47 protein-coding genes and 1 tRNA gene (1 of these 48 running past the window's edge) are annotated in these 57,671 nt (G+C 71.9%); 15 read left to right on the forward strand and 33 right to left on the reverse strand.

From position 1 onward, the window contains the following. Positions 1-128: 128 nt before the first annotated feature. Positions 129-629 (forward strand): hypothetical protein, encoded by a 501-nt coding sequence (locus IE267_RS16170; protein WP_189763684.1) that lies wholly within the window; start codon positions 129-131, stop codon positions 627-629. 279 nt (positions 630-908) lie between these two features. Next, entirely contained in the window at positions 909-1,421 is a 513-nt protein-coding gene (locus tag IE267_RS16175; RefSeq protein ID WP_189763685.1) for a hypothetical protein, read from the forward strand. Between the two features lie 63 nt (positions 1,422-1,484). On the opposite strand, the gene IE267_RS16180 is transcribed toward IE267_RS16175, so the two are convergent. From IE267_RS16180 to IE267_RS16190, 3 genes are all read right to left on the reverse strand, one after another. Beyond that, the gene (locus IE267_RS16180) at positions 1,485-2,738 is read right to left on the reverse strand and encodes a hypothetical protein (protein WP_189763686.1); all 1,254 of its coding nucleotides are present in this window, start codon (positions 2,736-2,738) and stop codon (positions 1,485-1,487) included. Positions 2,739-2,822: 84 nt separating this feature from the next. Further along, the gene (locus IE267_RS16185) at positions 2,823-3,341 is read right to left on the reverse strand and encodes a SigE family RNA polymerase sigma factor (RefSeq protein WP_161253574.1); all 519 of its coding nucleotides are present in this window, start codon (positions 3,339-3,341) and stop codon (positions 2,823-2,825) included. A gap of 151 nt (positions 3,342-3,492) precedes the next feature. Further along, positions 3,493-4,173 carry a histidine phosphatase family protein gene (locus IE267_RS16190; RefSeq protein ID WP_229861217.1) on the reverse strand — a complete coding sequence of 227 codons (681 nt, stop codon included), beginning with the start codon at positions 4,171-4,173 and terminating at the stop codon, positions 3,493-3,495. Positions 4,174-4,512: 339 nt separating this feature from the next. Between IE267_RS16190 and IE267_RS16195 the strand changes: the two genes are divergently transcribed. Continuing rightward, positions 4,513-5,943 carry a GH1 family beta-glucosidase gene (locus IE267_RS16195; protein ID WP_189763687.1) on the forward strand — a complete coding sequence of 477 codons (1,431 nt, stop codon included), beginning with the start codon at positions 4,513-4,515 and terminating at the stop codon, positions 5,941-5,943. A gap of 124 nt (positions 5,944-6,067) precedes the next feature. After that, positions 6,068-7,279, forward strand: a complete 1,212-nt coding sequence (locus IE267_RS16200) for an MFS transporter (protein ID WP_229861219.1) — start codon at positions 6,068-6,070, stop codon at positions 7,277-7,279. Positions 7,280-7,324: 45 nt separating this feature from the next. Here the strand turns inward: IE267_RS16200 and IE267_RS16205 are convergent, their stop codons facing one another. The 14 genes from IE267_RS16205 to IE267_RS16265 all read right to left on the reverse strand — a co-directional run bounded on the left by IE267_RS16205 (position 7,325) and on the right by IE267_RS16265 (position 26,015). Beyond that, positions 7,325-7,720 (reverse strand): DUF5994 family protein, encoded by a 396-nt coding sequence (locus IE267_RS16205; RefSeq protein WP_189763689.1) that lies wholly within the window; start codon positions 7,718-7,720, stop codon positions 7,325-7,327. Positions 7,721-8,022: 302 nt separating this feature from the next. Continuing rightward, complete coding sequence (locus tag IE267_RS40145) at positions 8,023-8,157, reverse strand: hypothetical protein (RefSeq protein WP_268251552.1); 135 nt, start codon at positions 8,155-8,157, stop codon at positions 8,023-8,025. A gap of 5 nt (positions 8,158-8,162) precedes the next feature. Next, positions 8,163-8,849, reverse strand: coding sequence for a DUF5994 family protein (locus IE267_RS39645; protein ID WP_373304557.1), 687 nt, complete (start codon positions 8,847-8,849; stop codon positions 8,163-8,165). 272 nt (positions 8,850-9,121) lie between these two features. Continuing rightward, positions 9,122-9,195: transfer RNA gene (locus tag IE267_RS16215), tRNA-Thr, on the reverse strand. 95 nt (positions 9,196-9,290) lie between these two features. After that, positions 9,291-10,850 carry an alpha/beta hydrolase gene (locus IE267_RS16220; protein ID WP_189763690.1) on the reverse strand — a complete coding sequence of 520 codons (1,560 nt, stop codon included), beginning with the start codon at positions 10,848-10,850 and terminating at the stop codon, positions 9,291-9,293. A 263-nt stretch (positions 10,851-11,113) separates the two neighbouring features. Next, positions 11,114-12,319 carry a DNA polymerase III subunit delta' gene (locus IE267_RS16225; protein WP_189763691.1) on the reverse strand — a complete coding sequence of 402 codons (1,206 nt, stop codon included), beginning with the start codon at positions 12,317-12,319 and terminating at the stop codon, positions 11,114-11,116. Between the two features lie 478 nt (positions 12,320-12,797). Further along, entirely contained in the window at positions 12,798-16,133 is a 3,336-nt protein-coding gene (gene tmk / locus IE267_RS16230; protein ID WP_189763692.1) for a dTMP kinase, read from the reverse strand. 243 nt (positions 16,134-16,376) lie between these two features. Then, the gene (gene topA, locus IE267_RS16235) at positions 16,377-19,199 is read right to left on the reverse strand and encodes a type I DNA topoisomerase (protein ID WP_189763693.1); all 2,823 of its coding nucleotides are present in this window, start codon (positions 19,197-19,199) and stop codon (positions 16,377-16,379) included. 188 nt (positions 19,200-19,387) lie between these two features. Continuing rightward, complete coding sequence (locus IE267_RS16240; RefSeq protein WP_189763776.1) at positions 19,388-19,594, reverse strand: hypothetical protein; 207 nt, start codon at positions 19,592-19,594, stop codon at positions 19,388-19,390. A gap of 400 nt (positions 19,595-19,994) precedes the next feature. Then, entirely contained in the window at positions 19,995-21,494 is a 1,500-nt protein-coding gene (locus tag IE267_RS16245; protein WP_189763694.1) for a DUF7059 domain-containing protein, read from the reverse strand. A gap of 94 nt (positions 21,495-21,588) precedes the next feature. Then, the gene (locus IE267_RS16250; protein WP_167158973.1) at positions 21,589-22,266 is read right to left on the reverse strand and encodes a small secreted protein; all 678 of its coding nucleotides are present in this window, start codon (positions 22,264-22,266) and stop codon (positions 21,589-21,591) included. 168 nt (positions 22,267-22,434) lie between these two features. Beyond that, a complete protein-coding gene (locus IE267_RS16255) occupies positions 22,435-24,828 on the reverse strand; it encodes a sodium-translocating pyrophosphatase (RefSeq protein ID WP_189763695.1) in 2,394 nt (797 codons plus the stop codon). 282 nt (positions 24,829-25,110) lie between these two features. After that, complete coding sequence (locus IE267_RS16260; protein ID WP_167158971.1) at positions 25,111-25,557, reverse strand: ATP-binding protein; 447 nt, start codon at positions 25,555-25,557, stop codon at positions 25,111-25,113. Positions 25,558-25,661: 104 nt separating this feature from the next. After that, a complete protein-coding gene (locus tag IE267_RS16265; protein ID WP_053728100.1) occupies positions 25,662-26,015 on the reverse strand; it encodes an STAS domain-containing protein in 354 nt (117 codons plus the stop codon). A gap of 79 nt (positions 26,016-26,094) precedes the next feature. Here IE267_RS16265 and sftH point away from each other — a divergent pair, with 79 nt between their 5' ends. Further along, a complete protein-coding gene (sftH, locus tag IE267_RS16270; protein ID WP_189763696.1) occupies positions 26,095-28,572 on the forward strand; it encodes a DEAD/DEAH box helicase in 2,478 nt (825 codons plus the stop codon). On the opposite strand, the gene IE267_RS16275 is transcribed toward sftH, so the two are convergent. From IE267_RS16275 to ssd, 7 genes are all read right to left on the reverse strand, one after another. Then, a complete protein-coding gene (locus IE267_RS16275; protein ID WP_268251553.1) occupies positions 28,514-28,846 on the reverse strand; it encodes an Rv3654c family TadE-like protein in 333 nt (110 codons plus the stop codon). The genes sftH and IE267_RS16275 overlap by 59 nt on opposite strands. A gap of 248 nt (positions 28,847-29,094) precedes the next feature. Beyond that, the gene (locus IE267_RS16280) at positions 29,095-29,475 is read right to left on the reverse strand and encodes a TadE family type IV pilus minor pilin (RefSeq protein ID WP_189763698.1); all 381 of its coding nucleotides are present in this window, start codon (positions 29,473-29,475) and stop codon (positions 29,095-29,097) included. Then, entirely contained in the window at positions 29,462-29,695 is a 234-nt protein-coding gene (locus IE267_RS16285) for a DUF4244 domain-containing protein (RefSeq protein WP_161249324.1), read from the reverse strand. The genes IE267_RS16280 and IE267_RS16285 overlap by 14 nt, the downstream gene beginning before the upstream one ends. Positions 29,696-29,869: 174 nt before the next feature. Then, positions 29,870-30,700 carry a type II secretion system F family protein gene (locus IE267_RS16290; protein ID WP_229861225.1) on the reverse strand — a complete coding sequence of 277 codons (831 nt, stop codon included), beginning with the start codon at positions 30,698-30,700 and terminating at the stop codon, positions 29,870-29,872. Next, positions 30,697-31,581 (reverse strand): type II secretion system F family protein, encoded by an 885-nt coding sequence (locus IE267_RS16295; protein WP_167158963.1) that lies wholly within the window; start codon positions 31,579-31,581, stop codon positions 30,697-30,699. Before IE267_RS16295 ends, IE267_RS16290 begins: the two co-directional genes overlap by 4 nt. Before the next feature lie 11 nt (positions 31,582-31,592). Further along, entirely contained in the window at positions 31,593-32,822 is a 1,230-nt protein-coding gene (locus IE267_RS16300) for a TadA family conjugal transfer-associated ATPase (protein WP_167158961.1), read from the reverse strand. Beyond that, entirely contained in the window at positions 32,819-33,922 is a 1,104-nt protein-coding gene (gene ssd, locus IE267_RS16305; protein WP_229861226.1) for a septum site-determining protein Ssd, read from the reverse strand. Before ssd ends, IE267_RS16300 begins: the two co-directional genes overlap by 4 nt. 467 nt (positions 33,923-34,389) lie before the next feature. Here ssd and IE267_RS16310 point away from each other — a divergent pair, with 467 nt between their 5' ends. Beyond that, positions 34,390-35,223 (forward strand): HAD family hydrolase, encoded by an 834-nt coding sequence (locus tag IE267_RS16310; RefSeq protein ID WP_167158957.1) that lies wholly within the window; start codon positions 34,390-34,392, stop codon positions 35,221-35,223. A gap of 426 nt (positions 35,224-35,649) precedes the next feature. Here the strand turns inward: IE267_RS16310 and IE267_RS16315 are convergent, their stop codons facing one another. Next, entirely contained in the window at positions 35,650-36,468 is an 819-nt protein-coding gene (locus IE267_RS16315; protein WP_189763699.1) for a Fic family protein, read from the reverse strand. Positions 36,469-36,570: 102 nt separating this feature from the next. Between IE267_RS16315 and IE267_RS16320 the strand changes: the two genes are divergently transcribed. After that, positions 36,571-37,569 (forward strand): ATP-binding protein, encoded by a 999-nt coding sequence (locus IE267_RS16320; protein ID WP_189763700.1) that lies wholly within the window; start codon positions 36,571-36,573, stop codon positions 37,567-37,569. Here the strand turns inward: IE267_RS16320 and IE267_RS16325 are convergent. Continuing rightward, the gene (locus IE267_RS16325; RefSeq protein ID WP_161256333.1) at positions 37,547-38,842 is read right to left on the reverse strand and encodes a polysaccharide deacetylase family protein; all 1,296 of its coding nucleotides are present in this window, start codon (positions 38,840-38,842) and stop codon (positions 37,547-37,549) included. The two genes, IE267_RS16320 and IE267_RS16325, sit on opposite strands and share 23 nt — an antisense overlap. A 282-nt stretch (positions 38,843-39,124) precedes the next feature. On the opposite strand from IE267_RS16325, the gene IE267_RS16330 reads away from it, so the two are divergent. The 6 genes from IE267_RS16330 (at position 39,125) to IE267_RS39650 (ending at position 47,099) form a co-directional block, all read left to right on the forward strand. Beyond that, a complete protein-coding gene (locus IE267_RS16330; RefSeq protein ID WP_167158951.1) occupies positions 39,125-41,452 on the forward strand; it encodes a SulP family inorganic anion transporter in 2,328 nt (775 codons plus the stop codon). A gap of 137 nt (positions 41,453-41,589) precedes the next feature. After that, entirely contained in the window at positions 41,590-43,605 is a 2,016-nt protein-coding gene (gene acs / locus IE267_RS16335) for an acetate--CoA ligase (protein ID WP_189763701.1), read from the forward strand. Between the two features lie 289 nt (positions 43,606-43,894). Further along, on the forward strand, positions 43,895-45,289 hold the full coding sequence (gene nhaA / locus IE267_RS16340) for a Na+/H+ antiporter NhaA (protein WP_189763702.1): 1,395 nt from the start codon (positions 43,895-43,897) through the stop codon (positions 45,287-45,289). A 75-nt stretch (positions 45,290-45,364) separates the two neighbouring features. After that, the gene (locus tag IE267_RS16345; protein WP_167158944.1) at positions 45,365-45,841 is read left to right on the forward strand and encodes a phage holin family protein; all 477 of its coding nucleotides are present in this window, start codon (positions 45,365-45,367) and stop codon (positions 45,839-45,841) included. Beyond that, positions 45,838-46,785: an alpha/beta fold hydrolase gene (locus tag IE267_RS16350; RefSeq protein WP_161256347.1), complete on the forward strand. Its 948-nt coding sequence runs from the start codon at positions 45,838-45,840 to the stop codon at positions 46,783-46,785. The genes IE267_RS16345 and IE267_RS16350 overlap by 4 nt, the downstream gene beginning before the upstream one ends. A 116-nt stretch (positions 46,786-46,901) precedes the next feature. Then, positions 46,902-47,099 (forward strand): hypothetical protein, encoded by a 198-nt coding sequence (locus tag IE267_RS39650; RefSeq protein WP_161256350.1) that lies wholly within the window; start codon positions 46,902-46,904, stop codon positions 47,097-47,099. 12 nt (positions 47,100-47,111) lie between these two features. Here IE267_RS39650 and IE267_RS16355 read toward each other — a convergent pair whose 3' ends face one another. The 4 genes from IE267_RS16355 to nth all read right to left on the reverse strand — a co-directional run bounded on the left by IE267_RS16355 (position 47,112) and on the right by nth (position 51,913). Next, positions 47,112-48,464 carry a 6-phospho-beta-glucosidase gene (locus IE267_RS16355; protein ID WP_167158941.1) on the reverse strand — a complete coding sequence of 451 codons (1,353 nt, stop codon included), beginning with the start codon at positions 48,462-48,464 and terminating at the stop codon, positions 47,112-47,114. Positions 48,465-48,731: 267 nt separating this feature from the next. Continuing rightward, complete coding sequence (locus tag IE267_RS16360) at positions 48,732-49,931, reverse strand: MarP family serine protease (RefSeq protein WP_167158939.1); 1,200 nt, start codon at positions 49,929-49,931, stop codon at positions 48,732-48,734. A 13-nt stretch (positions 49,932-49,944) separates the two neighbouring features. Further along, a complete protein-coding gene (locus IE267_RS16365) occupies positions 49,945-50,604 on the reverse strand; it encodes an NUDIX hydrolase (protein ID WP_167159788.1) in 660 nt (219 codons plus the stop codon). Between the two features lie 478 nt (positions 50,605-51,082). Next, the gene (gene nth, locus IE267_RS16370; RefSeq protein WP_167159786.1) at positions 51,083-51,913 is read right to left on the reverse strand and encodes an endonuclease III; all 831 of its coding nucleotides are present in this window, start codon (positions 51,911-51,913) and stop codon (positions 51,083-51,085) included. Between the two features lie 939 nt (positions 51,914-52,852). Here nth and IE267_RS16375 point away from each other — a divergent pair. Continuing rightward, entirely contained in the window at positions 52,853-53,527 is a 675-nt protein-coding gene (locus IE267_RS16375) for a Crp/Fnr family transcriptional regulator (RefSeq protein WP_017947815.1), read from the forward strand. A gap of 299 nt (positions 53,528-53,826) precedes the next feature. Beyond that, complete coding sequence (locus IE267_RS16380) at positions 53,827-54,726, forward strand: nucleotidyltransferase domain-containing protein (protein ID WP_373304558.1); 900 nt, start codon at positions 53,827-53,829, stop codon at positions 54,724-54,726. 93 nt (positions 54,727-54,819) lie between these two features. Here the strand turns inward: IE267_RS16380 and IE267_RS16385 are convergent, their stop codons facing one another. The 3 genes from IE267_RS16385 to IE267_RS16395 form a co-directional block, all read right to left on the reverse strand. Next, positions 54,820-55,650: an MBL fold metallo-hydrolase gene (locus IE267_RS16385; protein ID WP_161250153.1), complete on the reverse strand. Its 831-nt coding sequence runs from the start codon at positions 55,648-55,650 to the stop codon at positions 54,820-54,822. A gap of 253 nt (positions 55,651-55,903) precedes the next feature. After that, complete coding sequence (locus IE267_RS16390) at positions 55,904-56,788, reverse strand: NUDIX hydrolase (protein ID WP_189763703.1); 885 nt, start codon at positions 56,786-56,788, stop codon at positions 55,904-55,906. A 437-nt stretch (positions 56,789-57,225) separates the two neighbouring features. Beyond that, positions 57,226-57,671: the 3' portion of a RidA family protein gene (locus tag IE267_RS16395; RefSeq protein WP_161250157.1), read on the reverse strand. The gene runs 22 nt beyond the window's last position; 446 of the gene's 468 nt are visible here — the last part of the coding sequence; the start codon falls outside the window, past its right edge; it ends in the stop codon at positions 57,226-57,228.

Consider the following 57,671-nt stretch of genomic DNA (forward strand, 5'->3'; position numbering starts at 1 on the left):
CCCCCGCACCGGCGCAACAGAGCCCCGGCGCACAGAACATGCCCGGAGCGCAGAGGATGCCCGCGGCACTCAGGATGCCCGTGGCACTCAGGATGCCCGTGGCGTCACCGAATGAAGGAAGCCCGAAGATGACGACGAGCCTGCCGGTCCCGATCGAGTTCGATGTGCCGCAAGGCTGGCGCCCCGCGTCGCCGGACGAGGCAGGCGCACCCGGCGCGGCATTCGTCGCGCTCCACTTCTCCCCGGACGCCGGCTTCACCGCCAACATCACCGTCGACGGCGAGTACCGCCCCGACCCGGCGACGTTGCCCGAGATCGCCGACGGGTCGGTGCATTCGATGGGGGCGGTCTCCCGCACGCCGGTCACCGTCACCGACCGCAGCGAGACCGGCTCGACGGATGCGCCCGGGCTCGCCCAGACCCTGGTCTTCTCGACCGTCGTCGGCGGGCAGCACCAGGACCTCGTCCAGTCGCAGGTGTACCTCTCCATGCTCGACGTCCACGATCCGCACAAGCGAGTCGTGATCCGCCTGGTCCTCACCTCCTCGGCGGCGCAACACCCCGACGTACTGGCCGACTTCCAGCTCCTGGTGCGCAGCGTCCGCCCGGGCGGAAGTGCGACGCAGTAGCGCGGACCCCGGACGCGGGACCCGGGCGTGGGGCCCGGATGTGGGGCCCGGATGTGGGGCCCGGATGTGGGGCTCACCTGAGGTGTTCGGGACGCAAGGGGTGCCAGGTGGACCTGGTGGCCTGGGGCCCTGGTGACCGGGGGCCCTGGTGACCTGGGGGCCCTGGTGACCTGGGGGCCCTGGTGACCTGGGGGCCCTGGCGGCCTGGGGGCCCTGGCGGCCTTTGGTGGGGAGTCGTCATGGCTTGTGTGCCACCGACAGCCTTCATAGGTTGGGGCCATGGGACTCTTCGACAAGCTGACCGGCACTCGACGTCCGCCCGAGGGAGTGCCACCGGTCCCTGCGCAGGAACTGCGGGCGGCCCTGCTCGGCCTCAACCGGCCCGACGTCGCGTACGTCGTCCGGTACGGCGGTGGCGAGGGGTGCGACCTCCTGGCGGAGTGGCGGCTGACGGAGCCCGCCTGGCGGCAGACGTTCGTCCAGTCCCGGATCAGTCACGCCGTGCGCATCCGCATGAGGCTGGACGCCGAGGCGCGCGAAGTGCGCGCCCTGGAAGACCAGTGGGAGCTCAGCCGGGTCGGAACTCCCACGACGCTCCAGGTGACATCGCAGCGCACACGCGGAGCGAGCCGGACCGTCAGCCGCGAGTGGACCATCGGCCGCGGTTCGAACGGCCGCCTGCAAGCGACGGAGACCTTCCACTTCGACAGCGCCCAACTGCGCGAACCCCTGCGCGAGACGGTCCTCACTTCCGGCTGGACATGGCGAGGAGTGGTCCTGGGGAAGCTGTGAGGCCTGCCCCAGGACCAACCACGAGCACCCAAACAACCTCATCCGGAAGGCAGTTGAAGGCCGTCACCGCATACTGAGCCAATGCGGATCGAGGGCGATCGTCCTCAGCTGGTCCAGGGTGAGGACGGGCGCGGTGCGTGTGGCCGGCTCGCTCTGATCCCCCGCGTTGAAGGCGGCGACGACGACCCGGAACCCGTCGGGGCGCACGGTGTCGGCGATCCACTGCACGACCCCGGCCCCGCCCTTCTCGCCCGGCTCCTTGTCCAGGCCGATCCGGGTGCCGTCCGGCAGGGTCGATGTCTCGCCCCGGGGCGAGACGTCCGACATCCGGGACTGCACATTGATCTGCACAAGGCTCTTGCCCTTGCCGTCGTCGACCACGGCGAAGGCGAAGCCGTCCTGGTTGCCCTTCTCGACGACCTTGAGACCCTTGCCAGCGGGCAGCAGGGCGAGGAGCTGCTTCTCGACCGCGCTGCCGGAGGCCATGCCGGACCCGGCCTCCTCGGCGGGCGCGGCCAGGCCGTCCGCCACCGTGAGCCACTGGGGCGCGGTGGCCACCGTCCTGAGCTGGGCAACGGTGAGCGGCGGGGTGTCCCGGGTGGTCGCGGCGCCCTTCTCCGACGGCGCGTTCCACTCGCTCACGTCGACGAGTGCGCCCTTCGGGGTCAGCAGAACGGCCCGCCAATGCTTGGTCGGCTCACGCCGGTCGGGGTACTCGTAGCCCTGGAACAGCATGAACCGGGAGCCGTCGGCCAGCTTCTCGGCCGTGCAGGCGTCGTAGTGCACGACGGCCTTGGCCGGGCAGGAGACCTGCTGGCCGCTGGACTCGGCGGCCGGATCGACCCTGTTCACCATGAGCCCGATCGCGCCCGCGCCCCTGCCGTCGTCGAACACGACGGACGCGGCGGGCGCGGGCGCCACGAGGCTCGCGTCATCGGCGTTCGCCGGCTTCGCCGGATCGGCTGGCCCGCTCCCCTGCTCCTTGGTGACGTCACCCGCAGGAAGCAGCGACTTGAGGAGCGCGACCATCTGCGCCCCGTCGGCCTTCCCGCCCACCGGCCGGGTGGGCTTCGCCGGCCCGGCCACCGAGCTGTCCCCGCCCCCGTGCCCCCCGCCGACCAGGCCCGCGGCGTAGGCGCCGCCGAGGCCCACGGTGGCGAGCGCGAGGACGCTGCCGGCGACGGCGGCCGTACGGCGCCGGGCGAGGCGGCGTCGACCCCGCAGCAGACCGGACTCCACCAGGTCGCGCCGGTCGTCGAGTTCGAAGCTGTGCCCGGTGTGGCGCAGTGCTTCGCCGAGTCGGTCCTCAAAGGGCATGGCGAACCACACCTTCCTGTTGCGATGACTGAAGGTTCACTGCCGACCGCCACCAACCGGGCCGGGCAGAAGGGTCGTTGTCGGTCAGAGTGCGGCGTACTCGGCCAGCGATCCGCCGAGCAGCTCCCGCAGTTTGGCGAGAGCACGCACCGAGCGGGTGCGCACGGCGGCCGAGCTCACGTTCATGGCGTCCGCCGTCTCCTCGATGCTGCGGTCCTCCCAGTAGCGGAGCACGACGACCGCCCGGTCCTTCGGCGACAACTGCCCGAGCGCGTCGAGCAGAGCGACGCGCAGGGCCGGGTCGTCGCCCGCGGCGGCGAGGCGTTCGGGAACCTCACCGAGCGGCCGCTCGGTGGCCGAGCGGCGCCGACGGTGGGTGAGGAAGGTCCGCACGAGCACGGTCTGCGCGTACGCCGCCGGATTGTCGATCCGGGCGACCCGCCCCCACAGCGCGTACATCCGCCCCAGCGTCTCCTGCACCAGGTCCTCGGCGAGGTGGGTGTCCCCACTGGTCAGCAGACAGGCGGAACGGAAGAGCTGCCCCGCGCGCCCGGCGGCGAACTCCCTGAACTCCTCGGCCCGTGACCATCTCGAACCCCCCACCGGTCGCCCCTGTCCCCCCGCTTGCACCACGGCTCTGCCCCCGCCCCCACCCGTCGCTCGTCCCCCTGCACTCCCTCGACGCGCTGAACCGTCCGTAATGTTTCACCCGACTTTCCGGGGCCCCGCGGCGGGCCCGCCGGCTGCCCCGGGCTCACACGGCGTACGTGCCGAACTCGTCGTCGTACTGCTTCGGGAACCCGGTCCACTTCAGTTCGCCCGGCAGATGCGCCATGTCGTTGAGGAGCAGCACGGAGGCGGGCCGGTCGGGGGCGTAACGGATGACGGTCAGGGCCGCGTTGCAGGGACTGAGCCCGATCCAGCGCCAGTCGGGCGCGTCGAGCGCGGCACGCACCAGCCAGCCGATGAGGAAACTGTGAGTGATCACGAGCTCGTGGCGCGGGGCGGCCCCGGCGGCGAAACCGGTGCAACGGGCCATGGCCTCGCGCAGGAGCCGGGCCCCGGCCTCCCGCTCCCCCGGCCCCGGGTCGCCGAGAAAGCCGAGGATGCGGTCGGCGTGGGCGCCGGGGAGTTCCGCACGCTCCGGCCAGTACGGCACGTAGTCCCCGGCCCACTCCGCCTCCTGCGGCACCACGCCGTCCAGTTCGGCGGCGACGAGGTGCGCGGTCTCGGCGGCCCGCCCCAGCGGCCCGTGGTGCACGGCGTCCCACGGCACCCCGGCGAGCCGCCGCCCGAGCAGCCCGGCCTGCCGCCGCCCGGCGTCGGTGAGCGCGGGCCCCTCATGACCCGCGTCACCATGCCGGGCGAGGTAGAGGTAGCGGGGAGCTGCGGGGGCAGTGGTTGCGGGGGTTATGGGGGTTATGGGGTGGGGCACGGTGCTGCTCCTAGGGGTTGGAACGTGGATATCTGACAGGTGAGATCTGACGGCTGAGATCTGACAGTCACCATCCGGCAGTCGTCAGGCGCCAGTCTTGATCCGGCAGATGGTCCCGGCAGATGGTCCGGGCAGTCGGTCCGGGCAGTTGGGTTCCGCCGTCGTCATCAGATGACGCCTTGCAACCGTCATCGGTTCGTCGCCCATCGCACGTCGCCCGCCGCACGCGGCCCGCCGTCCATCACCCCTCACACCCGAGCTCTGGCGTTTCCCCGCCCGAACATGAAATTTGTTCACTTTCCATTGACAGCACCCGGCCCGGGGCCCAAAAGTTCCCCCATGACGCCGCCGCCCCTGCCGCCGCTGCCCTCCTTCCCTCCCGACTTCCTGTGGGGGGTCTCCGCCTCCGCGTTCCAGATCGAGGGCGCGGTGGACGCCGAGGGGCGAGGGCCCTCCGCCTGGGACGCGTTCACCCGGGAGCCCGGCCGGATCAGGGACGGCTCGCACGCGGACGTGGCCACCGACCACTACCACCGCTATCGCGAGGACGTCGCGCTGATGGCCCAACTGGGCGTCGGCGCCTACCGGTTCTCCGTCTCCTGGTCCCGGGTCCAGCCTTCCGGCGAGGGCCCGGTGAACCAGCGGGGGCTCGACTTCTACGACCGCCTCGTCGACGAGCTGTGCGCCGCCGGGATCGCCCCCGTCCCCACCCTGTTCCACTGGGACACGCCGCTCGCCCTGGAGGAGCGCGGCGGGTGGCTCGACCGGGACACGGCGTACCGGTTCGCCGCGTACGCCTCGGTCGTCGCGGAGCGGCTCGGGGACCGGGTGCCGCGCTGGATCACCCTCAACGAGCCCGCCGAGATCACGCTGCTCGGCTACGGGATCGGCGAGCACGCCCCGGGCAGGCGTCTGGTCTTCGACGCGTTGCCGGTGGCGCACCACCAACTCCTGGCCCACGGGTTGGGAGTTGAGGCGCTGCGTGCCGCCGGTGCGCGCGAGATCGGCATCGCCGCCTCGCACAGCCCGGTGTGGACGGCGGGGGAGACCGACGAGGACCGTGCGGCGGCCGAGTTGTACGACACGTTGATGAACCGCCTGTTCGCCGATCCGATCCTCACCGGTGCCTACCCCGAGGGCTGGGCCGAACTGATGCCGGGCCCGGTGACCGAGGACCTGAAGACCATCTCGGCGCCGCTGGACTGGTACGGGATCAACTACTACAACCCGGCCCTGGTGGGCGCGCCGAAGCCGGAGGCCGTCACCAGCCTCGCCGGGATCGATCTGCCGCCGGACCTGCCGTTCGGACTGCACGAGATCGAGGGTCACGAGCGCACCGACTTCGGCTGGCCGGTGGTCCCCGAGGGCCTGTCCGAGCTCCTGCTCAACTTCCGTACCCGGTACGGCGATTCGCTCCCCCCGGTCCTCATCACCGAGAACGGCTGCTCGTACGGGGACGGCCCCGACCCGGCGAACGGCGGCCGGGTGGCCGATGTCCGGCGCATCGCCTACCACGACGGTCATCTGCGAGCCCTGCACCGGGCGATGGCGGAGGGCGTCGATGTGCGCGGCTATTTCATCTGGTCCATCCTGGACAACTTCGAGTGGGCGGAGGGTTATCGGCAGCGTTTCGGCCTCGTCCACGTCGACTACGAGACCCTGGCGCGCACGCCGAAGGACTCGTACGCCTGGTACCGGGACGTCATCAGGCACAGCCGCCCGGGGTCGCTCGGGGAGGTCCGCCCGGGGTCCCCCGGAGAGGTCCGGTGACGGCGGGCTGCGGGAATCCGCGCGGGGACACCGGGTGACGCCGGAGGCCGGGGCGGAGGCCGGGGGCGGGCCGGCGACGGCCGCGGGAGGGCCGACGGAGGCTGGGGTCGGGCCGGCGGAGGGCGTGGAGCGGGAGCCCGGCGGGCGTTGGGTGGGGGCGCTCTCGTTGGCCAACCTCGGAGTGTGGGTGGGGTGGTTCGGCCCACTGCAGCTGCTCCTGGCCCGCCAGGCCGAGCACTTCACGCCGGACCACAAGGCCTCAACCCTGGCCGTTGTGACGGGACTTGGGGCAGCGGTCTCGATGGTGGCGAACCCGGTGTTCGGCGCGCTGTCCGACCGTACGACGGCGCGGGTCGGGCGGCGCATCCCGTGGGTCGTGGCGGGCGGCACGGGCGGCGCCCTGGGGTTGCTGCTCCTGGCATGGGCGCCGGACGTGGCCGTGATGGCGGCGGGCTGGTGCCTGGTTCAGCTGGCCCTGAACGCCTCGTTCGCCGCGCTGACGGCCGCCGTGCCGGACCAGGTCCCGCACCGCAGGCGGGGCATGGTGGGCGGCTGGCTCGGGGTGTCCCAGGTGGCCGGCATCCTGGTGGGCACGGCGCTGGCGACGGTGGCGGGCGGCATCGCGGCGGGCTATGTGGCGTGTGCGGTCTTCTCGCTCCTGGCGATCGTCCCGTACGTGCTGATGCGCAGGGACACTTCGTCGCCCCCTGGCTCTCAACCACCTTTCACATGGCGGGAGTTCGCGCGGGGCTTCTGGATCGATCCGCGCCGCTTCCCCGACTTCGGGTGGGCGTGGATGACGCGCTTCCTGATGAACCTGTCGTACTCGATCAGCACGATGTACCTGCTGTACTACCTGACCGACGCGGTGCACTACGCGGGTGACGCGGACACCGGTGTGCTGATCCTGACCGCCCTCGACGCGGTGACGCTGCTCGGCACGGTGGTGATCAGCGGCGTCTGGTCGGACCGTACGGGGCGGCGCAAGGTGTTCGTCGTGTGGTCCGGTCTCGTCATCTCGGCGGCGACCCTGCTCCTGGCGGTGTGGCAGACGTGGACGGGCGCGGTGGTGGCCTCGCTGGTGCTCGGGGTCGGGTACGGGGTGTATACCTCCGTCGACTTCGCGCTGCTCACGGATGTGCTGCCGAGCGCCGCCGACCGGGGCCGCGACCTGGGCGTGATCAACATAGCCAACGCGCTGCCGCAGGTCCTGGCCCCGGTGGTGGCGGCCCCGGTCGTCACCCACCTCGGCGGATACGGGGTCCTGTACACGCTGGCGGGGGCGATCGGGGTGGGCGGGTCGGTGCTTGTGGGGCGGATCCGGTCGGTGCGGTGAAGGGCGGCGGGGGCTCGTTGGGGCGCCCGGGGCCCGGAGGGGTGGTCAGCCGGCCTGCCGGTCGGCTCCGACGGCACAGGCCGGGACGACCAGCAGGTCCCATCGCCCCCTGCCCGGCGCGACCAGGCAGAGGGTGTCGGGGGCGTGCCGGGCGGTGGCGCGGTGCAGTCGGATGACGTGGTTGGCGAGCAGAATCCGCCCGGGGAAGGCCGACCACATGGCGGCGTTCACGGTGGCGTGGGCGATCTGGGGCCAGCTGTGCGGCAACGCGCTTACCAGGACCGGGAGTTCAACGGTCAGGTCGTCCGAGCGTGGCCACCAGACGCCGTCGATGGCCTGTGGTCCGCCCGGGCCCGGCGTGAGCCGAAGGCGAGCCGAACCGGGCGGGGAACCGGGCGGCGGCCCGGGTGGGGGCAGGGGGCGCAGTGGTGTCGTGGTCATGATGGCGGTGCCTCCGGTACGAGCGGTGGTGCCGGGCCTTGCGGGGCTCGGGCACGGCGGGGGGAACTCCTGGGAAGGGGTGGTCGCCGGACGTGTTTCCTGGAGGGCCGGTGGCGGGGGGAGGCTCGCCCGAACTGGCGTAAGCGACGTGGCCGGCACAACCGGGGTAACCGGGGTGACTGGCGCAGTCGGCGCAACTGGCATACATCTGCGGCTCCTTGTCCTCGGTCGGTTCGATGCGGCCGGGGTCCGGGGCTGCGAGGTCGAGCGGGTTGGCGGGGGGCGGGAGGGGGCTGGTGGCGCTACGGGCGGGGACGCACCCGTGTGTGCCCGGCCCACGCGGCACGCCGGGCGCGCAGGACGTTCATCCGCTGGATCGTATGGGCCGTCGTGACGATCAGGATGAGCAGCAGGGCAACGGTCAGGGCCTCGATCATGCCGGTCACATCCCCATGACCAGACGGCTGGCCGGGATCGCGCCGCCGGTCGAGGGCGTCTCGTCCTCGGGCTCCTCGGAAGCCGGGCGCGGCGCCGTCCCGTCACTCGCGCCGCCTGCGCAGCGGGCCGCTTCCTCCGCCATGAGCGCACCGGCCGTCAGGGCCGGTCCGGCGGGATCGCACGCGGCGGCCATGAGGCGGGCGGCCGAATCGGCGGGGGTGCCGGGCGGGATCACCAACAGGTCCCAGCGTCCGACGGTGTTGGAGAGCAGGAGCAGCTTGTGCGCATCCTGCTCGGCCTTGAACCAGCCCACTTTCACCACGTGCCCGCGCACGGCCACCTTGTGCGGGACGACGGGCCAGTACCGCGGGTTCACGGCGATACGGGTGACCCGCCCCCAGAGGGGGTCGAGTACGCCGATGAGTGAGGGCAGTTCGACGGCCAGGTCACGGGAGTACGGCCACCAGGCCCCGTCGAGAAGCCCGCGGGCCCCGTCGCCCCCCTTCAACGCGACGCGGGCGGCGGAACACGGGCCGGATTCGCCCGGCGACTCCGGGCCGTCAGGGCCGACGCCGAACTCGGTGCTGGTGCTGGCGTCAGTTTCGGTGCCAATTTCGGTGCTGGCGTCGGTGCCGGTGCGGGTGCTGGCGTCGGTTTCGGTGCCGGCGTCGGCGTCGGTTTCGGTGCTGATGCCGGTGCCGGGGTCAGCTCCTGCCTCGGCTCCGGCGTCGGCGCTGATGCCGGTGTGAATGGTCGCGGACATGGCGCGGACCTGTCTCCGGGTGGATGGAACGCGGCCCGGGATATTCGCTCTCACCGAGAACGACGCCGACGTGGCAGCCAGTGTGCGAAGTGCCCTCGATGCGCACAGGCTACTCCCCCACCCGCCGGCCGGACCGCGAAAAGCCCGCACCAATAGCAAAAGCCCCAGGTCACGGCGAGTGAGTCCTGGGGCTTCTACAGAGCCGCCTTCGGGATTCGAACCCGAGACCTACGCATTACGAGTGCGTTGCTCTGGCCAACTGAGCTAAGGCGGCACCGCCCTGCGCACCATGGTGCGAGCAGCAGCGTCGCCAAGTCTACACAGTTTCTGGAGTGCTCCCGACCACGGTCGGGCTGGGCCGCCGAGGGCCTATGAGCAGCGCTTTCCCTTCGGCGGCGGGGTGCCGTCGAGGAGGTAGTTGTTGATCGCGGTGTCGATGCAGTCGCTGCCGCGGCCGTACGCGGTGTGGCCGTCGCCCTCGTAGGTGAGGAGGGTGCCGGAGGAGAGCTGGGCCGCGAGGGACTCGGCCCACTTGTAGGGGGTGGCGGGGTCGCGGGTGGTGCCGACGACCAGGATCGGGGCGGCGCCCTTCGCCTCGATGCGGTGGGGCGCGCCGGTGGCCTTGACCGGCCAGTACGTGCAGTTCAGGCCGGACCAGGCGAAGCCGTCGCCGAACACCGGGGAGGCCTTCTCGAAGGAGGGCAGAGTCGCGGCCACCTCGGCGGGGCCGGTGAAGGACGGCGGCAGGTCGAGGCAGTTCACAGCGGCGTTGGCGAACATCAGGTTCGCGTACTTGCCGCTCGCGTCGCGCTCGTAGTACGAGTCCGCCAACGACAGCAGGCCCGCGCCGTCGCCGCCCATGGCGCGGTTCAGCGCGGTGCGCAGCTCGGGCCAGGCAGCCTGGTCGTACATCGCGGCGATCACGCCGGTGGTGGCGAGGGACTCGCCGAGTGTGCGGCTCTGGCCGGTGGGGACCGGCTTGGCGTCGGTGTCCTTGAAGAACTTCCGCAGCCGGTCGGAGGCGTCCGAGACGGACTCGGTGCCCAGCGGGCAGTCCTTCTGCTTGATGCAGTTCGCGGCGAAGGACTGGAAGGCGGTCTCGAAGCCCGCGGTCTGGTCGCGGTTCATGTCCAGGGAGGAGAGCGAGGGGTCCATCGCGCCGTCGAGGACGAGCCGGCCGGTACGGGACGGGAACAGCTCGGCGTACGTCGCGCCGAGGAACGTGCCGTACGAGGCGCCGACGTAGTACAGCTTCTGGTCGCCCAGCACTCCCCGCAGAACGTCCATGTCACGGGCCGCCTCAACCGTGGAGACGTGCGGCAGGATCTTGCCGGACTTGGTCTCGCAGCCGGTCGCGAAGTCCTTGAACGCCTTGGCCAGTGCGCCCTGTTCGGCGGCGTCGTCGGGGGTCTGGTCGACTTCCGTGTACGCGTCCATCTGCTTGCCCGTCAAGCATTCGACGGGCTCGCTGCGGGCCACTCCGCGCGGGTCGACGGCCACCATGTCGTAGCGGGCCCGCACCGGCGCGGGGTAGCCGATACCGGCGTAGGACTGGAGGTAGCCGACCGCCGAGCCGCCCGGGCCGCCCGGGTTGACCAGGAGCGAGCCGATCCGCTTGCCGGGGCCGGTCGCCTTCACCCGGGCCACCGCCAGGTTGATGGAGGGGCCGGCGGGCTTCGCGTAGTCGAGCGGCACCTTCATCGTGGCGCACTCGAACTTGCCGACACCGCACGCCCGCCAGCTCAGCTTCTGCGTGTAGTACGGGGCGAAGGCCCGCGCCGTGGCGGCGTCGGCCGGGCCCGCCTTGCCTGCGTCGTGCGGTGAGGCGTTCGCGGACGTGGACGAACTGCCCGACGAGCAGCCGGAGATGAGCAGGCCGGCCGTCGCGGCGGCGATGGCTGAAGTACGGAGCAGGCGCCTAGGGTCCATCTGCGGAGCGTATCCGTCCGGTGACGCGATGTATGCGGCGCGCGGCGGCACGGCTCGTACGGGTGATCCCGTCAATCCCGTCCGCCCCGGCGTCCCACCACGTCCGCATGACCCATCCACCCCCTCGATTCCGTCCCGGCTCTGCTGCCCGGTCCACTTCCGTCCGGCCCCTGCCGTCCGGGCTCTTCTGTCCCCCTGTTTCCCCCGCCCTGCCTTTCCGGCCTTGCCTGACCGGCCTTGCGTGGCCGCCCTGCCTGTCCGGCTCAGCCCGCGCGCAGGGCCAGCGTCATCGACTCCATCGCCAGGAGCGGGGCCACATTGCGGTCCAGGGCCTCGCGGCAGGCCAGGATCGACTCGATGCGGCGCAGGGTGCGCTCGGGGCCGGACGCCCGGGCGATCCGGTCCACCGCGTCCCGTACGTCCTCATTGGCGATGGCCACCCGGGTACCCATTTGCAGCGTGAGGACATCGCGGTAGAAGCCGGTCAGCTCGGTCAGGGCCAGGTCAAGGCTGTCGCGCTGCGTACGGGTCTTGCGGCGCTTCTGCTTGTCCTCCAGCTCCTTCATCACCCCGGCGGTGCCCCGGGGCATGCGGCCCCCGGCGACGCCGCCCATCGCCGCCTTGAGGTCCTCGGTCTCCTTGACGTCGACCTCGTCGGCCTGCTGCTTGGCGTCCTCGGCGGCGGTGTCGACCAGCTCCTGCGCCGCCTTGAGGCAGCCGCCCACGTCCTCCACGCGCAGCGGCACCTTCAACACGGCGGCCCGCCGGGCCCGGGCCGCGGCGTCGGTGGCCAGGCGGCGGGCCCGGCCGATGTGGCCCTGCGTGGCGCGGGCCGCCGCATAGGCGGCCTCGGGCTCGATGCCGTCGCGCCGGATCAGCACATCCGCGATCGCCTCAACGGGCGGAGTCCGCAGGGTGAGGTGACGGCAGCGGGACTTGATGGTGGGGAGCACGTCCTCCAGGGAGGGCGCGCACAGCAGCCACACCGTGCGGGGAGCCGGCTCCTCGACCGCCTTGAGAACGGCGTTGGCGGCCTGCTCGGTGAACCGGTCGGCATCCTCGACGATGATCACCTGCCAGCGGCCGCCGGACGGCGACATCTGGGAGCCGCGCACCAGCTCACGGGTCTGCTTGACGCCGATGGTGAGGCCTTCGGTCGTGATGACCGTGACATCGGCGTGCGTACCGATCAGTGCCGTATGGCAGCCGTCGCAGAAACCGCAGCCCGGTTCGCCGCCCAGGGCACGGTCCGGGCTGACGCACTGCAGGGCCGCAGCGAACGCGCGGGCGGCGGTGGGGCCGCCCGAACCGGGCGGGCCGGTGAACAGCCAGGCGTGCGTCATCTTCGACGCCTCGGGGCGCGGCTCGCCGGAACGCTCGGCGGTGATCAGCGCATCGGCATCCCGGGCAGCGGCACTCAGCTGCTCCTGCAAGGGGGCCTGGCCCACCAGGTCGTCCCAAACGGCCATCTACTGCCCCTCCGTCCCTCCGGTCGCTGCTGCGCCCATTGTGCGCCACCCCACTGACAACGGACGCCAGTGGGCAAAACCCCGCAGGTCAGGGCAGCAGCCGGTGGATGCGCTCCCTGCCCCCGGCACCGGTCCGGTGATCACGCCCGTCGCCCCGGTGACGCCGGCCGTCGTTCCGGTGACCACGCCTGCCGACCGGGTGGCGCCGGCCGTCGTTCCGGTGACCACGCCAGCGGGCCCGGTGACCAAGGCCATCGGTCCGACGATCCCGGCCGGAGCCCGTTGCGCGGCTCTGGCCCTCGTCTGCCCCGCGGCCCTTCGGCCCGGCCCGTGCCTTCCCTGCGCACCGCGGCGGCGGCTCCGCGGTACCGCAACTCTAGAAAATTCCGGGCCCTCAAACGATCGTGCTGGCACGCAACTTGCTCTGCGTGCCAGCACGAATGCCGGGGCCTCGGGCAGCCGCACCGTCCCGTCCGGGTCAGCGCTTGCGGCGGCCGCCCCGCGGGTTGTCGCCCTCGTCGTCGCGCGGGCCGAGCAGCTCGTCGGCCAACGTCGGCAGGTCGTCGAGCGGGGTCTTCTCCGCCCAGTCCGAGCGGCGGCGCGGGCGCTCCCGGCCCGTCTCCGGGTCGATCTGGGGCAGTTCGCGCGTGCGCTCGTTGCCACCCTCGGCCGGGTTCTCCGCCGTGCGCTCGTCCCGGAACAGGCCCGGCGGCACCCGGTCGGCGGGGGCGTTGCCGCGCACCGGCGGCAGTACCGCCGTCTCGTCGGCGGCCCGAGCGTCGCGACCCGCGTCACGACCCGTGTCGCGGCCCGCGTGCGGCACCGACGGCAGAACAGTCGTCTCCTCGGCGTCGGAGGCGTGACCGGACCTGCCCGCACCCGTCGCGTCCACCGAGCGGTCCGTGCGATCCGCACGAGCCGTGCGATCCGAACGATCAGCGTCCGGCTCGGGCACCGGAACAGGCTGGGTGATCTCGTTGGGCTCGGCCACCGGGACCTGCTGAGTCACCTCGTTGGGGCTGATCACCGGCGTCTCGACGGTGACCTCCGACTCCGAGGCCTCCGCCGCACCGGCAGCCCGGCCGGACGGCTCCGAGCGACCAGGACCGGCGCCTTCGGCAGCGCCCCCGGAGCCCACGGCCCCCGACGCGTTCCCCGCCGCAGCCGACCGTCGCTGCTTCGCAGCGGCCTCCTCGGCAGCGGCGACGGCGGCGGCTTCCGCCAGGCGGCGGGCCTCCTCGGCGCGCAGCAGCGCCTCCTCGGCCTTGCGCTGCTTCTCCAGGCGGCGGGCCTCGGCCTCGGCTCGCAGCCTGGCCTCCTCCTCCGCCTGCTTGCGCAGCCGTTCCTGCTCGACCGCGCGTGCCTTCTCCTCGGCCTCGCGCCGGACGCGCTCCTCCTCGGCGAGCCGCCTGGCCTCCTCGGCCCGCTGCCGGGCCTCTTCCGCCTGGCGCTCCTCCTCGCGGCGGCGCGCCTCTTCCAGCTCGCGCCGCTTGCGCTCCTCCTCCTCGGCGCGGAGCTTGGCGAGCTGTTCCTGGCGTTCGCGTTCGAGGCGCTCCTCCTCGGCCTTGCGCGCGGCTTCTTCCTCGGCGCGCCTGCGGGCCTCTTCCTCGGCCTTCCGGCGCGCCTCCTCCTGAGCCCGCACTTCGGCCTCGGACAGCGGCAGCATGCGGTCGAGCCGGTGGCGTACGACGGTGGTGACGGCCTCCGGTTCCTGGGCGGCGTCGACCACCAGGTAGCGGGAGGGGTCAGCGGCGGCGAGGGTGAGGAACCCGGACCTCACGCGGCCGTGGAACTCCGGCGGTTCGGACTCCAGCCGGTCCGGTGCCTCGGTGAAGCGCTCGCGGGCCGTTTCGGGCGCAACATCGAGCAGAACGGTCAGATTCGGTACGAGTCCGCCAGTTGCCCACCGGTTGATTCGGGCAATTTCGGTCGGAGACAGATCACGACCGGCTCCCTGGTAGGCCACGGACGAGTCGATGTAGCGGTCGGAGATGACGATCGCGCCGCGCTCCAGGGCCGGCTTGACCAGCGAGTCGACGTGCTCCGCACGGTCGGCCGCGTACAGCAGAGCCTCGGCGCGGTTGGACAGGCCCGCCGACGACACGTCGAGCAGGATCGACCGAAGGCGCTTGCCCACCGGCGTGGCGCCGGGCTCGCGCGTGATCACGACCTCGTGGCCCTTGGCCCTGATCCACTCCGCGAGCGCCTCGGCCTGGGTGGACTTGCCGGCCCCGTCGCCGCCCTCCAGGGCGATGAAGAAGCCGGTCGCCGCCGGTGCCTGCACGGGGTCGGCGCCGCGGACCGCGTCGGCCAGATCGCGCCGCAGCGGCACACCCTGGCGGTCGTCGGCCTTGGCGAGGACCACGGCGGCCAGGGGCAGCAGCAGCGCGCCGACCAGCATCAGCGTGAATCCGGCGCCGCCGTGGGCGAAGACGAACGAGCCCGACTCGACCCGGTGGCTGCCGATGGCCGCGGCGAGCAGCGGCGCGACGATGGCGCCGAGCCCGATCGAGACCCTCACGACCGCCTGGAGGTGCTCGGCGGTACGGGACCTGCGGTACTCCTCGGTCTCCTGGTCGATCAGTACGTGCCCGGTGTTGGCCGCGACTCCTGCGGCGACGCCCGCGACCAGCGCGATGAACAGCACCGTCGCGAGGTCCGGCACGAGGCCCATGGCGAGCAGGGCGATGCCGGCGACGGTGATCGCCAGGGCGAGCAGCCGGCGCCGGGAGAGCACCGGAAGGATCTTGGCGGCGGTACGGATGCCGAGCGCCGTGCCGCCGGTGAGGGCGAGGACCAGGAGCGCGAACGCGGCCGGGCCGCCGCCCAGGTCCATGGCGTGCAGCACGGCGACCGAGGCGGCCGCGGCGATGGCGGCGGCGACCGATGCGCAGGCGAGCACGAGCAGCGGGACGGCTCCGGTGCGCCCCTTGTCGGGGCCGTTTCCGGTGCTCGGCCTGCGCAGCCCTTCCAGCGGCGACCGGGGGCGCGGCGTCTGGGTGGCGGGCAGTTCGAGCAGCGCGACCACGGAGATGGACGCGGCGAAGAGGCCGGCCGCCAGGTACGAACCGAGCGCGGCCTGGTGCAGCGTGAACCAGTCGATGCCCGCCCCGAGCAGATTGCTGACGAGGGCGGCGACGAGCAGGGCGGCGGCGCCCAGCGGGATCGCGACGAAGGTCGTCCGCAGCGACAGCCTGCGCAGTGCGTCGAGGTGGTCGGGCAGCGGCCGGACGGCGGCGCCCTCCGGCGGCGGTGCGGGCAGCAGCGCGGGGGCGGCGCTCTCCTTGGCGACCGTCCAGAACCGCTCGGCCACGCCCGCCACGAATGCGGTGACAAGAACAAGGAGCAGCGCGTGGCGCGGGGTCCAGTCGATCCACAGGGGCGCGACGATCAACAGCGCGGCGCGTACGCCGTCGGCGCCGACCATCGTCCAACGCCGGTCGAGCGGCCCGCCCGGCGCGGTGAGCGCGGAGACCGGGCCGAGCAGCGCGGCGCCGAAGAGCACCGTCGCGAACACCCGGGCGCCGAGCACCGCGGCAACCGCGAAGGCGGCACCCCGGTATCCGCCGCCGAAGGATTCCTGTTGCAGCGCGGCCTGCAACGCCAACAGCAGTGTGACGAGCACGGCGAGGGTGTCGCCGATCCCGCCGACGAGCTGGGCGCTCCACAATCGTCGCAGTGGGGGGATGCGCAGCAAGGCGCGTACGGCGCGCTCGCGTGAGTCTGCGGCTAGGCCGTCGGTGATGGGGCTCACGACCGTGGGTGTCGCCCCGGCTCCTTCAGAGCTTGGGGGTTGCTCGGCTCCTCGCGTCATCCGCCCAGCCTATCCGGAGCGTGCGGGTCCCTGCGGGGGTGCCCGAACATATGGGCGGACGGAGCGACTCGGGCTCCGGCGGGGCTCGACCTTCGCGGGGCCCGACGCGGAACGCTCCACGCGGAACGCCCGATGCGGAACGCTCGACGCGGAACGCCCGATGCGAGACGCCCGATGCGAGACGGGGGGCCGGGGCGTGTGCCCCGGCCCCCCGCTCGCCGTCGGTGCTGCTCTGCTGCGGATCTACTCCGAAGCCGCCGTCTTCTTGGCGGCCGTCTTCTTCGCCGGGGCCTTCTTGGCCGCCGTCGTCTTGGCCGCCGTGGTCTTGGCAGCCGCCGTCTTCTTGGCGGTGGTGGCCTTCTTGGCCGTCGCCTTCTTCGCGGGGGCCTTCTTGGCCGTCTTCTTGGCCGGTCCCTTGGCGCGCTTCTCGGCGAGCAGTTCGTAGCCGCGTTCCGGCGTGATCTCCTCGACGCTGTCGGCGGTCCTGAGCGTCGCGTTGGTCTCGCCGTCGGTGACGTACGGGCCGAAGCGGCCGTCCTTCACCACGACCGGCTTCTCGCTGACCGGGTCGACGCCGAGCTCCTTGAGCGGCGGCTTGGCCGCGGCGCGGCCCCGCTGCTTGGGCTGGGCGTAGATCGCGAGGGCCTCGTCGAGCGTGATGGAGAAGAGCTGGTCCTCGGTCTCCAGGGAGCGCGAGTCGGTGCCCTTCTTCAGGTACGGCCCGTAGCGGCCGTTCTGCGCGGTGATCTCCACGCCCTCGGCGTCGGCGCCGACCACGCGGGGCAGCGACATCAGCTTGAGGGCGTCGTCGAGGGTGACCGTGTCCAGGGACATCGACTTGAAGAGCGAGGCGGTACGCGGCTTGACCGCGTTCTTGCCGGTCTTCGGCGTGCCCTCGGGCAGGATCTCGGTGACGTACGGGCCGTAACGCCCGTCCTTGGCGACGATCTGATGCCCGCTCACCGGGTCCGCGCCCAGCTCGAAGTCGCCGCTCGGCTTGGCGAGCAGCTCCTCCGCGTACTCGACGGTCAGCTCGTCGGGCGCCAGGTCCTCGGGGACGTCGGCACGCTGGTGGCCCTCGGACTCCTTCTCGCCGCGCTCGACGTACGGGCCGTAGCGGCCGACCCGCAGGACGATGCCGTCGCCGACGGGGAACGAGGAGATCTCGCGGGCGTCGATGGCGCCGAGGTCGGTGACGAGCTCCTTGAGCCCGCCGAGGTGGTCCCCGTCGCCGTTGCCGGCGGAGGAGGCGGCACCGGCCGTCGCCGCGTCGCCCTCGCCGAAGTAGAAACGCTTCAGCCACGGCACCGCCTGGGCCTCGCCCCGCGCGATGCGGTCGAGGTCGTCCTCCATCTTGGCGGTGAAGTCGTAGTCGACGAGCCGGCCGAAGTGCTTCTCCAGGAGGTTGACCACGGCGAAGCTCAGGAACGACGGGACGAGCGCCGTGCCCTTCTTGAACACATAGCCGCGGTCCAGGATCGTGCCGATGATCGAGGCGTACGTCGAAGGACGCCCGATCTCGCGCTCTTCCAGCTCCTTGACCAGGGAGGCCTCGGTGTAGCGGGCCGGCGGCTTGGTCGCGTGGCCGTCCACCGAGATCTCCTCGGACGACAGGGCGTCGCCCTCGGCCACCTGCGGCAGCCGGCGCTCGCGGTCGTCGAGCTCGGCGTTCGGGTCGTCCGCGCCTTCGACGTACGCCTTCATGAACCCGTGGAAGGTAATCGTCTTGCCGGAGGCGGTGAACTCGGCCTGCCGGCCGTCGCTCGCCCGGCCCGCGATCTTCACGGTCACCGAGTTGCCGACCGCGTCCTTCATCTGGGAGGCGACGGTGCGCTTCCAGATCAGCTCGTAGAGCCGGAACTGGTCGCCGGTCAGGCCGGCCTCGGCCGGAGTGCGGAAACGATCACCCGAAGGACGGATCGCCTCGTGCGCCTCCTGCGCGTTCTTGACCTTTCCGGCGTACGTGCGCGGCTTGTCCGGCAGGTAGTCGGCGCCGTACAGCTGCGTCACCTGGGCCCGGGCGGCGGTGATCGCCGTGTCGGACAGCGTCGTGGAGTCCGTACGCATATAGGTGATGAAGCCGTTCTCGTACAGCTTCTGGGCGACCTGCATGGTCGCCTTCGCACCGAAGCCCAGCTTGCGCGAGGCCTCCTGCTGGAGCGTCGTCGTACGGAACGGGGCGTACGGCGAGCGGCGGTAGGGCTTGGACTCCACCGAACGCACGGCGAAGGACGATTCGGCGAGGGCGGCGGCCAGGGCCCGCGCGTTCGCCTCGTCCAGGTGCAGGACGTCGCTCTTCAGTTGTCCGTCGGGGCCGAAGTCGCGGCCCTGGGCGATGCGCCGGCCGTCGACCGTGTTGAGCCGTGCCACCAGCGTGGACGGGTCGGAGGCGTCGCCCGCCCGGCCGGTGGAGAACGTCCCGGTCAGGTCCCAGTACTCAGCAGAACGAAACGCGATGCGCTCGCGTTCCCGCTCCACGACGAGCCGGGTGGCCACCGACTGGACGCGCCCGGCGGACAGCCGCGGCATGACCTTCTTCCACAGGACCGGCGAGACCTCGTAGCCGTAGAGGCGGTCGAGGATGCGGCGGGTCTCCTGGGCGTCGACCATGCGCTGGTTGAGCTCGCGCGGGTTGGCGACGGCGTCCCGGATGGCGTCCTTGGTGATCTCGTGGAAGACCATCCGGTGGACGGGGACCTTGGGCTTCAGGACTTCCTGCAGGTGCCACGCGATGGCTTCGCCCTCGCGGTCCTCATCGGTGGCGAGGAAGAGTTCGTCGGATTCGGCCAGAAGCTCCTTGAGCTTCCTGACCTGGGCCTTCTTGTCGGCGTTGACGACGTAGATCGGCTGGAAGTCGTGTTCGACGTCCACGCCGAGACGGCGTACCTCGCCGGTGTACTTCTCGGGCACCTCGGCGGCGCCGTTCGGCAGGTCGCGGATGTGCCCGACGCTCGCCTCGACGACATAACCGGGGCCGAGATAGCCCTTGATCGTCTTCGCCTTGGCAGGAGACTCGACGATGACGAGTCGGCGGCCGCCCTTTGCGGTCTCGCTGGTCGGGGACAACTTCGCTCTTCTCTCCGGTCGGCACTCGGGTGTCAGTACGTGACGCTGCGGAGTGTGACGGTACAACCCGCCCCCGTGTCAAACAGCAAAAGCCCGCAGCGGCCACTCGAACGGTAACCCGACTTACAGCGATCCTGCCGCCCGGACCGTCCCGAAGCCTTCCGAAAAGCGTTTCATCCCCTTTCGGGCTAGATGTGAGCGAAGCACCACAGCCCGAGCAGCAGGAACACGGCGCCGAAGACGCTCGCGAGCACCGCGGCCGGCACCGGTGGAGCGCCGTACGCGACCGGCGTGCGGCGGCGCACACAGGACGCCGTCCACAGCAGCAGGGCGCCTCCGAACAGCACGAACACCGCCCCCGCGAAGACGGCCGGCCCCGTCTCGGTCCCTCCCATAGCGTTCATGGGCGTGATCCTGACCAGCGCGGCACACCCCCGGGCAGAGCGGGGGCCGCATCCCGGAGAACGGCGGGTGAACGGTCACCCGGTCATGCACATTTCAGCCAGATCCCCCGCGACTCGGGGCGCCTCGGGGGCGCCCCAAGGCGTCGTGCGTCACATCGGCGCCGTGCACCACATCCCATCGAGCGTGGCCGCGTCGCCCCCGTCCCGCTCCGGTACCGCCCTGCTCCGGCCCGGCACGCGCCGGGCCGGGTCCGCCGCGCGTGTCGGCCGCGATACGTCACCCGTCGTACGGGCTTCGTCCGCTCGGCTTCACCGGGTGACCGGCCGAGGCGCCCGGCCGGTCACCCCCGGGCGCGAAGGGCCCTGCCCGGGGCGGGAGTTCGGCCTCGGCTCACTCCCTCACCGGCTCCAGGAAGCCCTGCTCCACCAGGAGACGGATGGCCTCGGGTGTGCGGTCCCGCAGCAGCACCGGGTCTTCGTCGATCAGCTGGGCGATCGCGTCCAGAATCCGCCCGGCGGGCAGCTCGCCGTCGCAGACGCCGGCGAAGCCTGCGCCCACCGTGTCCACCTTGGTGGCCCGGCGCATGCCGCGGTTCTGGCGCAGCACCACGTGCTCCGGGTCCTCGGCGCCCGGCAGGCCCACCTGCTCCTGCACCACCTCGTCGGCCAGTCGGAACCGGTCGGCGAGCAGCGCCGCGTCGTCGTGCCGGCGCAGATAGTCCTGCCGCTCGAAGTGGCCGCGCACCGCGTCGCCGAGCGGCTGCTCGACGGGGTGCGGCCACTCCTCGGCGACGATGGACGGGCGGTCGCTGTCGGTGCGGCGCAGGGTGATCCAGCCGAAGCCGACCGCCGTGGTCCTGCGCGCCTCGAACTCGTCGAGCCACGCCTCGTAGCGCTCCGCGTAACGGGCCGGGTCGCTGTGGTGGTCCCCGGCGTCGCGCAGCCACAACTCGGCGTACTGGGTGATGTCCTGGACCTCGCGCTGGATGATCCAGGCATCGCAGCCGCGCGGCACCCAGGAGCGCAGCCGGTCCTGCCACTCCTCGCCCTCGACGTGCTGCCAGTTGGCCAGGAACTGGGCGTATCCGCCGGGGTTGAGCCGCTCCCCCGCCTGCTGAACGAGCGTGCGGCACAGATCGTCCCCGCCCATGCCGCCGTCCCGGTAGGTGAGCCGGGCGCCGGGCGAGATCACGAACGGCGGGTTGGACACGATGAGGTCGAACGTCTCCTCGCCGACCGGCGCGTACAGCGAGCCCGTGCGCAGCTCGGCCTCCGGCGCGCCCGACAGGGCGAGGGTGAGCCGGGTGAAGTCGAGGGCGCGCGGGTTCAGGTCGGTGGCGGTGACGCGGGTGGCGTGCTGTGCGGCGTGCAGCGCCTGGATGCCGGAGCCGGTGCCGAGGTCGAGGGCGGAGCCCGCGGGCAGCCGGACCGTGATGCCGGCCAGGGTGGTGGAGGCGCCGCCGACGCCGAGCACCATCGCTTCGTCGCGCCCGCTCGCGCCGCCGGCACCGCCGACCGCGCAGCCGAGGTCGGACACGATGAACCAGTCCTGCCCCTCCGGACCGCCGTAGGGGCGCACGTCCACGGTGGCGCGCACCTCGTCGCCCGCGCGCACCACCCAGCCGTCCGCGAGGGCCTCGTCGAGCGGCAGGGCCGCGCGGGCGCTCTCGTACCCGACGGGCCGCTGGAGCAGGAACAGCCGCACCAGCGTGTCGAGCGGTCCCTGCCCCCGGGTGGCGCGCAGGGCGGGGACGGTCTCGCTGCGGGCCAGCGCCGCGTACGCGGGCGCTCCAAGGAGGTCGAGCAGGCCGTCGGCGGTGAAGGCGGCGGCGAGCAGGGCGTCGCGCAGGCGGGCTGCGTGATGGGGCGCGGGAAGACTGGTCGTACTCACTCCGCCATTGTGGCCGGTGCCTCCGACAATCACCCCATCACGGCCGTGGCCCGGCCCCTGATGGGGGCCGGGCCACGTGTGAGACGCGTACGGGCTACGACTTGGGGCTCTCCGAAGCCGAGGGCGAGGCGGAGCCCGACGGCGACGCGGAACCCGAGGGCGAGGCCGACGCCGACGGCGAGGCCGAGTCGTCGGCCGGCGCACCCGCGCCCGAAGCGGGGGCGGACGGCGTCTGCTTCTGGCAGCCGGGCTGCTTCTGCATGGCCTTGCCGATGTCGCCGGCCTCCAGCTTCTTCAGCGAGGCGTCACCGGTCGAGCTGATCTTGCCGAGCTCGGTCGCGATGTCCTCCAGGCCCTTGGCGAACGCCGCCTGGTCGCCGGCGTTGAGCGCGTCGACCTTCTTCTTCAGGTTCGCGTACGACACGGAGGAGGCGTTCAGCTCCTTGACGGCCTCCTGCTGGGTGGCGGCGCCGTCCTTGACCGGCGGGGCGCCTGCCTTGTCGACGGCAGCGCCCAGCGCCTTGTAGGCATCCGAAATCTGCTGGAAGGCGGCCGAGTCGGTCTTCTGCACGTCGGCCGGCTTGCTGTCGTCACGCGTCTGCGCCTGGATCGCGGCGTTGGCGTCGGTGATCTTCTTGAACTGGGGCTGGGCCGTGCTGCAGAAGGTCTTCGCCCAGTCGTCGACCTTCTTGCTGGAGTCGTCGCTGCAGCCCGACAACGTCAGGATCAGTACCGCACCGCCGGACAGTGCGGCTGCAAGCTTCTTGTTCACCGGTTTGGTCCCTTCCAAGGCTCTCGGCCCCGGAACATACACGCCAAGTGGGCGACAATCGCTTGCCGTCCGTGTGATCTGCCCCCTATTGCAGCCATTTGCACCAAGCAGAACGGGCGGACGGTGTGTCAAAGCCCACCGCCCGCCCGCTCTTTGCCGCCTGGACGGTTACGAAACCACCGCCGGGTCCGCGGGCTTCGCGACCCGCTCGTTGTTGCCGTCGTCACCCACGGCCACGCTGCGCCGCTTCGACACGTACACCGCGCCGATGATGACGAGGATGGCGAGCGCCGCCACGATGCCCCGGACGAGCGGGTTCGCGTCGTCGCCGTAGCTGAACTTGACGATGGCCGGCGCGATCAGGAGCGCCACCAGGTTCATCACCTTGAGCAGCGGATTGATCGCCGGACCTGCCGTGTCCTTGAAGGGGTCGCCGACGGTGTCGCCGATGACGGTGGCGGCGTGGGCCTCACTGCCCTTGCCGCCGAAGTGGCCGTCCTCGACCAGCTTCTTGGCGTTGTCCCAGGCGCCGCCCGAGTTGGCGAGGAAGACCGCCATCAGCGTGCCGGTGCCGATCGCGCCCGCGAGGTAGGAGCCGAGCGCGCCGACGCCGAGGGTGAAGCCGACGGCGATGGGCGCGAGCACCGCGAGCAGGCCGGGGGTGGCCAGTTCGCGCAGCGCGTCCTTCGTGCAGATGTCGACGACCCGTCCGTACTCCGGCTGTTCGGTGTAGTCCATGATCCCGGGGTGCTCGCGGAACTGCCGCCGCACCTCGAAGACCACGGCACCGGCCGACCGGGACACGGCGTTGATCGCGAGCCCCGAGAAGAGGAAGACGACCGCCGCTCCCAGCATCAGTCCGACCAGGTTGTTGGGCTGGGAGATGTCCATGCTCAAGGTCAGTTCGTTCGCCTTGGCGTGGACGTCGCCCACGGCCGTGGCGATGGCGTCCTTGAAGGAGCCGTAGAGCGCCGCGGCGGCGAGGACGGCCGTCGCGATGGCGATGCCCTTGGTGATGGCCTTGGTGGTGTTGCCCACGGCGTCCAGGTCGGTGAGCACCTGGGCGCCCGCCCCCTGGACGTCGCCGGACATCTCCGCGATGCCCTGGGCGTTGTCGGAGACCGGGCCGAACGTGTCCATGGCGACGATCACGCCGACCGTGGTGAGCAGACCGGTGCCGGCCAGTGCCACCGCGAACAGCGCGAGCATGACCGAGGTGCCGCCGAGCAGGAAGGCCCCGTACACACCGAGACCGATCAACAAGGCGGTGTAGACGGCCGATTCGAGCCCGATGGAGATGCCCGCGAGTACGACGGTGGCGGGCCCGGTGAGCGAGGACTTGCCGATGTCCCTGACGGGACGACGGGTGGTCTCGGTGAAGTACCCCGTCAGCTGCTGGATCAGGGCCGCGAGAACGATGCCGATGGCGACCGCGACCAGGGCGAGGATGCGCGGGTCGCCGTCGTGCGTCTTGATGACGGCGTCCGTGACCCCGTTCAACTTGGCGTACGAGGACGGCAGATAGACGTAGACCGCGACGGCCACCAGGGCGAGCGAGATCACCGCGGAGATGAAGAAGCCGCGGTTGATGGCCGACATCCCGCTGCGGTCGGCGCGCCGCGGGGCGACCGCGAAGATGCCGATCATCGCGGTGACCACGCCGATCGCCGGGACGATCAGCGGGAAGGCGAGGCCCGAGTCGCCGAACGCCGCCTTTCCGAGGATCAGTGCCGCGACCAGGGTCACGGCGTACGACTCGAACAGGTCGGCTGCCATGCCGGCGCAGTCGCCGACGTTGTCGCCCACGTTGTCCGCGATGGTGGCGGCGTTGCGCGGGTCGTCCTCGGGGATGCCCTGCTCGACCTTGCCGACCAGGTCGGCGCCGACGTCGGCGGCCTTGGTGAAGATGCCGCCGCCGACCCTCATGAACATGGCGATCAGCGCGGCGCCCAGTCCGAAGCCCTCCAGGACCTTGGGCGCGTCGGCCGCGTACACGAGCACGACGACGGAGGCACCGAGCAGGCCGAGGCCCACCGTGAACATGCCGACGACGCCGCCCGTACGGAAAGCGATCTTCATGGCCTTGTGGGAGACCGTGGTGAGATCCCTTTCGGGTTCGCCCTCGGCGGGAGTGGCCTCTCGGGCGGCTGCCGCAACGCGCACATTCGCGCGCACGGCGAGACGCATCCCGATGTATCCCGTCGTCGCCGAGAACACGGCGCCGATCAGGAAGAACACGGAACGCCCTACACGCTGCGACCAGTTGTCGGACGGCAGCAGGAACAGCAGGAAGAACACCACGACGGCGAAGATGCCGAGGGTGCGCAACTGCCGGGTCAGATAGGCATTCGCGCCTTCCTGGACGGCCGCCGCGATCTTCTTCATCGAATCGGTGCCCTCGCCCGCGGCGAGGACCTGGCGTACCAGCAATTGGGCGACGATCAGGGCCGCCAGCGCGACAGCCGCGATGACGATCACGATCGTCCGGTTGCCGTCGGTCAGTACCGCGGCGGCCAGGGATGTGCGGTGGTCGAGTTCCGTTGGGTTGAAGAGCCCCGCCATTCGTCCTCCTTGACGCTCAGAGCTCAAGATGTGGACGGATTGTAGGTAGCGGGACACGATCAAAACAGGGCGCCGCAAATGGAATTGACCTTCATCCGCTCACCAGAGAGAGATCCGGTCACGAAAATGCCCCCGAAAGCGGTAATGGGGCAAAAGCATTGACGCTTGATCAGCGATCTAGGAACGGCCGGGAACGATCCACGGGCGGCGGCCGAAATCTGGCTCAGAAAATGAAAAAGGCCCTGCTCAGCAGGGCCCGTCTCAATATCGAAGAAATGTGGATCAGGGAAGCACCGTGGCCGGTGTGGTCGGCCAGCTCATCCGGATGATGCCCCCGGACTCGCCGGAGGTGACCTCCACATCATCCACAAGACCGCTGATGACAGCGAGGCCCATTTCGTCCTCCGCGCCGTCGTCGCTCTCGTCTTCGGGGCCCGAGGCACGGACGCCCGGCACCGCCGAGGCACCGCCGCCCGATCCCGGCACCTCGTCGCCGACCTCGATGGAGAACAGCTTCTCCTCCTCGGTCAGGACGACATGGACGGGGGCGTCGATGCCGTGCGAACGGTGCAGCCCGACAGCACGGCTGCACGCCTCGCCGACGGCGAGCCTGACCTCGTCGAGCACTGCCTCGTCGACCCCGGCCCGGCGCGCCACGGCGGCCGCCACCAGACGGGCCGTCCTGACGTGTTCGGGCTGGGCACTGAAACGGAGTTCAACGGTGGCCATGGGCGATCCCCCTCGAACGTACGGGCGTACATCTCAGGGGCCCCGGGCCACAGTGCCGCCCGGCGCCCCTGTCCTTCCTCCGGAGCCGTCGAAGGACGGCCCCGTCAGTCGGTCGCGTTGACGGCCTCGTCGACCGAGCCGTGGATCGGGAACACCTTGGTGAGTCCCGTGATCCGGAAGATCTTCAAAATGCGCTCCTGGTTGCAGACCAGGCGCAGCGAGCCCTCGTGCGCGCGCACGCGCTTGAGCCCACCGACGAGCACGCCCAGGCCGGTGGAGTCGAGGAAGTCCACGCCTTCCATGTCGACGACCAGGTGGTAACTGCCGTCGTTCACCAACTCGACCAACTGCTCGCGCAGCTTGGGCGCGGTATACACATCAATCTCGCCACCGACCTCGACGACCGTACGGTCGCCACCAGGCCCGGACACATTGCGAGTCGACAGGGACAGGTCCACGGATCCTCCAGCACCTTGCTATCGAGCGGCCGCCCCCTGAGACTCCCCGGCGGAGCCAGAGAACGGATCGCCAGCCGCGATGGCATTCAATCACTTACCAGCAGCCATGCACGACGCCTTGGGACCATTGTCCGCTACGCCAGTGACACACTCGGTGCCGATGGCCAGGAATCACCGCCCCAGAACACCCGCCGACAGCACGGGTGAACGACCCGACCCCGGCACGGTCCTCGACCGGCTCACCGCAGGGGTGGGCCGGGCTGCGCGCATCACTCATACGGAGCACTTGCCCCCGCGTGCGGGCCGTCATGCAGTCTGGCCGCACCTCATCCGCCCGGAAGTGATCAACGCCATTGAGGCCGCCGGCATCGAGCACCCCTGGGCCCATCAGGCCACCGCCGCCGAGCACGCCCTGAACGGCGAGTCGGTCGTGATCGCCACCGGCACCGCCTCCGGCAAGTCGCTGGCGTATCTGGCGCCCGTCCTCAGCACCCTCCTGGACGGCTCCGAGGCCCCGAACGGCCGGGGCGCGACCGCCCTCTACCTCGCCCCCACCAAGGCCCTGGCCGCCGACCAGCGCCGCTCCGTGAAGGCCCTCGCGGCTCCGCTGGGCAACGCTATCCGGCCCGCCGTGTACGACGGCGACACCCCGGTCGAGGAACGCGAATGGGTACGCCAGTACGCCAACTACGTCCTCACCAATCCGGACATGCTGCATCTGGGCATCCTGCCCTCGCACCCCAGGTGGTCCTCCTTCCTGCGCTCCCTGCGCTATGTCGTCATCGACGAGTGCCATACCTACCGCGGCGTCTTCGGCTCCCACGTCGCCCAGGTGATCCGCCGGCTGCGCCGCCTGTGCGCCCGCTACGGCTCCGATCCGGTCTTCCTGCTCGCCTCGGCCACGGCCGCCGAGCCCGCCCTCGCGGCGGGCCGCCTGACCGGCCTGCCGGTCGTCGAGGTCGCCGACGACGCGTCCCCGCGCGGCGAGCTGGTCTTCGCGCTGTGGGAGCCCCCGCTCACCGAGCTCCCCGGCGAGAGGGGCGCGCCGGTGCGCCGCACGGCCATCGCCGAGACCGCCGACCTCCTCACCGACCTGGCCGTGCAGGGCGTCCGCACGGTGGCCTTCGTCCGCTCCCGGCGCGGTGCCGAGCTGATCTCCGTCATCGCCCAGGAGCGTCTGTACGAGGTCGACCGGACGCTGGCCCGGCGTGTCGCCGCCTATCGGGGCGGCTACCTCCCCGAGGAGCGCCGCGCCCTGGAGCAGGCCCTGCACTCCGGCGAGCTCCTGGGCCTGGCCGCCACCACCGCCCTGGAACTCGGCATCGACGTCTCGGGCCTCGACGCCGTCCTCATCGCGGGCTACCCGGGCACCCGGGCCTCGCTGTGGCAGCAGGCCGGCCGGGCCGGGCGCTCGGGCCAGGGGGCCCTGGCCGTCCTGATCGCCCGCGACGACCCGCTGGACACCTACCTCGTCCACCATCCCGAGGCGCTGTTCCAGCAGCCCGTCGAGTCCACCGTGCTCGACCCGGACAACCCGTACGTCCTCGCCCCGCACCTGTGCGCGGCGGCCGCCGAGATGCCGCTCACCGAGGCCGACCTGGAGCTGTTCGGGCCCGCGAGCCCGGAGCTCCTGCCGCAGCTGGAGCGGGCGGGGCTGCTGCGGCGGCGCAGCAACGGATGGTTCTGGACCCGCCGCGAGCGGGCCGCCGACCTCACCGACATCCGGGGCGGGGGCGGCCGCCCGGTCCAGGTCGTCGAGGCCTCGACGGGGCGGCTGCTCGGCACGGTCGACGCGTCCGCCGCCCACACCGCCGTCCACGACGGCGCCGTCCACCTTCACCAGGGCCGTACGTACCTGGTGAAACACCTGGACCTGGAGGACTCCGCCGCCCTCGTCGAAGAGGCCAGCCCGCCCTATTCGACCGTCGCCAGGGACACCACCTCCATCTCCGTCCTGACCACCGACACCGAGATCCCGTGGGGAGCCGGCCGCCTCTGCTACGGCTCCGTCGAGGTCACCAACCAGGTCGTCTCCTTCCTGCGTCGCCGGCTGATCACCGGCGAGGTGCTGGGCGAGACCAAGCTCGACCTGCCGCCCCGCACCCTGCGCACCCGTGCCGTGTGGTGGACGGTCACCGAGGACCAGCTCGATGCCGCCCGGATCAACCCGGAGATCCTCGGCGGCGCCCTGCACGCCGCCGAGCACGCCTCCATCGGGATGCTGCCGCTCTTCGCCACCTGCGACCGCTGGGACATCGGCGGCGTCTCCATCCCGCTGCACCCGGACACCCTGCTGCCGACGGTCTTCGTGTACGACGGCAACCCCGGCGGCGCCGGCTTCGCCGAACGTGCCTTCCACACGGCCGCGGGCTGGCTGACCGCGACGCGCGAGGCGATCGCGTCCTGCGAGTGCGAGACGGGCTGCCCGTCGTGCATCCAGTCGCCCAAGTGCGGCAACGGCAACGACCCCCTCCACAAGCGCGGCGCCGTCCGCCTCCTCACGGAACTCCTGCGGGGAGCCCCGCAGGAGCCGGAGCCGGCCCCGCCCGGGCCCTGACGCTCGGGGCGTACGGGCCGAGCCTCGCCCGGACCCGTACGTCGGCGATCTCCCCGGTCACCGTGCAGCGCACCAGCTCCGCGCCCTGCGCCCGGGCCACCTCAAGGGCCTTGGCGCAGGCGTCCGGCGCGCCCCACAGAGCCCGGTCGGCCGCCGCGAGCGCGGCCAGGTCGGCGGCCGAGCCGGCCCGGTGTCGGGCGACGATCGCCTGGCCGAGGCACAGCACGGCCGCGAACACCGCGCACATCGTGGCGGCGGTCAGCGCCACCCACACGGTGGCGGAACCCCGGTCGCCGCGGCTTCCGCCCGCGATGCGCCGGTGGCCACACCCCCTCCCCGCGATGCGCCGGTGGCCCCACCCCCTCCCCGCGATCCGGCGGCCCTCACAACTCCCTCCCGTAATAAGTCGGTTGGCGGCCTTCACCATCACCGCGACCCGGTCGACGCACCTCCCGATCGCCGCCGGGCGGTCGGCACGGTCCCGTATGCGTCGGAGCCCCGCGGGGCTCCACGGCCGCCCGTTCACAACGCCTCCCCCGCCGTGTCCTCGGTCAGGGCCGCCGCCTCCGCGCTCAACGTCACGGACAGCCGGCGCGGCCCCGGCGTGGGGGACTCCACCCGAACCCGCCACAGCTCTCCGGTCCGCCGCACGGTGACGGTGGCGCCCCGCGGCGCCGCCGACCGGGCCGCCGCCAAGGCGACGGCCTCCGGCTCGGAGCGGGCCACCGCGCGAGCCCCTGCTCTGGCCGCGTCCACGCAGCGGATCTCCGCGGAGGCCGCCGTGAGCGCCCAGAGCAGGGCGAGCGCGAAGCCGACGAGGGCCGGAATCGCCACGGCGGTCTCGGCCGTGACGAACCCCCGGTCCCCGCGGTGCCGCCCGCCGTCGCGCTCAGAACTGCACATCGAGCGCCCTGGTCACCAGGCCGGTCAGTGCGGTCACGACCCCGTCGCTGGTGACGACCTTGTACAGGATCGCCGCGAAGGCGCAGGCCGCCAGCGTCCCCACGGCGTACTCCGACGTCGACATCCCCGCGTCGCCCCGCACCCGGCGCCGCACGGTGAGATTCCAGCGCCGCATCCGCCGCACAGTGGCGTCCATCTGCCGATTCACGATTGCGTTCATGACCCTCAACTCCCGTTCTGGATATGTCTGTTGCTCAGCCGTTCGTCTGATCAGCCGCCCGTTTCCGGTTCGGCGGCCTTTGAGCTCTCTCGCCGCGGTGTCCCCCGGAGGCCGTCCCCCGCCTGCGCGTGGACCGGCTGCGCGTGGACCGGCTGCTCGTTCACGCAGCACTGCTCACCGCCGGAGCAGCCCGCCCGCGAGGCCGATCACCACCGGGGCCACCCCGGCCGCCAGGAACGCGGGCAGGAAGCAGAGGCCCAGCGGGCCGGTGATCAGCACGCCCGCGCGCCGGGCCCGGGCCGATGACCGGCGGGTTCGTTCGGCCCGGCAGCGCTCGGCCACCCGGGCGACGGGGGCGGCCGCGGGGGCCCCGGACGAGGCGGCCCGCTCAAGGCAGCGGGCCAGCTCCGCCGCCCCCGGTATCGCCCCCAGCCGCCCCCACGCGACAACCGGCTCGCCGCCCATCCGGAGCTCGGCCGACACTTGCCCGAGGCGTGCGCCGACGGGTCCGGACAGTGAGGCGCCAACCGCTCCCGCCGCCTCACCCGGCCCGGCTCCGGCTGCGAGACAGGCGGCCAACAGATCCGCCGCGAGCGGCAGTTCGCGCGTCGCGGCCCGCCGCACCTCGGCGCCGTCCCCCTGAGCCCTGCGCCGCCGCACCCACCTCCACGCTCCGTACGCCGCAGAGAGGCCCGCCAGCACGCCCCCGGCCCCGCCGACCAGGACGTATCCGGCCGCCAACGCCCCCAGCGGCGGCGCCCATTGCCGCACGCGGGCCGTCCACGCCGGGCTCCAGCGGCGGCGCGGGCGGGGGCGCAGCGCCTCAAGGGCCAGCAGTGCGGCCATCCGGCGCCGCATCGTGTGTTCCTCGCGGCGCCTGGCCACGCCCATCGCCGTCCACAGGACGAGGGCGGCCACCCCCACCACTGCCCCCAGCCTGTGGACAACGTCCGGCCCGAACGAGGCCGCCAGGCCATGGACGGCATCCGGCCCGCTCGGGGTCATCGGTCCTCCCCCGCCCGCACGATCCGCGCGGCCCACCACACCCCGGCCGCCTCCAGCACTCCGGCCACCAGCAGGCACCCGAACCCGGCCGCGCTGTGCAGCAGCACCTTCAGCGGGCTCGCGCCCATCGCCGTGCCGAGCACGAGGCCCAGGGCCGGCAGGAACGCGAGCAGCAGCACCGTGGTGCGCGGGCCCGCCAACTCGGAGCGCAGCGCTTCCTGTTGCTCCCGCTCGGCCCGCAGCACCCCTTCCAGGCGCTCAAGGCCGGAGGCGAGCCCCGCACCGCCGTCCACCGCGACCTGCCAGCACGCGGCGACCCCGGCCAGGCCCTCGGCGCCCGGCTCCCTGGCCGCCTCGCGCAGCGCGCCCGGCACATCACCGCCGAACGCGGCGGCCGCCACCACCGGCGCCGTCGCCGCGCCCAGGGCCGCCGTGTCCCGGGCGGCCGCGGCCAGGGCCCGGCCGGGCTGGCGGCCCGCCCGCAGCTCTCCGGCCACCGCGGCACACCAGGCGATCACCTCGTCGGCCCGCCGCGCCTTGGCCCGCTCATGCTCCCGGGCCCGCAGTCGCTTGCCCACCAGGGGCACCGCGACCGCCCCGGCCACCAGCGGCAGGACCGACCCGCCCAGGAGGGCGAGCACCAGACCCGCCAGAAGGCACAGCCACTCCATCCGCCGGCCCGCCCGGCGCCGCTCCTTCTCGAGCCACCGCCCGAGCGGCGACGCCCTGAACGCGGCTCCCGCGTCGGGCGTACCCCCACGGCCACCCCCGCCTCCGGCGCCCGCGAACATCAGCCGGGCCCGGCGCATCCCCTGGTCCTGGCCCATCCACAGCCATGCCGCCGCCCCCGCGCACAGCGCAGCCCACGTAGGCAGTCCCATCGAAGGACCGGTCACCACGCACCCCCGATCAGCGCCCTCAGCCGCTCCCAGCCCGAGTCGCGCACAAATCCCGCGGCGCCCCACCGAAGCGCGGGCACCGTCCTCACCAGGCCCGCCCCGTCCCGCTCCAGGACGCGCACCTCGGCGATCCGGCGCTGCCCGGCCCGGTCCCGTACGAGGTGGATGACCACCGAGAGCGCGGCGGCCAACTGGCTGTGCAGCGCGGCCCGGTCGAGCCCGGCCGCCGTGCCCAGCGCTTCGAGACGGGCGGGCACATCGGCGGCCGAGTTGGCATGGACCGTGCCGGATCCTCCTTCGTGTCCCGTGTTCAGGGCGCCCAGCAGGTCGGTCACCTCGGCGCCCCGAACCTCTCCGACCACCAGTCGGTCGGGTCGCATCCGCAGCGCCTGGCGCACCAGATCCCGCAGGGTCACCAGGCCCGCGCCCTCCTGATTGGCGGGCCGTGATTCGAGGCGCACCACATGCGGATGGTCGGGCCTCAACTCGGCCGAATCCTCGGCCAGTACGATCCGTTCGCCCTGGCCGACCAGGCCGAGCAGGGTCGAGAGCAGCGTGGTCTTTCCGGTGCCCGTGCCGCCGCTCACCAGGAACGACACCCGGGCCTCGATCAGGGCCCGCAGCAGCCGCTCGCCGCCGGGCGGCACCGTTCCGGCCGCGGTCAGCTCGGCGAGCGAGAACGCCCGGGGCCGCACCACCCGAAGGGAGAGGCAGGCCGAGCCGACCGCGATCGGGTCGAGGACGGCGTGCATCCGGGTGCCGTCGGGGAGGCGGGCGTCGACCCAGGGCCGGGCGTCGTCGAGCCTGCGTCCCGCCACCGCCGCGAGGCGCTGGGCCAACCGGCGCACGGCAACGGCGTCGGCGAAGCGGATCCCGGTCGGTTCCAGCCCGGCGCCCCGGTCGACCCACACCCGGTCGGGTGCGGAGACCAGAACGTCCGTCACGTCGGGGTCGGCGAGCAGAGGCTCCAGGGGCCCGGTCCCCACCAGCTCGGACCGCAGTTCCTGGGCGCCGCCGAGCACTTCGGCGTCACCGAGCAGCCGACCCTGTGCGCGCAGGGCCGCCGCGACCCTGGCCGGTGTGGGCTCGGCCCCGCTCTCGGCGAGCCGTTGCCGTACGGCGTCGAGCAGGGGCGGCCCGGCGCCCCGCACGGCACCTCCCGCGGGCCGGGCCGACGCTCCGGCCGGCGTCGGCACTCCCGTGGGGGGTCGGCCCGCGTTCATGACGCCGCTCCACCGGTGAGGCCTCCGGCCAGTGCCTGGTCCCAGAAGGCGGTACAGAATCTGGCCAGTGCCCCCCGTGCCTCGCTCCCCGGCGGAGCCCCGCCCTCCTGTGCCTCCAGCAATCCTGATTCCACCGGGAGTTCACCCGCCAGGGGAAGGCCCAGGGCAGCGGCCACCCACTGCTCGTCGAGTCCGGACGCGTACGGGCCGCGTACCACTGCGCGCAGATCGCGCAGCACCATGCCGACCGATGCCGCGACGCGGCCCGCCGCCGCGACCGCGCGCAGCTCGGCCGGGACCACGAGCAGGCCCAGGTCCAGCTGGGCGAGCGCCTCGACCACCGCGTCGTCGACCCGACGCGGCAGGTCCACCACGACGACTCCGCCACGCCGACGGGCCGCCGCGAGCACGGCCCGCATCGCCTCGCCCGGGATCACCACGGAGTCCCCGCGGTCCCAGCTGAGCACCCTCAACTGGTGAAGGTGCGGCAGCGATTCCTCCAGGGCTCCGCCCGCGACCCGCCCGCGTGAAGCGGCGAAATCCGGCCAGCGCCGACCCTCGGCCCCTTCCCCACCGAGCAGCACATCGAGGCCGCCGCCGAGCGGGTCCCCGTCGATCAGCATGGTGCGCCGACCCGAGCGGGCGGCGGTCACCGCGAGGGCACAGGCCAGCGTCGAGGCCCCGGCGCCGCCGCGCCCGCCGATCACTCCGACGGTCAGGGCGGGGCGGCCCACACCTTCGGCCGCGTCCGCGATCCGGTCGACGAGCCACGGCTCGGCGTCGGGCAGCCGCAGCACATGGTCCGCGCCGAGCTCGACCGCCGCCTGCCACACCCCGGGGCTGTCCTGGTCCCGGCCCACCAGGAGCACCCCGCGCCTGCGGGCCGCGCCGAGCAGCCGGGGCGCCGCGTCGTCACCGACCAGGATCAGGGGCGCGCTCTCCCAGCCGCCCCTGCGGTCGGGCATCCCGTGGCAGACCTCGGGCTCGGTGCCGGCGGCCGCGCACAGCCGCAGCAGATCGTCGAGCAGTTCCTCGTCCTCGGTCACGATCAGCGGTCCGCCGCGTCGGCCTTCCGCACCCGGCGGTCGTTCGGAAGCCATGACTCCGTCCACCATTTCCGGCCCCTCTCCGTGCGATTCCTGCATCCGCGGACTTCGCGGCTGGAATCACGGTGGAGGGAGGCTCGAAATAATGTGGATCTTGATCGAAATCTGTGGACAACATCGGCGTTGTGAATATCCCGTTCACCCATACCGGCGACTTCCGGAGCGCAGCGAATCGACTACGCTGAGTTACGAGTCTCGGGCAGGGGAGCGCTGCACACGCGAGTGCGCGGAAACAGGAGGGAGGGGGACGACGATCGGATCCAAGGGCCGAAAAGGCATCCGGACATGCGACGACCCCCGCCGGGGGGGAGAGCGGGGGTCGTCCCCACGGTCTGACTCGGGGGGGGGAGGAGCCGGACCGGGTTAGCACGGTCGCGAACGATCCGTGACTTCCATGGTGTACCCGAGAGCCTTCTCAGGCAAACCCACGCGCCTCAGCTTACGCCGAATGGTGGGCGCCTATGCTCGGGCTCGTGGAAAACCACTCGTTGCCGCGCACCGCCGCCTTCTTCGACTTGGACAAGACAGTCATTGCCAAGTCGTCGACGCTGACGTTCAGCAAGTCCTTCTATCAAGGGGGGCTGATCAACCGCCGCGCCGTACTGCGCACCGCGTACGCGCAGTTCGTATTCCTCGCGGGCGGCGCCGACCACGACCAGATGGAGCGGATGCGCGAGTATCTGTCCGCCCTCTGCAAGGGCTGGAACGTCCAGCAGGTCAAGGAGATCGTCGCCGAGACCCTGCACGACCTGATCGACCCGATCATCTACGACGAGGCCGCCTCCCTCATCGAGGAGCACCACGCCGCGGGGCGGGACGTGGTGATCGTGTCGACCTCGGGCGCCGAAGTCGTCGAGCCGATCGGCGAACTGCTGGGCGCCGACCGGGTGGTGGCCACCAGGATGGTGGTCGGCGACGACGGCTGCTTCACGGGAGACGTGGAGTACTACGCCTACGGGCCGACGAAGGCCGAGGCCGTCAAGGAGCTGGCTGCGTCCGAGGGGTACGACCTGGCGCGCTGCTACGCCTACAGCGATTCGGCGACCGATGTCCCCATGCTGGAGTCCGTCGGCCACCCCTTCGCCGTCAACCCGGACCGGGCGCTGCGCCGCGAAGCGACCACCCGACAATGGCCGGTTCTCGTCTTCAGCAAGCCGGTCAGCCTCAAGCAACGGCTGCCCGCCATCAAGATGCCTCCGCGCTCGGCGCTGCTGGTGGCGGCGGCCGGCGCGGCCGCCGCCACCGCCGCCGTGGTCTGGTACGCCAGCCGCCGCCGCGAGGCCCGGGTCGCGTGAGCCGGCTCGGCAACGCATTCCGGGAGCACCCTCGGCGGCCGGGGTGGCGGCTCGGCTCTTGCGAACATCGCAAAACAGACGCCCGTTTCACCCCTGTTTGAACCTAAAAGTAAAGAACTGTGGTCAGGGGTTTCGCTTCTCGCCGTACGGGAGTAGAAAGGACTCAACGGCCCGCGAGACCTGGGACATCCGAGAGGATCACCTTCTACGCAACAAAGGCCCCACGGACCGAGCATGAACATCGAGCACCCACGCGACGTCGACCCGTCGATTACGGGCCAGCCGCACCAGGTGAACGGGCAGAGAATCCCGGCCTGATGGGCAAAATTCGAGGACGCTTGGTAACACGGTGAACATGCCAGCGGCGGTATCGGACATCGATACCGCCGCAACCCTTTTCCCGCCCCCGCGGGCGGAGTTGGCCGCCTAGGCCGCGCCGCGCTGGAGCGCCTCGCACACCGCCGTCGATTCGCGCACACCCAGCTCCACAGCCCTGCCGCAGTGGGTGATCCAGGCCGCCATCCCCTGCGGGGTACCCGAGACGTACCCGTCGAGCGCCGCCGCGTAGGCCGCCCGGCCGAGTTCCGCGTGGCCCACCTCGGAGGGGCAGACCGCCTTGGGGTCGAGGCCGCTGCCGATCAGCACGATCCGCTCGGCGGTGCGCGCGACAAGCCCGTTGTGCGAGGTGAAGGGCCGCAGCGCGAGCAGCTCGCCGTGCACGATGGCGGCGGTCACGAGTGCCGGGGCCGAACCGCCCGCGATGATCAGCCGGGAGAGCCCCTCGAGGCGGCCCGCGACCTCGTCCGCATCCGGCAGCGGGAGTTCGATCAGGGGCTCGTCCACGGATTCACCGGCCAGCCGCGGCCGCCCCACCGCGCCACCGGCGTCCGCTGCCGCGACCAGATGCAGCCGGGCCAGCACCCGCAGGGGCGACTGCCGCCAGATGGACAGGAGTTGCCCCGCCTCGGCGGTCAGCCGCAGGGCCGCGCCGACCGTGCGGGCCTCGGGCTCGCTGCCGAAGTCGGTGCGCCGCCGCACCTCTTCCAGGGCCCAGTCCGCGCCGGACAGGGCCGCGCTGCCGCGGGCCCCGCGCAGCGCCGCCTCCGAGGTGATCTCGTTGCTGCGGCGCCGCATCACGCGGTGCCCGTAGACCCGGTCCACGGCCTTGCGCACGGAGTCCACGGCGTCCGGGACGCCCGGCAGCCCGCCGAGGGCGACAAGAGGGTCAGCGGCGTTCGTACTCATAGGTAAGGAGGCTACGCGTCCGCAAGCCGCGCCCCACCTTCGAGTGGTCTTCTTCACTCGCCTCGCATACTTAACGCCACCATGCGATTACCGTTGGTGAACATGAAGATCGCTTTCGTGGGGAAGGGCGGCAGCGGCAAGACGACGCTGTCCTCGCTCTTCATCCGCCACCTCACCGCCAACGAGGCCGCCGTCGTAGCGGTCGACGCCGACATCAACCAGCACCTCGGGGCCGCTCTCGGGCTCGACGACGAGGAGGCCGCCGCGCTGCCCGCGATGGGCGCGCACCTGCCACTCATCAAGGAGTACCTGCGCGGCACCAACCCGCGGATCGCCTCCACCGAGACGATGATCAAGACGACCCCGCCCGGCCACGGCTCCCGGCTGCTGCGGGTGCGCGAGGCGAACCCGGTGTACGAGGCGTGCGCCCGGCGGGTCGCCCTCGACGACGGGGACATCCGCCTGATGGCGACCGGGCCCTTCACCGAGTCCGACCTCGGCGTGGCCTGTTACCACTCGAAGGTCGGCGCGGTGGAGCTGTGCCTGAACCACCTGGTGGACGGCGTGGACGAGTACGTCGTCGTCGACATGACGGCGGGCTCCGACTCGTTCGCCTCGGGCATGTTCACGCGCTTCGACATGACGTTCCTGGTGGCCGAGCCGACGCGCAAGGGCGTCTCGGTCTACCGCCAGTACAAGGAGTACGCCCGGGACTACGGGATCGCCCTCAAGGTCGTCGGCAACAAGGTGCAGAGCCAGGACGACACGGATTTCCTGCGCGCCGAGGTCGGCGACGACCTCCTGGTCACGGTGGGCCACTCCGACTGGGTGCGCGCCATGGAGAAGGGCCGCCCGTCCCGCTTCGAGCTCCTGGAGGCCGACAACCGACTGGCCCTGCAGACACTGCAGAACGCCGCGGACGACTCGTACGGGAACCGCGACTGGGACCGCTACACGCGGCAGATGGTGCACTTCCACCTGAAGAACGCGGAGAGCTGGGGCAATGCGAAGACCGGGGCCGACCTGGCCGCGCAGGTCGACCCGGCCTTCGTGCTCAGCGAGCGGCTGCTCGACGAGGTCAGTGAGCCGCAGCCTGCCTGACGGCGGGCTCCGCCGGCTTCAGCGGGGCCACCGGCTTCGCCGGGGCCGCGGGCTGGGCGCCCTCCAGGGCTGCCCAGCCGCCGTTCGGCGCCTCGCCCACCTTCAGCGAGTGGAACTTGGCGAGCACCGCCGGGTCCTGCGCGTCCAGCCAGTCGGCGAGCTGGCGGAACGAGACGCAGTGCACGTCACGCTTCACACAGACCGTCCTGATGGTCTCCTCGACGGCCTTCATGTAGGCGCCGCCGTTCCAGGACTCGAAGTGGTTGCCGACGATCAACGGGGCGCGGTTGCCCGCATAGGAGCGGTCGAAGGCCTGGAGGAGGCCGTCGCGCATCTGGTTGCCCCAGTACTCGTGCTGATCGGCGTCACCGGTCATCGCGTTGGACTGGTTCATGTAGAAGTTGTAGTCCATGGACAGGGTCTCGAAGCCCCGGCCAGGGACCGGCACCAGCTGCATCGACAGGTCCCAGACACCGTTGTCGTTCTTCTTCGGCCAGATCTGGTCGTTGACGGCGCTGGTGTCGTAGCGGAAGCCCAACTGGCCCGCGGCCGTCACGAAGTTCTTGCGGCCCTCCAGGCACGGTGTGCGGCCTCCGACGAGTTCCTTGTCGTAGTCGAACGGAAGCGCCTCCTCCGCCTTCAGGCCGGAGTTCGTCTTCCAGTTCTTCACGAAGGACTTGGCCTGCGCGATCTCGCTCTTCCACTCGTCCACCGACCAGGTGCCGACGCCGCCGTCGGGCCCGCAGTAGTGGCCGTTGAAGTGGGTGCCGATCTCGTTGCCCTCCTGCCACGCCGCGCGCAGCTGGGTGACGGTGTCCTGGATTCCCTTGAGGTCGTTGAAGCCGATGTCCGAGGTGCCCGCGGAGTGCTTGGGCGCGGTGTACAGCTTCGCCTTCGCGTCCGGGAGCATGTACACGCCGCTCAGGAAGTACGTCATGGTCGCGTTGGACTCCTTGGCGACCTGGCGGAAGTGCGAGAAGAGCTTCTGGCTGTCCTCGCCGGCACCGTCCCAGGAGAACACCACGAACTGCGGCGGCTGCTGGCCCGGTTTCAGCTTCTGGGCCTTGAGCAGGTGCGGCTGCAGCCCGGTGTAGGCGGTCGAGCCGTCCCCGATGAGGTGCGGGGTGAGATTGGGGGCGGCGGCGCCCTGCCGGCCCGGGGTGCCCGGCTTGGCCGGGGTGGTGTCGGAGGAGCAGCCCGCGGCTCCGACGGCCAGGGCCGCGGCGATGACGCCGGCGGCGATCCTCTTGGTGGCGTGCGTGGCGGCGATCATCCGCCCACCTCTTCCTTGCAGTTATGTGCGTTGAATGCCGTCACGGCGCCGCAAAAGTCGCACGGGGGCTGAACGCCGAAGGTACGACAAGCCGCACGAAAAGCGTTTTATTCACCCTCTGGAGTGAATCGTTGCCCCGTATGCCCTAAATGCGAAGTAAGTCGCTTTACTCTGCATTACGATTCGTTTACCGAGAGTTGAGAATCCCGCCGCTGCACTGCCGTGACCCACGGCCGCGACCCCACGTTCCGCGACCGCGCTGCCCCGGAGGAGACGGGAAACATGCCTGCTTGCGTACCCACTCGCGCCCAGCCCCCAGCTCGCCCGCCCCGCCTCCGACGACCGAGTCGATCGTCGTCCGGCAAAGACGGTTCGGGCCGCCGTTTTCGCATCGGGGGCGCCGATCTGTCGGCGTCCATCACCGTCTTCCTGCTCGCCGTTCCGATGTCGCTCGGGCTCGCCGTCGCCATCAACGCGCCCCTGGAAGCCAGCCTCGTCGCCGCCGGCATCGGCGGAATCGTCGCCGGACTGCTCGGCGGCTCCCCGCTCCTCATCAGCGGGCCCTCGGCCGGACTGACCGTGGTGTCCGCCGAGATGATCCAGACCTACGGCTGGCGCACCACCTGTGCCATCACCGTGGGCGCGGGTCTGCTCCAAGTCGCCCTGGGCTCCCTGAAAGCGGCACGCTCCGCGCTCGCGGTCAGCCCCGCCATCGTGCACGGCACCCTGGCGGGCATCGGAGCCGCCATCGCGCTCGCCCAGCTCCACATCGTCCTCGGCGGCTCCCCGCAGAGCTCCGCCGTGGACAACGCCCTCGCCCTGCCGGACCAGTTGGCCCAGGTGCGCCCCGCCGCGCCGCTCATCGGGGCACTGACCCTCGCCGTCCTCCTGCTGTGGCCGCGCCTTCCCGGACGGATCGGAGGAGCGCTGCGGCGCATCCCGGCCGCGCTGGCCTGTGTGGTGGTGGCCACCGGCGTCGCCGCCTTCGCCGCGCCCCGGATCGCCCGCGTCGAACTGCCCTCCTGGAGCTCGCACGTCCTGCCCGAGATGCCGCACGGCCCGGTGCTCGGGATTCTCACCGCGGTGCTCACCGTGACGCTGGTCGCGAGTCTGGAGTCGCTGCTGTCCGCGGTCGCCGTGGACCGGCTGGCCGCCGAGCGGCCGGGCAGCACCGTCCCGCGCGCCGACCTCGACCGCGAACTGCGCGGCCAGGGCATCGCCAACGCCGTGTCCGGGCTGCTCGGCGGCATGCCCGTCTCGGGCGGCGCGGTGCGCAGCAGCGCCAACGTCCGGGCCGGCGCGACCAGTCGGGCCTCGACCGTGCTGCACGGCGTGTGGGTGCTGCTCGCCGCCGGGCTGCTCGTGACCGTCCTGGAGTGGATCCCGCTGGCCGCGCTCGCCGCGCTCGTCATGATGGTCGGCATCCAGATGGTCAACTTCGCGCACATCCGCAACGTCCACAAACACCGCGAATTCCTGGTCTACGTGGCGTCCATCGGCGGAGTGCTCGTGCTCGGGGTGCTGCAAGGAGTGCTGCTGGGAATCGCGGTGGCCGTGGCCGTCGCGCTGCACCGGCTCTCGCGCACCCGGATCATCACCCAGGAGGAGGCCGACGGCACCTATCTGGTGCGGGCCCGCGGCCAGTTGACGTTTCTCGCCGTGCCCCGGCTCACCCGGGCGCTCGGCCATGTTCCCCAAGGAGCCGACACGATCGTGGAGTTGGACGGGTCATTCATGGATCACGCCGCCTTCGAGGCATTGCAGAGCTGGCAGGACACGCACCGCGCGCGCGGCGGCACGGTGCGGACGACCGGGCGCGCGGGGGCCAGGGTCGCCGAGCCCGCCTCCGCCACGCAGAGCTGCTGCCGCCCGTGGACGCCGTGGCGCAACCACCACTGCCACGACCAGCCGCCGCAGCGCACGCACGGCCACCAACTGGCCAGCGGGCTGAGCTCGTTCCAGCGCAACACCGCTCCCCTGGTGCGCGACGAGCTGGCCCGGCTCGCCCGTGAGGGCCAGCGCCCGCAGCAGCTCTTCATCACCTGCGCGGACTCCCGCCTGGTCACCAGCATGATCACCTCCAGCGGTCCGGGCGACCTGTTCACCGTCCGCAACATCGGCAACCTGGTGCCGCCGCCGGGCGCCGAGGGCGCGCCGGGCGCCGACGATTCGGTGGCCGCGGCCATCGAGTACGCCGTGGACATCCTCCAGGTCCAGTCGATCACCGTGTGCGGGCACTCCGGCTGCGGTGCCATGCAGGCGCTGCTCAACGGCAGGCCCGACGCGCCGATGACGCCGCTGCGCCGCTGGCTGCGGCACGGCCGGCCGAGCCTGGAGCGGATGGCGAGCCGGCGGCACGCCTGGGCCAGGATCGCCGGGCGGCTGCCCGCGGACGCCGTGGAGCAGCTCTGCCTGACCAATGTCGTCCAGCAGTTGGACCATCTGCGGCAGCACGAGTCGGTGGCTCGCGCGCTCGCGGCGGGCACCCTGGCGCTGAACGGGATGTACTTCCACGTCGGCGAGGCGCAGGCCTATCTGCTGTCCGCGGACGACCACGAAGAGGTCTTCGAGGGTGTCGGCGTCAACCTCCTGGAGGACACGCACGCCTGAACCCGGCGCACCCGTCCGACCGCGTACGGCCTCTCCCACCCCGGGGAGAGGCCGTACCCGCGTCATGGCGGTGACCAGGAACCTCTATAGGTCTAAACCAATTTCCTGGAGGCCCTTGTCACCCGGGCCCTGGCCTGATGAGCTATGGCCCGGGACACATACGCACAGAGGACGCCCTGGGAAAGGGAGATGTCGTGAGCAACGAAAGCCTGGCCAACCTGCTCAAGGAGGAGCGGCGGTTCGCGCCGCCTTCCGAGCTGGCCGCGAATGCCAACGTGACCGCGGAGGCGTACGAGCGGGCCGAGGCGGACAGGCTGGGTTTCTGGGCCGAGCAGGCCCGGCGCCTGACCTGGGCCACCGAGCCGACCGAGACCCTTGACTGGTCGAACCCGCCGTTCGCGAAGTGGTTCGCCGACGGCAAGCTGAACGTCGCGTACAACTGCGTCGACCGCCATGTCGAGGCCGGCAACGGCGACCGGGTCGCCATCCACTTCGAGGGCGAGCCCGGCGACAGCCGCTCGCTGACCTATGCCGAGCTCAAGGACGAGGTGTCAAGGGCCGCCAACGCCCTGACCGAGCTGGGTGTTCAGGCAGGCGACCGGGTCGCGGTGTATCTGCCGATGATCCCCGAAGCGGCCGTCGCGATGCTCGCCTGCGCCCGGATCGGTGCCGCGCACTCCGTGGTCTTCGGCGGCTTCTCGGCCGACGCCGTCGCCTCCCGCATCCAGGACGCCGACGCCAAGCTCGTCATCACCGCCGACGGCGGCTACCGCAGGGGCAAGCCGTCCGCCCTGAAGCCCGCCATCGACGACGCCGTCGCCCGCTGCCCGCAGGTCGAGCACGTCCTCGTCGTACGCCGCACCGGGCAGGACGTGGCGTGGGACGGGGGCCGCGATGTGTGGTGGGACGACATCGTCGCCCGCCAGTCGGTGGAGCACACCCCCACCGCCTTCGACGCCGAGCACCCGCTGTTCATCCTGTACACGTCGGGCACGACGGGTAAGCCCAAGGGCATCCTGCACACATCCGGCGGCTACCTCACCCAGGCCGCGTACACCCACCACGCGGTGTTCGACCTGAAGCCCGAGAGCGACGTCTACTGGTGCACCGCCGACATCGGCTGGGTCACCGGGCACTCCTACATCGTCTACGGGCCGCTCGCCAACGGCGCGACCCAGGTCATGTACGAGGGCACCCCCGACACCCCGCACCAGGGCCGGTTCTGGGAGATCGTCCAGAAGTACGGCGTGAGCATCCTCTACACCGCGCCCACCGCGATCCGTACGTTCATGAAGTGGGGCGACGACATCCCCGCGAAGTTCGACCTGAGCAGTCTGCGGGTCCTGGGGTCGGTCGGTGAGCCGATCAACCCCGAGGCGTGGATGTGGTACCGCAAGCACATCGGCGCCGACAAGTGCCCGATCGTGGACACCTGGTGGCAGACCGAGACCGGCGCGATGATGATCTCGCCGCTGCCCGGTGTCACCGAGACCAAGCCCGGCTCCGCCCAGCGCGCGCTGCCCGGCATCAGTGCCACCGTGGTCGACGACGAGGCCCACGAGGTGCCCAACGGCGGAGGCGGCTACCTCGTCCTCACCGAGCCGTGGCCCTCCATGCTGCGCACCATCTGGGGCGACGACCAGCGCTTCATCGACACCTACTGGTCGCGCTTCGAGGGCAAGTACTTCGCGGGCGACGGCGCCAAGAAGGACGACGACGGCGACATCTGGCTGCTCGGCCGGGTCGACGACGTCATGCTCGTCTCCGGCCACAACATCTCCACCACCGAGGTCGAGTCCGCCCTGGTCTCGCACCCCGCGGTCGCCGAGGCCGCCGTGGTCGGCGCCGCCGACGAGACGACCGGGCAGGCCATCGTCGCCTTCGTGATCCTGCGCGGAACGGCCGACGCCGACGACGAGGGCCTCGTCGAGGCACTGCGGGCGCACGTCGGCTCCACGCTCGGCCCCATCGCCAAACCCAAGCGCGTCCTGCCGGTCGCCGAACTGCCCAAGACCCGCTCCGGCAAGATCATGCGACGCCTGCTCCGGGACGTCGCCGAGAACCGCGAGCTGGGCGACGTCACCACCCTGACCGACTCCTCGGTCATGGACCTCATCCAGACCAAGCTGCCCAGCGCCTCCACCGAGGACTGACCACAGCCGTCGCCCGAGGGGCCCGGTCGCACGTGCGGCCGGGCCCTTTCGCGTACCCGACCGGTCGGGCCCCTCTCCGAACCCGCCCGGTCGGGCCCTTCTCGCGCGCCGTACGACCGCCGTGCCCCTAGGGTGATGATCACCGGATACACCCAGACGACGCACCGCTCGGTAAAGTTAGGTAAAGTAAGGAAAGCGTCAATGACGCGACAAGAAGGTCAGGTGCGCCGGGAAGTCTGGTCGGCAACGAGCTCAGTCATGCCCGCCGAACCGACCGGAGGTCGCCCCCGTGGCCACACCCACACCCAGCAAGCCGAAGTTCCTGCGCCGTCTCTCGCTGCCCGAGCGCAACTTCGTCGCAGAGGCGCTGCGCGCCGAGACCGTCGGTGGCGTCCTCCTGCTCGTGGCCGCGATCGCCGCCCTGATCTGGGCAAACACTCTGGGTTCCAGCTACGAGTCGGTCCGCGGCTTCCATCTGGGCATCAGCTCCCTGGGGCTCGACCTCTCCATACAGCACTGGGCGGCCGACGGGCTGCTCGCCATCTTCTTCTTCGTCGCCGGCATCGAGCTCAAGCGTGAACTCGTCGCGGGCGAGCTGCGCGACCCCAAGGCCGCCGCACTGCCCGTGATCGCGGCCCTCTGCGGCATGGCCGTCCCGGCACTCGTCTACGCACTGGTCAACGTTTTCGGCAACGGATCCCTTGACGGCTGGGCCGTCCCGACCGCTACGGACATCGCGTTCGCGCTGGCCGTGCTCGCAGTCATCGGGACCTCGCTGCCCTCCGCGTTGCGCGCCTTCCTGCTCACGCTGGCCGTCGTCGACGACCTGTTCGCGATCCTGATCATCGCCGTCTTCTTCACCAGCGACATCAACTTCGCCGCCCTCGGCGGAGCCGTCGTCGGGCTCGCCGTCTTCTGGCTGCTGCTCCGGAAGGGCGTACGGGGCTGGTACATCTACATCCCCCTCGCGCTCGTCGTCTGGGGCCTGATGTACAACAGCGGCGTCCACGCCACCATCGCCGGTGTCGCGATGGGTCTGATGCTGCGCTGCCACCGCAAGGAGGGCGAGGAGCACTCCCCGGGCGAGCACATCGAGCACCTCGTGCGGCCGGTGTCGGCCGGCCTCGCGGTGCCGCTCTTCGCCCTGTTCTCGGCCGGCGTGGGCATCAGCGGCGGCACCCTGGCCGATGTGTTCACCCGGCCCGAGACGCTCGGCGTCGTCCTCGGCCTGATCGTCGGCAAGGCCGTCGGCATCTTCGGCGGCACCTGGCTCGCCGCCCGCTTCACCAAGGCGGAGCTCAACGACGACCTGGCCTGGCCCGACGTCTTCGCCGTCGCCTCGCTCGCCGGCATCGGCTTCACGGTCTCGCTGCTCATCGGCGAACTCGCCTTCGCCGGCCAGGACCAGCTGACCGACGAGGTCAAGGCGGCCGTCCTCGTGGGCTCGCTGACCGCCGCGATCCTCGCCTCCGTGCTGCTCAAGCTGCGGGTGCGCAAGTACCAGGCGCTCGTCGAGGACGAGGAGCGCGACGAGGACCAGGACGGCATCCCCGACATGTACGAACTGGGCAAGCCGGAGTACCACCTGCGGATGGCCACGATCTACGAGAACAAGGCCGCCGAACACCGCAGGCTGGCGCAAGTGGCGGGGGCGGGGCGCGACGACGGCGACGGTCCGGCATGATCTGACCACGGACCTGTAGGACTGGTAGGACCTGTTGGACCCGTCGGTATCCGAGTAGAGATGAGGGAGTCAGCGATGAGCGACCCCAGCCACAACGCCGGCAGCGCCGAGCGCAGCCTCGGCCAGCTGGTCGCCTCCGCGACCGCGGAGATGTCCGCCCTGGTGCACGACGAGATCGCGCTGGCCAAGGCGGAGCTGCGGCAGGACGTCAAGCGCGGGGCGATCGGTGGCATCGCCATCAGTACGGCCGGTGTGCTCGCGCTGTTCTCGCTGCCGGTGCTGAGCTTCGCGGCGGCGTACGGCATCCACAACCTGGGACTCGGGCTCGCCTGGTCGTTCCTCATCGTCGGCGGCGCGTTCCTGCTGCTCGCGGGGCTGCTCGGGCTGCTGGCCGTGACCAAGTTCAAGAAGGTCAAGCCGCCGGAGAAGTCGATCGCCTCGGCCAAGGCGACGGCCGCCACGCTCCAGGGTGTCAAGCCGCATCCGCGTCCGGCCACCGTCGAGATCGCGGTCACGGACACCGGCGCCACTGTGGCACGCTCGTCTGCATGAGCGCACCCGACACCGGCACCGGCAGCCCCGGCGGCACCGGCAGCCCCGTCCGCATCGATGGTCCCTGGACCCATAGGGACGTGGCGGCCAATGGTGCGCGCTTCCACATCGCCGAACTCGGCGACGGGCCACTGGTGTTGCTGCTCCATGGGTTCCCGCAGTTCTGGTGGACGTGGCGCCATCAGCTGACCGCGCTGGCCGACGCCGGCTACCGCGCCGTCGCGATGGACCTGCGCGGCGTGGGCGGCAGCGACCGCACCCCGCGCGGCTACGACCCGGCCAACCTCGCGCTCGACATCACCGGGGTCGTACGGTCCCTCGGCGAGCCGGACGCGGCCCTGGTCGGGCACGACCTGGGCGGCTACCTGGCGTGGACGGCGGCCGTGATGCGCCCCAAGGTGGTGCGCCGGCTCGTGGTGTCGTCGATGCCGCACCCGCGCCGCTGGCGCTCGGCGATGCTCGCCGACTACAAGCAGACCTCGGCCGGGTCCTACGTCTGGGGCTTCCAGCGGCCGTGGCTGCCGGAGCGTCAGCTGGTCGCGGACGACGGGGCGTTGGTGGGCCGGCTCGTCCGGGACTGGTCGGGCCCGCGCCAGCCCGAGGACGAGGCCGTGGAGACCTACCGGCGTGCCATGTGCATCCCGTCCACGGCGCACTGCTCGATCGAGCCGTACCGCTGGATGGTGCGCTCGATGGCCCGCCCCGACGGCATCCAGTTCAACCGGAGGATGAAGCGGCCGGTCCGGGTGCCGACGCTCCATCTGCACGGCTCGCTCGACCCGGTGATGCGCACGCGCAGCGCCGCGGGTTCGGGCGAGTACGTCGAAGCCCCTTACCGTTGGCGGCTGTTCGACGGTCTGGGGCACTTCCCGCACGAAGAGGATCCGGCCGCGTTCTCCACCGAGCTCGTCAACTGGCTGCGGGATCCGGAACCGGACCGCTGAGTTCCGGTGGCCTCGTGGGAACTGCTGTCCTACGAACGGCCAAATGCCCGGCGCATAGGCCAATTGGCCCCCTCCGGCGCGGTTACCGACCATGGGCCCCGGGCACACGTCGGGGTATGGGCTGGACGCACGACTACGGTGATGCAGCACGCAACCGCCGAACGGCCGCAGGGCCGGTCTCGTACGAGAGGGGCGGCCCGCAGGGGCAGGGGCTACAACACCCCTCCCCGGATTCCCAGGAGGTGGGCATTCCGCGCATCCTGCGACGTCGGGCCCGCTGGGTCTCGGCCCGGCTGCGCCACGTGCGGACCTAGTCGCCCGCGGACCTAATCGACCCTGAGGTAGCCGAGGCCGGGGTGAGCGCTTCGGTAGCCGTCCAGGAGCTCTCGGGCGACCCGGACGGAGTCGATCAGCGGGTGCAGGGCGAAGGCCTTCACCGCCGCTCGCGCCGATCCGGTCGCGGCCGCCTCCAGGACACACCGTTCGACCGCCTTCACCGCGCTGACCAAGCCTGTCTCATGGCCCGTCAGCTGCGAGACGGGCAGCGGGCGGGGGCCCGACGCGTCCACGCGGCAGGGGATCTCGATGACGGCGCGCTCGTCGAGCGCGCGCAGGGAGGTTCCGTTGCGCACGTTCAGGATGAGCGTCGCCGGCTCGTTCCTCGCGATCGCCCGCATCAGGGCGAGCGCCACGTTCTCGTACCCGCCCGACTCCATGTCGTCGTCATCGCGCGCGCCGGCCCCCGAAACGTTCCGGTTCGCGGCCATGTACGTGGCGTCGCGCTCGGCCCGCGTGCGGTCCCAGGCCGCCCACACCGAGGCGTCGGGGACGGTTTCCGCGGTGGCGTAGAAACGTGCCTGCTGGTCCTTGAGGAAGGCGCCGCGCGTCTGCTCGGCCCGCTGGTAGGCGCTCACCGCCTCGCGGTTGAAGTAGTAGTAGTGCAGGTACTCGTTCGGCACCGACCCCAGCGAGCGCAGCCACTCGGCGCCGAACAGCTTGCCCTCCTCGAAGGAGGTGAGCAGCTCGTCTCCCTGCTCGAACAATCGCGGCAGAACGTTCTGCTCGCCCTCGTACAGGCCGTGCAGCCAGCCCAGGTGGTTGAGCCCGACATAGTCCAGACGTGCCGTTGCGAGCTCGACGCCGAGTGTGCGGGCGACCCGGCGGGCCAGACCCACCGGCGAGTCGCAGATGCCCACCACACGGTCGCCGAGGTGCTCGGCCATCGCCTCGGTGACCAGGCCTGCCGGGTTGGTGAAGTTGATGACCCAGGCGTCGGGGGCGAGCGCCTTGACCCGGCGTGCGATCTCGACGGCTACCGGCACGGTGCGCAGCCCGTAGGCGATGCCGCCCGCGCCGACCGTCTCCTGCCCCAGGACGCCCTCGGCCAGCGCGATCCGCTCGTCGGCCGCGCGGCCCTCGAGCCCGCCCACACGGATCGCGGAGAACACGAAGTCCGTTCCGCGCAGCGCCTCGTCGAGGTCGGTGGTGGTGCGCACCGAGGGCGCGTCCTCGATCCCGTACGCCCGGTCGGCTAGGACCCGGCCGATCGCGTGCAGCCGCGCCGCGTCCAGGTCGTACAGGACGACCTCGGTGACCCTCCCGGGCGCGTGGTCGCGCAGCAGGGCGCCGTACACGAGCGGGACGCGGAAGCCGCCGCCGCCGAGGATCGTCAGTCGCATCGGAGCCTTCTCGTCAGGGGGTCGTGGGGGTCGTGGGGGTCGTGGGGTTGAGAGGTCGTGGGGCCTTGGAGCCGTACGGCCCTGGGGGCTTGGGGCCTTGAAGCCGTACGGCCTTGGTGGCTTGGGGCCTTGAAGCCGTACGGCCTTGGTGGCTTGGAGCCTTGGAAGCCGTACGGCCTTGGGGCCTTGGGGCCTTGGGGCCTTGGGGCCTTGGGGCCTTGGGGCCTTGGGGCCTTGGGGCCTTGGGGCCTTGGGGCCTTCAGGAAGTCACAGGGCGCACTGCTGGCTGTCGACCTGCTGACTGGCCGTGCGGCCCTGCTGGACATCGTCCCGGATCTCGTCGGCGGTCAGCGCGTAGCCGGTGTCCGGGTCGTCCAGTGACTTGGCGAAGACCACCCCGTACACCTTGCCCTCGGGAGTCAGCAGCGGGCCGCCCGAATTGCCGGGGCGGACCGTGGTGAACAGCGAGTAGACATCGCGGCGGACCGTGCCCCGGTGGTAGATGTCCGGGCCCTTGGCGCTGATCCGGCCGCGGATGCGGGCGGAGCGGACGTCGTAGGGGTGGTCCTCGGGGAAGCCCGCGACGATCGCGCTGTTGCCGGTGTGGGCGTCGGTGGAGGTGAACTGCAGCGCGGGCGCCTTCAGGTCGGGCACGTCCAGGACCGCGATGTCGCGGCGCCAGTCGTAGAGCACGACCTTCGCGTCGTACGTACGCCCCTGGCCGCCGATCTGGATGGTCGGCTCGTCCACCCCGCCCACCACGTGCGCGTTGGTCATGACGCGGCGGTCGGCGAAGACGAACCCGGTGCCTTCGAGGCGCTTGCCGCAGCTCGGAGCCATGCCGACGACCTTGACGATGGACTTCTTGGCGGCGGCCGCGACCGGGCTGCCGGCGAGCTTCGGGTCGGGCGCCTGGACGTCGGGGATCGACTCGTTCGAGAACGGCGTGAAGACCTGGGGAAACCCGTTCTGCGCGAGGACGGAGGAGAAGTCGCTGAACCAGGTGGACGCCTGTTGGGGCATCACGTTGGAGACTCCCACCAGGATCTTGGAGTTGCGGACCTCCTTGCCCAGGGTCGGCAGGGCGGTCCCGGCAAGGGCCGAACCGATCAGCCAGGCCACCAGGAGCATGGCCACGACGTTGACCAGTGCGCCGCCCGTCGCGTCCAGGGCTCTCGCCGGCGACCACGTGATGTACCGGCGCAGCTTGTTGCCCAGATGGGTGGTCAGGGCCTGGCCCACCGAGGCGCAGACGATCACGACGACGACCGCGACGACGGCCGCCGTCGTCGAGACCTGGGACTCGTTGGTCAACTGGTCCCAGATCAGCGGGAGCAGGTACACGGCGACGAGGCCACCGCCGAGGAACCCGATCACCGACAGGATGCCGACGACGAAGCCCTGGCGATAGCCGACGATCGCGAACCACACGGCGGCGACCAGCAACAGGATGTCCAGCACGTTCACGGGCCCCAGCCTGTCACGCGTGCCAGTCGAGCGGCACCCGCTTGGCCCGGTCCCACGGGCGTTCCCAGCCCGCGTAGTGCACGATCCGGTCGATCACCCCCGCCGTGAACCCCCAGACCAGCGCCGATTCGACCAGGAATGCCGGGCCTGCGTGGCCCTTGGGGTGGACCGCGGTCGCACGATTGGCCGGGTCCGTGAGATCCGCCACGGGAACCGTGAAGACGCGCGCCGTTTCACCGCTGTCGACGGCACGCACCGGCGTCGGCTCGCGCCACCAGCCCAGCACGGGCGTCACCACGAAGCCGCTCACCGGGATGTAGAGCCGGGGCAGCACGCCGAAGAGCTGGACGCCCGCCGGGTCCAGCCCGGTCTCCTCCTCGGCCTCGCGCAGCGCGGCCCGCAGCGGGCCCGTGCCGGCCGGGTCGCCGTCCTCGGGGTCGAGGGAGCCGCCCGGGAAGGACGGCTGGCCGCCGTGCGACCGGAGCTGGCTCGCCCGCTCCATGAGGAGCAGTTCGGGGCCGCGGGGGCCTTCGCCGAACAGGACGAGCACGGCGGACTGCCGCCCGTCGCCGCTCTCCGGCGGCAGGAACCGGCTCATCTGCTCGGGCGCGACGGACTCGGCCGCCCGCGCGACCGGAGCCAGCCAGTCGGGCAGGCCTTCGCTGCTGACCATGACGCCGTGCCCGTCCACCTCGATGCCCGGATCGATGCCGGGCTCGTCGCCGAACGCCCGGCCGTGCTCCGCCCGGCCCCTGGCGGCGGGCCCGGGGGCGACGGGTCCGACGGCGTCCTGGGCGGGCTCAGGGACGAGGGGGCCGGCAGAGTCCTGGGCGGGCTCGCGTATGCCGCGCTCGGCGTCGGCCCCGGCCGGACCGCGCTGGGTGTCGGCCCTGGCCCGGCCGTCGGCGCGGTCCGCGGCCGCGGGGTGGCCGGGGCCGCCGACGCGGCCGCTCAGGGCGCCTCCGCGGGCACGCTCGGCTTCCACCCGGCCGGCCTGGGCCGCGGCGCGCCCGCGGCCGTCGACACCGCGCGGATCACCCTCGTACGTCTCGCTCGTGTGCGTCATCTGCACCCCCGTCGTTCATCGTCCACAACGCCTGTGACGGTCGCATTCGTTCCGGGCGGCCTCAGCGTCCGTCTTCCGGGTGACGTCAGCCCGCTCCGAGCGGCGGCGCGGGCAGGCCGGGATAGTCCGGCGGCGGGCTCAGCCGTTGGCCGGGCAGCCCGCCCTTCTCGTACTTCAGGAGCTTGCGGGCCTTCTCGGGGTCGGTCTCACCCTCGCCGTAGGACGGGCAGAGCGGGGCGATCGGGCAGGCACCGCAGGCGGGCTTGCGGGCGTGGCAGATGCGGCGACCGTGGAAGACGACCCGGTGCGAGAGCATCGTCCACTCGCTCTTCGGGAAGATCTCGCAGATCTCCGCCTCGACCTTCACCGGGTCGTCCTGCTCGGTCCACCCGAACCGGCGCACCAGCCGCCCGAAGTGGGTGTCGACCGTGATCCCCGGCACGCCATAAGCGTTGCCCAGCACGACGTTCGCGGTCTTGCGCCCGACGCCCGGCAGCTTGACCAGATCCGCGAGGCGGCCCGGCACCTCACCGCCGAACTCGTCCCTGAGGGCGGCGGCGAGCCCCATGATCGACTTGGTTTTGGCCCGGAAGAAGCCGGTGGGCCGGATGAGCTCCTCGACGTCCTCGGGATTCGCCGCGGCGAGATCCTCGGGGGTCGGGTACGCGGCGAACAGCCTCGGCGTCGTCTGGTTCACCCTGAGGTCGGTGGTCTGCGCGGAGAGGACCGTCGCGACGAGCAGCTCGAAGGGGTTGCGGAAGTCCAGCTCGGGGTGGGCGTACGGATAGACCTCGGCGAGCTCCCGATTAATCCTCCGGGCCCGGCGGACCATGGCGGCATGCGACTCGGGCTTCCCCCCGACGCCCTTGCCTCCACGGCCCGCCCCCTTCGCCGCCCCCGGCCCGGCCGTGGCCATGCCGGCCTTGCCCTCGGCCGTCGCGGGTGCGGCCTTCTTGGCAACGGCCTTCGCGGGTGCGGCCTCCTTCGCGACGGCCTTCGCGGGTGCGGCCTTCTTGACTGCGGCGGGCTTGTCGGGCTTGGCACGCTTCGCGGCGGGGGCCTGCTCGGCTGGCGCCGACGTCACCTCAGCGGCTTTTCTGCTGCCGGGGGCGGTCTTGGCCGGCTTCACGGGCGCGGCCTTCTTGAGCGCGGGCCGAGCAGAGGCCGCCTTTTTGGCGGCGGCCCGCGATGCGGCCGCGTTCTTGGACGTCGCGGGTTCCACAGCGGCCACCTTCTTGGCGGCGGCCTCGACCGGGGCCGCCTTCTTCGTCGCGGGCTTCACGGCGGCCGCCTTCTTGGACGTCGGCCTCTCGGACGTCGCCTTCTTGGACGTCGCGGGCTTCACGGCGGCCGCCTTCCTGGCGGCAGTCTTCTCCGTGGAGGCAGCCTCGACCGAGGCCGCTTCGTTCCGCGCGGACGGCTTGTCCTTCTTCCGCCCGGCCGGCTTGTCGGCGGGCTCCACCGGGGCGGCCCCTCCCTTCGGGTCGGCCGGCCTGTCGGCACGCTGGGCGAGCGCCTTGGCCGCCCGCGCCGACGAGGCGGTTCCGGCACCCCGCGGGGCTCGCTTCGCGGGGTCTTTCGGCTTGGACGCGGGCTGTTCGCCCACAGCGGAATCGTTCTCTGCGGACACTCTTCCAGCCCCCCTGGCCTGCGCTCTCACCGGCGAATTGGACACTCGGCCAGCCTAAAGCCCGGCACCGACATCCGCCCCGGCCACCGCGAATCACGGCCCCAATCGGCCCCCTGACTCACGGTCCGGCACTCCAGTACGTCATCCTGTGATTGATCGCACTGTTTATACCGTCCGGCAAAATGGGGAGCTGGATCCCCTGAAACCGGTCACAAGGAGAGATTCGTGGACGACGTTCTGCGGCGCGCCCCGCTCTTCGCGGCGCTCGATGACGAGCAGGCCGCGGAGCTGCGCGCCTCGATGAGTGAAGTGACGCTCGCCCGCGGCGACGCGCTCTTCCACGAGGGCGACCCGGGTGACCGCCTGTACGTGGTCACCGAGGGCAAGGTGAAGCTGCACCGGACCTCACCCGACGGCCGCGAGAACATGCTGGCGGTTCTCGGCCCCGGTGAGCTCATCGGCGAGCTGTCGCTCTTCGACCCGGGCCCGCGCACCGCCACCGCGACCGCGCTGACCGAGGTCAAGCTGCTCGGCCTGGGCCACGGCGACCTTCAGCCCTGGCTGAACGCCCGCCCCGAGGTGGCCACCGCCCTGCTGCGCGCCGTCGCCCGCCGACTGCGCAAGACCAACGACCAGATGTCCGACCTGGTCTTCTCCGACGTGCCGGGCCGTGTCGCCCGGGCGCTCCTCGACCTGTCGCGCCGCTTCGGCGTGCAGTCCGAGGAGGGCATCCACGTCGTGCACGACCTGACGCAGGAAGAGCTGGCCCAGCTGGTCGGCGCCTCTCGCGAGACGGTCAACAAGGCCCTCGCCGACTTCGCCCAGCGCGGCTGGCTGCGCCTGGAGGCCCGCGCGGTCATCCTGCTGGACGTGGAACGCCTGGCGAAGCGCTCGCGCTGACCCACTCGCACGTGAAAGGGGCCGGTCTCGGACGAGACCGGCCCCTTTCACGTGGGCACGGTGGCGGGGGGGGGTGCGGGCACGCAGCAGAAAGCGAAACGGCGGGGGCAGATCCACACATGAGCAGCACCGACCACGCGAACGGCCTGGACGAGACGAACGCCGGGGGCCGCAAGGGAAACAACGGTGGCCCGGACCGCGCGGGTGAGACAGGCAACACGGGTGGCACGGACCGCGCGGGCGGGCTGAACGACACGAACGCCACGGGCGACACAGGCGGCACGGACCGCGCGGACGGCATGGACCGCACGGGCGGCACGGGCGACACAGGCGGCACGGGCGACACAGGCGGCCCGGACCGCGCGGACGGCCTGGACCGCACGAGCGGGCTGGACCGCACGGGCGGCACGGGCGGATACATCGGACGCGAAGGGTCCCTCGATCTGGTGCAGGCCGAGTTCCGGCCGCTCGTCTCCGCCCTGCGTGACCAGGTGGCGGAACGCTTCGCCGGGCGGCTGCACAGCGCCTACCTGTACGGGTCCGTGCCGCGCGGCACGGCTCGGGCCGGCCGGTCCGACCTGGACGTGCTCCTCGCGCTGCGCACCGACCCGACGGAGGCCGACCGGGCCGAGGCGCGGGCCGTCGAGACCGAGCTGGATGCCGCGTTCGACGTGATCGACGGGGCCGGAATCCTGCTGTTCGGCCGGGACGTGCTGCTGAGCGACTTGGAGCGCCACGACCTCGGTTGGTTCGTGGCGTGCCTGTGCACCCCGCTCCTCGGAGCCGACCTCGCCGAGCTCCTGCCGCGCTACCGGCCCACCTCGTTGCTCGCCCGCGAGACCAACGGTGACCTCGGCGACGCGCTGCCCCGCTGGCGTCGCGCCGCCGCGGAAGCCACCGGGGACGCCCAGCTCCGCGCACTGGTGCGGGGCGCCTCGCGCAAGCTCGTGCGTACGGCGTTCACCCTGGTCATGCCCCGGTACGGCGGCTGGACCAGCGATCTGACCGAGCAGGCGGAGGCCTTCGCGCGCTACTACCCGGAGCGGGCGGAGGAGTTGAGGAAAATTGCCGCGCTGGCCGGGAACCCGGTCGCGGACCGGGACGTTCTCACGATGTACACCGAAGATCTCGGACCGTGGCTCGCCGCCGAATACCTCACGGTCCATGGCGCCAAGTCGCCGCGCCCGTACGAGAGTTGACAGCCGCTCTGCTCGACTCTCCTCTACGGTACGCCCCTTCACGCCGGATCGAGACCCGCCCAGGATCGGAGCAGGTCCGACGTCGGCACACCCTCAGATGAGCCCGTGCTCGCGCAGGTACTCGAGCTGTGCGCGCACCGAGAGCTCGGCGGCCGGCCACAGCGAACGGTCGACGTCCGAGTAGACCCGGGCCACCACGTCCGCCGCCGTGCGATGGCCGTTCTCCACCGCCGTCTCCACCTGGGCGAGCCGGTGGGCACGGTGGGCCAGATAGAACTCGACAGCGCCCTGGGCGTCGTCGAGGACCGGGCCGTGACCCGGCAGGACGGTGTGCACACCGTCGTCAACCGTCAGCGAACGCAACCTGCGAAGGGAGTCGAGATAGTCGCCGAGGCGGCCGTCGGGATGGGCCACGACGGTCGTGCCACGTCCGAGGACCGTATCGCCCGTCAACACCGCCCGGTCGGCAGGCAGATGGAAGCAGAGCGAGTCCGCCGTGTGGCCCGGGGTGGGCACCACCCTCAGCTCCAGGCCACCGGTGGTGACGACATCGCCGGCCGCGAGACCCTCGTCTCCCAGGCGCAGGGCCGGGTCCAGGGCGCGCACGGGGGTACGGGTCAGCTCCGCGAAGCGGGCCGCACCCTCGGCGTGGTCGGGGTGCCCGTGGGTCAGGAGGGTCAGGGCGACCCGCTTGCCCGCCTTCTCGGCCATGGCGATGACATGGCCGAGGTGCCCGTCGTCGAGCGGGCCGGGATCGATGACGACGGCCAGGTCGGAATCGGGTTCGGCAACGATCCAGGTGTTGGTGCCGTCCAGCGTCATCGCGGAGGCGTTGGGCGCCAGGACATTGGTCGCGCGGGCGGTCGCGGGGCCCGAGAGGACCCCACCGCGCGGCTGCCCGGGCAGAGCGGCGGCATCACTCATACGGCACCTCCAGGGGTGGCGGGGGCGATGGTCGCCCGCGTGGTGGCGGGCGTGGTGATCACCCGGGGCATGGAGAAGGCGGTCCTCCCCCGGACCGAGCCAGGGTCAGCGGCCACCCGCGTCACGGCGAAGGGGGCGGCCACCCGCGTCACGGCGAAGGCGGACGTCACCCGAACCGCACCCGGGACAGCGGCCACTCGGCGAGCAGCAGGGGCGAGGGCGGTGGTCATCCGGGGCGTAGGGGGAAGGGCCATCAGGATTCGCCCCCGGCCGGGATGTGCTTGGTGAACTCGTCGTGGCCCGGCCAGCTCAGGACGAGTTCACCGGTGTCGGTCAGGCGGGCCCGGGCGAGAACCGGGGTCAGATCGCGTTCGGCCGCGGCCACCAGGGCCTCGGCGGCGCCGGAGTACGGAAGGAGGTCACGCAGGGTGGAGATGGTCGGCGGCATCATCAGGAGCTCGCCCTTGTCGTAGCCGGCGGCGGCTTCGGCAGGGCGGATCCAGACGGTGCGGTCGGCCTCGGTCGAGGCGTTCCGGGTGACCTGGCCTTCGGGGAGGGCGGCCACGAAGAACCAGGTGTCGTACCGGCGGGGCTCGAATTCGGGGGTGATCCAGCGCGCCCAGGCGCCGAGCAGGTCCGAGCGGAGCAGCAGGCCGCGCCGGTCGAGGAACTCGGCGAAGCTGAGTTCGTGGGTCACCAGGGCTTGACGGTCGGCCTCCCAGTCGTCGCCGGTGGTGTCGCCGACGACGGTGGTGGCATTGGGGCCCGCGAGGAGGACGCCCGCCTCCTCGTAGGTCTCGCGCACCGCGGCGCAGACGATCGCCTGGGCGGAGGCGGGGTCGGTGCCGAGGCGTTCGGCCCAGGTCTCGCGGGTCGGGCCCGCCCAGCCGAGCCGGGCGTCCTCGGCGTCGCGGGGGTCCACGCCGCCGCCGGGATAGGCGTACGCACCCCCGGCGAAGGCCATGGAGGCGCGTCGGCGCAGCATGTGCACGGAAGGGCCGGTGTCCGCACCGGCCGGGCCGTCACGCAGCAGCATCACGGTCGAGGCCCGCCGCGGCTCGACCGCGGTGAGCTCGCCTGCGGCGAGGGCACGGATGCGGTCCGGCCACTCGGGCGGGTACCACTGACCATTGGGCATGGGCGGATGCTACGGGGTGGCGTGCGGATGTTCGAGGGGGTGTGTGTAGGTGACATCCCTTCGACACGTCCGGAATGTCCGGCGCGTCCGTCACCCTCGGCACGTCCGACGTGCCGAGCCGAGCCAAGCCGGGGGCCCGGGCGGCCCGGGGCTGCCCCAGGTGTCCGAACGGACGTCCGGCATGTCCGTCACGCTCGGCACGTCCAGCGCCTCCCGCACGCTCGGCACATCCCACGTCCCACGTCCCACGTCCCACGCGCCACGTCCCGAGCCGAGCCAAGCCGGGGGCCCGGGCGGCCCGGGGGCTGCCCCAGGTGCCCGAACGGCGAAGGGCCGGCCCCTGGGGGTCGGCCCTCGACGCAAGGAAGGGATGTCGGTCCGTTGCGGAGGAGGTCGGTCGTCCGCGGACGGATGGACTGAGGATCGGGCCCGGAGGATCAGGCCTGGACGAGTTCCACCTGGATCTCGACCTCGACCGGGGCGTCCAGGGGAAGCACTGCGACGCCGACGGCGCTGCGGGCGTGCACGCCCTTGTCGCCGAGGACGGCGCCGAGGAGTTCGCTGGCGCCGTTGATGACGCCGGGCTGCCCGGTGAAGTCGGGGGCGGAGGCCACGAAGCCGACGACCTTCACGACGCGCGCGATGCGGTCCAGGTCACCCACGACGGACTTGACCGCGGCGAGCGCGTTGAGGGCGCAGGTGGCGGCCAGTTCCTTGGCCTCCTCCGCGGTGACCTCGCCGCCGACCTTGCCGGTGACGGGCAGCTTGCCCTCCACCATGGGGAGCTGGCCCGAGGTGTACACGTACGCCCCGGACCGCACGGCGGGCTGGTACGCGGCGAGCGGCGGGACGACCGACGGGAGGGTCAGGCCCAGTTCCGCCA

Origin of the sequence: Streptomyces xanthochromogenes (assembly GCF_014650455.1) — a bacterium.
In the GTDB taxonomy this organism is placed as follows: domain Bacteria; phylum Actinomycetota; class Actinomycetes; order Streptomycetales; family Streptomycetaceae; genus Streptomyces; species Streptomyces xanthochromogenes.

Coding starts and splice junctions, on each gene's coding strand:
- IE267_RS16225 (WP_189763691.1), bottom strand. CDS start 12,319: ATGGCCGTTTGGGACGACCTGGTGGGCCAGGCCCCCTTGCAGGAGCAG.
- IE267_RS16180 (WP_189763686.1), bottom strand. CDS start 2,738: ATGCCCTTTGAGGACCGACTCGGCGAAGCACTGCGCCACACCGGGCAC.
- acs (WP_189763701.1), top strand. CDS start 41,590: ATGAGCTATGGCCCGGGACACATACGCACAGAGGACGCCCTGGGAAAG.
- IE267_RS16345 (WP_167158944.1), top strand. CDS start 45,365: ATGAGCGACCCCAGCCACAACGCCGGCAGCGCCGAGCGCAGCCTCGGC.
- IE267_RS16285 (WP_161249324.1), bottom strand. CDS start 29,695: ATGAACGCAATCGTGAATCGGCAGATGGACGCCACTGTGCGGCGGATG.
- IE267_RS16175 (WP_189763685.1), top strand. CDS start 909: ATGGGACTCTTCGACAAGCTGACCGGCACTCGACGTCCGCCCGAGGGA.
- IE267_RS16315 (WP_189763699.1), bottom strand. CDS start 36,468: ATGAGTACGAACGCCGCTGACCCTCTTGTCGCCCTCGGCGGGCTGCCG.
- IE267_RS16310 (WP_167158957.1), top strand. CDS start 34,390: ATGCTCGGGCTCGTGGAAAACCACTCGTTGCCGCGCACCGCCGCCTTC.
- IE267_RS16385 (WP_161250153.1), bottom strand. CDS start 55,650: ATGAGTGATGCCGCCGCTCTGCCCGGGCAGCCGCGCGGTGGGGTCCTC.
- IE267_RS16325 (WP_161256333.1), bottom strand. CDS start 38,842: ATGATCGCCGCCACGCACGCCACCAAGAGGATCGCCGCCGGCGTCATC.
- IE267_RS16380 (WP_373304558.1), top strand. CDS start 53,827: ATGGACCGCACGGGCGGCACGGGCGACACAGGCGGCACGGGCGACACA.
- IE267_RS16295 (WP_167158963.1), bottom strand. CDS start 31,581: ATGGGACTGCCTACGTGGGCTGCGCTGTGCGCGGGGGCGGCGGCATGG.
- nth (WP_167159786.1), bottom strand. CDS start 51,913: ATGGCCACGGCCGGGCCGGGGGCGGCGAAGGGGGCGGGCCGTGGAGGC.
- IE267_RS16280 (WP_189763698.1), bottom strand. CDS start 29,475: ATGTGCAGTTCTGAGCGCGACGGCGGGCGGCACCGCGGGGACCGGGGG.
- tmk (WP_189763692.1), bottom strand. CDS start 16,133: ATGACGCGAGGAGCCGAGCAACCCCCAAGCTCTGAAGGAGCCGGGGCG.
- IE267_RS16390 (WP_189763703.1), bottom strand. CDS start 56,788: ATGCCCAATGGTCAGTGGTACCCGCCCGAGTGGCCGGACCGCATCCGT.
- IE267_RS40145 (WP_268251552.1), bottom strand. CDS start 8,157: ATGATCGAGGCCCTGACCGTTGCCCTGCTGCTCATCCTGATCGTCACG.
- IE267_RS16290 (WP_229861225.1), bottom strand. CDS start 30,700: ATGACCCCGAGCGGGCCGGATGCCGTCCATGGCCTGGCGGCCTCGTTC.
- IE267_RS16240 (WP_189763776.1), bottom strand. CDS start 19,594: ATGGGAGGGACCGAGACGGGGCCGGCCGTCTTCGCGGGGGCGGTGTTC.
- IE267_RS16300 (WP_167158961.1), bottom strand. CDS start 32,822: ATGAACGCGGGCCGACCCCCCACGGGAGTGCCGACGCCGGCCGGAGCG.
- IE267_RS16170 (WP_189763684.1), top strand. CDS start 129: ATGACGACGAGCCTGCCGGTCCCGATCGAGTTCGATGTGCCGCAAGGC.
- IE267_RS16330 (WP_167158951.1), top strand. CDS start 39,125: ATGCCTGCTTGCGTACCCACTCGCGCCCAGCCCCCAGCTCGCCCGCCC.
- IE267_RS16260 (WP_167158971.1), bottom strand. CDS start 25,557: ATGGCCACCGTTGAACTCCGTTTCAGTGCCCAGCCCGAACACGTCAGG.
- IE267_RS16195 (WP_189763687.1), top strand. CDS start 4,513: ATGACGCCGCCGCCCCTGCCGCCGCTGCCCTCCTTCCCTCCCGACTTC.
- IE267_RS16255 (WP_189763695.1), bottom strand. CDS start 24,828: ATGGCGGGGCTCTTCAACCCAACGGAACTCGACCACCGCACATCCCTG.
- IE267_RS16350 (WP_161256347.1), top strand. CDS start 45,838: ATGAGCGCACCCGACACCGGCACCGGCAGCCCCGGCGGCACCGGCAGC.
- IE267_RS16365 (WP_167159788.1), bottom strand. CDS start 50,604: ATGGTCAGCAGCGAAGGCCTGCCCGACTGGCTGGCTCCGGTCGCGCGG.
- IE267_RS16320 (WP_189763700.1), top strand. CDS start 36,571: ATGAAGATCGCTTTCGTGGGGAAGGGCGGCAGCGGCAAGACGACGCTG.
- sftH (WP_189763696.1), top strand. CDS start 26,095: ATGGCATTCAATCACTTACCAGCAGCCATGCACGACGCCTTGGGACCA.
- IE267_RS39650 (WP_161256350.1), top strand. CDS start 46,902: ATGGGCTGGACGCACGACTACGGTGATGCAGCACGCAACCGCCGAACG.
- ssd (WP_229861226.1), bottom strand. CDS start 33,922: ATGGCTTCCGAACGACCGCCGGGTGCGGAAGGCCGACGCGGCGGACCG.
- IE267_RS16220 (WP_189763690.1), bottom strand. CDS start 10,850: ATGGACCCTAGGCGCCTGCTCCGTACTTCAGCCATCGCCGCCGCGACG.
- IE267_RS16205 (WP_189763689.1), bottom strand. CDS start 7,720: ATGACCACGACACCACTGCGCCCCCTGCCCCCACCCGGGCCGCCGCCC.
- IE267_RS16355 (WP_167158941.1), bottom strand. CDS start 48,464: ATGCGACTGACGATCCTCGGCGGCGGCGGCTTCCGCGTCCCGCTCGTG.